We start from the raw sequence: 55,893 nt of genomic DNA on the forward strand, positions 1-55,893 counted from the left end.
ATCAATTTCATGACGTCCTGGAACTCCAGCAGTATGATAATGCCCAAAATACTGATGATTATCTTGTATGGTGTGAATAATATCTCCTTCCATAATTTGCATGTGGTAGATATCATACAACAATTTAAAATTTTCACTTCCTAATGCTTTACACAATTGTATTCCCCAACGTGAAGAATCAGCCATGTAATCTGGGTGATTTACTTTGCTATTAAACAATTCCATCTGAATCACAACGCCGCGCTTGTCAGCCTTTGACATAATTTGTTTTAATCCAGTGACGCAATTTATTAAACCAAGTTCTTCGGACATTCCGTTTCGGTTACCGCTAAAACAAATCAAATTTTTATAACCCGCATCAGCCACTAAATCGATATGTTTAGAATAATTATTTATTAAAATTGGATGGTTTTTAGGATCATTCCAACCTTCTGTAAGACTAATTAATGCTCCAGTACACATTGACGAATCGATTCCATGTTTTTTTAGCGTCGGAAAATCCTTTGGTTCAACTAAATCGATTGCAGAAAAACCTATTTTTTTCACTAATAAACACAGTTCTTCAACTGTTAATTGATCAAAAGTCCAACGGCAAACCGAATGCTTAATATTTCCTTTTAAAGATAAATCGGAAGAAACATTATTTTTATAATTTATTCCAAAATCAAAAGCTTTAGGAATTAATAAACTTCCTAAAGCAAGATTTTTTATGACTTCTCTTCTTTTCATTTATAGCCTTGTTGAAAATTAAGCCTCAGTTGCGACTTTGACTTTTTCTTTAAAGAATACAAAAAACAATAATGCTATTCCAGCAGCAAAAATGCATGGGAATATCCATATACTATTCCAATTATGCGTTGTACCTTCAATATTTTTATCCACAATCATTCCAGCTACATAAAAACCTATATACATTCCAACTCCGTAAGTTGCCAATGTTATTAATCCTTGTGCCGACGAACGAACATTTTCACCAGCTTTTTGATCTGTATAAATTTGACCCGTTACGAAGAAGAAGTCATAACATATTCCATGTAGAATAATTCCAACATACAACATCCATAAATTGTCATCAACGTTTCCGTAGGCAAAAAGTACATATCTTAAAACCCATGCTATCATTCCAATTAAGAGCATTTGTTTCACTCCAAAACGAATAAAGAAAATAGGCATTAATAATAAAAACAATGTTTCTGAAACTTGACCTAATGTCATTTTTGCGGCAGCTTTGTCAAGACCTGCTTCATTAAGAAATTGATTGGCTTGACCGTAATAAAACGCTAGTGGTATACAAATTAATATAGAAGCAATAAAAAATACCAAATAATTTTTATCAGCCAAAACCTTCAATGCATCAAGCCCTAATGTTTCGGCTACGCTAACTTTTTTCCCAGCTTTTGGTGGTGGAGTATTTGGTAAAAAGAAACAATAAATACCAAAGAAAACCGATACAACACTAGCAATTAGAAATGTAATATTTAAAGATTTTGGAGATGCTTCCCATGCCATCCAACCTATTGTAAGTCCAGATGCTATCCAACCAATTGTTCCCCAAACACGAATTCCAGCAAAATCTTTTTGTGCGTCATTTACTTGATTCAGCGATATAGAATTTACCAACGCAAGTGTTGGCATAAAGAGAATCATGTAGAATAACAATAAAGTATAAAATGAATCAAAATTAGTTTGCGATGAAATCAAATACAACAAACCAGCTCCAATAAGATGCAAAACTCCTAAAATCTTTTGGGCTGCAAAAAATTTATCAGCAATCATTCCCACAATAAATGGTGCAATTATAGCTCCTAAACATTGTGTTCCGTATGCCAAACCAGTTTGTGAACCTGAAGCACCAATATCACCTTTGGTTAAAAAAGTTCCCATAGTTACAAACCATATTCCCCAAATAAAATAATTTAGAAACATCATGGATGACAACTTAATTTTTGTGTTTAATTTCATGTTTTTAATTCAAATTAATAGTAAAATTGCTAAGATTTATGAAAAAATAAGTCCTAATATTTTTTAATAATGTATCAAACTTACAAATTAATTTCATTTAATGTAAAAAAATAATTGGTAATTTTTTATAAAAAATAATAATTGCTTCATTTTCAAGCAATAAATAATATATAATGATAAAAATTGTTGTAAACTTTATTTTTTTTATGCAAGTTTGTATCAATAATATAGAAAACAACGATTTATGAATAGCAGAAAACTTAGAATGGGTATGATTGGCGGTGGTCGTGGCGCATTTATTGGAGCAATTCACCGACATGCTTTATGGATGGATGGAATGATTGAAATTAAATGTGGCGCATTAAGCATTGATCCCGAATTAGCTCAATTATCTGGTGAAGATTTATTTTTAGATAAAAGTAGAATATATCTTAATTATGAAGATATGTTAACTAAAGAAGCCGCTTTACCTGAACATGAAAAAATTGACTTTGTAACTATTGTAACTCCAAATTTTGCTCATTTTGAACCAGCAATGTTGGCACTAGAAAAAGGATTTCACGTGGTTTTAGAAAAACCAATGACTTTAACTTACGAACAAGCACTACAATTACAGGCCAAAGTAAAAGAAACTGGAAAGAGACTTTGTTTAACCCATACCTACTCAGGTTATCCGATGGTTAAACAAGCGAAAGCTATGGTAAAAAACGGCGACTTAGGAACTATTAGAAAAATTTGGGTAGAATACCCGCAAGGATGGCTATCAAAATTGTCCGAAAGAGAAGGAAATGCACAAGCTGCTTGGAGAACAGATCCGAATAAAAGCGGAAAAAGCGGTTCTATGGGTGATATCGGAACTCACGCTGCACATTTAGCTGAATACATTTCTGGTTTGCAAATCACCGAACTTTGCGCTGATTTACAAATAAAAGTGGAAGGAAGAATGCTAGATGATGATGGTAATGTTCTCCTACGTTTTAATAATGGAGCAAGTGGCGTCTTGACGGCTTCTCAAGTTGCAGCTGGTGAAGAAAATGCCCTTAAAATAAGAATTTACGGAGAAAAAGGCGGATTAGAATGGAACCAAATGGAACCAAACACTCTTTTATTAAAGTGGCTTGATGCTCCAACTCAAATTTTACGAGCAGGTGGAAATTATGCAAATCTTAGTCCGTTTATGACATCTAATTGTAGAACACCTGGCGGACATCCAGAAGGATATTTAGAAGCTTTTGCTAATATTTATAAAAACTTTGCAAATACATTATTATCTGATTTAAATGATGAAAAACCTAGCGAAATTATGTTGGATTTCCCTAACGAAGACGATGGAGTGCGCGGTATGGCTTTCATTGAAAACGTAGTCAACTCATCGCAATCGGACAGCAAGTGGTATCCATTTAAAATGTAAATCAAAAAAAATAATGGCTTCCTCCAAATTATCACTTAATTAATTTGGAGGTTGCTTTTTAAAATTGATTTTTATTTAATAATCTTTTAAATCAGAAAATAGTAATTTTGACCCATAAATTCAAAATTATGAATATCAAATTACTTGCAATTGGTAAAACTGATAACAAAAATCTTCAGACACTTATAGAGGAATATACAAAGCGCTTGTCTTTTTATATCAAGTTTGATTTAGAAATTATTCCCGACATTAAAAATGTCAAAAATTTATCTGAAAGTCAGCAAAAAGAAAAAGAAGGTACATTAATACTATCAAAACTTACTCCAACAGACCAGTTGATATTGTTAGATGAAAATGGAAAATCATTTTCAAGTATTGGATTTTCAGAATTTTTACAAAAAAAAATGAATACTGGTGTAAAGACATTAGTCTTTGTAATTGGCGGACCTTATGGTTTTAGTGACGAAGTTTATCAAAAAGCAAACAGCAAAATTTCTTTATCTGAAATGACTTTTTCACATCAAATGGTGCGACTTTTTTTTATAGAACAAGTGTATCGATCTTTTACAATTTTAAAGAACGAACCGTATCATCATCAATAAAATTGATTATTTTTTCAGCATCTCAAATAATTTCACACATTCAACCGCTTTCTTAACATCGTGAACTCGCAAAAGGTTTGCACCTTTTTGTAAAGCAATTGCATTTAAAAATGTAGTACCATTCAACGCATTTTCTGCAGTTGTTTCTAAGGTTTTATAAATCATTGATTTTCTTGAAATCCCAACTAAAAGTGGCAATTCTAACATTTTAAATAATTCCAATTGTTGCATTATTTCAAAATTTTGCGCCAAAGTTTTAGCAAAACCAAAACCAGGATCAATAATACAATCGTTAATTCCAAAACCTCGTGCTTGCGCTATTTTTTCAGAAAAATAAAATAGCATTTCTTTAATAACATTTTCGTAATTTGTCAAGGTTTGCATGGTTTGTGGCGTGCCTTTCATATGCATCATAATGTAAGGAACTTGAAGTTTGGCAACTGTAGGCATCATTAATTCATCTAAACTTCCGGCCGAAATATCATTAATAATGTGCGCGCCACATTCAATTGCTTGTAAAGCCACTTTACTTCTAAACGTATCTACAGACAAGAACATTTCGGGAAAATTATTAGTAATAAGTTGCACTACTGGTAAAATTCTTGACAATTCTTCTTCTTCTGCAACAAAGTTTGCATTGGGTTTGCTAGAATATGCACCAACATCGATAAATGTTGCTCCGTCACGAGACATTTTTTCGACCTGAGAAAGAATCTCGGTTTCATTCTTATATTTTCCACCATCGTAAAAAGAATCGGGTGTACAATTCAAAATCCCCATTACTTTTGGAGTAGTAAAATCAATTAGACTTCCGTTGCAATTTATTGTCATTTTAAGGTCTTTACATTTTCAAGTTTTGACTTTCGACTTATTTCACTACTTTTGACGCACTGCATGTGTGTAGAAAAAAAAGAATCATACAAATATATTATTTAATGAAGAATACTTCACAAGAATACGATAAAGTAATTGGTATTTGCCGAGATTTATTTGTAAAAAAAATGACCGATTATGGTAGTGCTTGGCGCATACTTCGCTTGCCATCATTAACAGATCAAATTTATATAAAAGCACAGCGAATTAGAAGTTTGCAAGAAAATGAGGTTAGAAAAGTTAATGAAGATGAAACTGGCGAATTTATTGGCATTATCAATTATTGCATCATGGCACTAATTCAAATTGACAACGGAATTGCCGATCAGCCCGATTTAGATGTCAAACAAGCGACCAATTTTTATGATGAAAAGGTAACGTTGACCAAAGAATTAATGGAAGCAAAAAACCACGATTATGGCGAAGCTTGGCGTGAAATGCGCGTTAGTTCATTGACTGATTTGATATTGCAAAAACTACTTCGTGTAAAACAAATTGAAGATAACAAAGGTAAAACTTTGGTTTCGGAAGGTATTGATGCCAATTATCAAGACATGATAAATTATTCGGTTTTCGCATTGATATTGATGAAATTTGGTCAATAACAATTCATTAACAACCTAATTTTATAAAATAAAATACCTTTGAAAAATTCATTAAATATCTATTTTATAAATAAAAATAAGTTTACAATTTAAACAATTCGAAGTTTTTTCGATTAATTTAAAAGTACCATAAAAATCATATTTTAAGAACATGAAAAATAGCATTACTCAATTTTCAAGAATATTTGTTGGCCTTTTATTCATCATTTCAGGTTTAATTAAACTCAATGATCCAGTTGGATTTTCTTATAAACTTGCCGAATATTTTGGCGAACCGGTTTTAAATTTACCATTTCTTGTTCCCTATGCATTAGCGCTTGCTGTGTTTATTGTAATTTTTGAAACCGTACTTGGATTCATGCTGCTTATTGGTTTTAAAACCAAATTCACCATTTGGAGTTTACTCTTAATGATTGTATTCTTTACATTCCTAACCTTTTATTCTGCCTATTTCAATAAAGTTACCGATTGTGGTTGCTTTGGCGACGCATTAAAATTAACGCCATGGGAATCCTTTTCTAAAGATGTTGTATTGCTGTTTTTTATCTTGATTTTGTTTTTCAATAAAAACCTTATCAAACCGCTATTTAGCAACAAAATTCAAAATATTTTAACTTTAGTAAGTATCTTTTTATGTGCATTTATGGGATATTGGGTTTTAAATCATTTACCATTGAAAGATTTTAGAGCTTATAAAATTGGAACCAACATTCAAAAAGGAATGGAAATTCCCGAAGGTGCGCCTAAAAGTGTTACCGAAATGACCTTTATCTACAAAGTAAATGGTGTCGATAAAGAATTCAAAGAAGCTGATTTAATGAATATTCCTGAAGGAGCAACATTTGTAGATCGAATTGATAAAGTACTAAAAGAAGGTTATGTACCACCAATTCACGATTTTTCGATGGAACTAAATGGTTCTGATTATAAAGAAGAGTTATTAGTTGAACCAAAATTGATGGTTTTTGTAATGTATGATGTTGACAAAGCCGAAAAAACTGGATTAGAAAAACTTGAAAAGCTCGCAACCGAAGCGAAGTCAAAAGGATATAAAGTTATTGCAATGTCAGGAAGTGTAGGCGATGCAATAGAAAAATTAAAAAAACAATACCGTTTTACATTTGATTTTTATTTTTGCGACGCTACAACTTTAAAAACAATTGAAAGAGCCAATCCAAGCATCGTAATTTTAGAAAAAGGAACAATTACGCAAAAAGTACATTATAACGACAGCGACAAGCTGAAATTATAATTGAAAATAAATTATGAAATGTTTGTGAAAACAAGTTAATGCATTTTGTAAATTTGATAAAAAGAAAAAAAATGAAAAAAGCACTCTTAGTTTTAGCAATAGCTATGGCGTCAATATCTTGCAGTAACGCTCAAAAAACCGAATTTTCTAAAGAAGCTTTAGCTGGAAAACTGACTACATTAGAAGGTAAGGAAGTAACTCTAGAATCGGTTATTAACGATAACATAGGAAAAACCATTTTAATAGAAGTTTGGGCTTCTTGGTGTGGCGATTGTGTAAAAGCAATGCCTAAAGTAAAAGAATTACAAGCCAACAATCCTAATGTAACCTATGTTTTTATATCTATGGATAAAGCTGCAGACAAATGGAAAACAGGTATTGAAAAGCACGACCTAGTTGGACAACACTTTTGGGTAAATGACAAAGATGGAATGAAAGGTAGCTTCGGAAAATCGATTGATTTGGATTGGATTCCGAGGTATATTGTAATCGATAAAAAAGGAAAAATAGCACTTTACAGAGCAATTGAAACCGATTTTGAAAAAATAAACGCAGAATTAATTAAAAACTAAAGCAAATATAATGAGACATAAAATTGTTGCCGGCAACTGGAAAATGAATAAAAACAGTGAAGAAACTGAAGATTTATTGAACGAATTAATCGATAAATTACCAACTGATAAAGAGGTTCAAATTATAGTTGCACCAACATTTATCAATTTGGCATCAGCAGTAGATCATTTAGAATTTACCAACATTGGTGTTGCAGCACAAAATATGCATCAAAATGAAAATGGCGCTTACACTGGAGAAGTTTCGGCAGATATGCTAAAAAGTGTTGGTGTAAACACTATTATTTTAGGACATTCTGAACGCAGAGCTATCTTTCATGAAAGCGATGCTTTAATAGCCGAGAAAGTAAACACAGCTTTGAAACACGAAATGACCGTAATCTTCTGTTTTGGTGAAGAGTTAAAAGACCGTCAAAACGAGCAGCATTTTAATGTAGTTGAAAACCAATTGCGCGATGGCCTGTTTCATATAAAAAATGAAAATTGGACAAATGTTATTTTGGCTTACGAACCAGTTTGGGCTATTGGTACAGGCGAAACCGCTTCGCCAGAACAAGCACAAGAAATGCATGCGTTTATTAGAGAAACCGTAAGACACACTTTTGGAAGTGCTATTGCCGAAGAGGTTTCTATACTTTATGGCGGTAGCGTAAAACCAGACAATGCCAAAGAAATTTTTGGAAAACCAGATGTTGATGGTGGTTTGATTGGTGGCGCAGCCTTGAAAGCTGATGATTTTGTGGCGATTGTAAATGCAATCTAATTTTAGAAAAAATACAATTTTAAAATCCTCAATTGCTGCTGTAATTGGGGATTTTTTTAGTATAAAAGCGGTCATTTTTACCAAAAAAATATTACGTACCTTTGCAAAAAATTAAGCAATGAGTACTTTTGAACAATTCAACCTTCCAAAATCATTACAAAAAGCAGTTGATGCTTTAGGATTAACCACACCTACTCCAATTCAGGAAAAATCTTTTTCTGCAATTATGTCAGGTCGAGATGTAATGGGAATTGCTCAAACTGGTACCGGAAAAACTTTGGCTTACCTATTACCCGTTTTAAAACAATGGAAATTTGTGGCTACTGATACGCCACGAGTTGTATTATTGGTTCCAACACGAGAACTGGTAGTTCAAATTGTAGATGTTATTGAGAGTTTGACACAATTTATGTCGGTAAGAACCTTAGGTATTTATGGTGGTGTAAACATCAATACGCAAAAAAAAGCTGTTTATACTGGTATCGACATTCTTGTTGGAACTCCGGGTAGAACAATGGATTTGGCATTAGACAATGTCATTCGCTTTGACTCACTTCAAAAGTTAATCATCGACGAGTTTGACGAAATATTAAATTTAGGATTTAGATTTCAGGTAACATCATTATTAACAATGATGAAAAACAAACGTCAAAACATACTTTTTTCGGCAACAATGACTGACGAAGTGGATGCGCTTCTAGACGAATATTTTGAATTTCCAGAAGAAATTACGCTGTCTCCATCAGGAACACCACTAGAAAAAATTGAACAATTAGGATATTACATACCCAATTTTCTTACCAAAATAAACTTGCTGCACCACCTTTTGTCTACTGATGAAACTACAAGTAGGGTTTTGATATTTGCTAATAATAAGAAAACAGTAGATTTAATTGCCAATAGTATCGAAGAGAATTTTCCCGATCAGTTTGGAGTAATACATTCCAACAAATCTCAAAATTATCGTTTGAACACTATGGCATCGTTTCAGGCTGGAGAAATACGCGGCATAATTACAACCGATGTAATGGCGCGTGGATTGGATATTTCAGATGTTACTCATGTTATTAATTTTGAATTTACTGATATTCCAGAACAATACATACACCGAATTGGTAGAACTGGACGTGCAGACAAATCAGGTATTGCCATAAGTTTTATAAGCCCAAGTGAAGAAGAAATTCAAATTGAAGCCGAAGTACTGATGGAAAAAGAAATAAAATTTTTAGACTTTCCAGAAGAAGTTGAAGTTGCCACAAGATTATTAGAATTTGAAAAAGACAGGAAAAAAGTTAAACAACTTTTAAAACGTCCTAAAAAAGAAGGCGGCGAGGCATTTCATGAAAAATCTGAGAAAAATAAAAAAGTAAATCTTGGTGGACCAGCTAAAACCAAACCAAGAAAAACAGCTTCTAGAAATCGTGGTGTAGAACGAACTAGAGATGCAAAGAAAAAGAAAAAATAAGATTTAAAAAAAAATCCGAAACTAACTCAAAGTAGTTTCGGATTTTTTTTATTCTGCATCGTATCGTGCAATTTCTCTGTCGTAAAAGTCATTCGCTTGCGTAATTAAACTCTCCATTTCAGCTTTTAATTCTGCTTCATCAAGATCTTCGTCTTCTTCCATAAATTCAACCTCATCATCTTTAAGATTGATTATAAATCGAGGATAATCTAGGTGGATGATGAAAATATCATCAGGAAAATCGGTGTTGTCACCCAAAACAAATTTTGGTAATTCCATAGTATATTATTTTAAGATTTCTGAAGCATCGTTAGAAATCGAGTTAGTATTTAATTTTTTAGTTAGATAATGAAAGCGAATATACAAAAAAACTGCGGCAGCGGTTAATCCTGCCAAAAGTCCGATCCAGACGCCAACTGCTTTTAGATTGGTATATTCTCCTAGGTAATAGGATATCGGAAAACCAATAACCCAATAGGCTACGAAAGTAATATACATTGGAATTTTCACATCTTGTAAACCTCTTAATGCGCCAAGTACTACAACTTGTATACCATCTGAAATTTGAAAAACAGCCGCAACCAAAAGTAATTTTGCAGCAATTGACACTACTTCTTTATTGTCTAAAAGTTGCATTTGATTTTCCATATTTAAGAAAATGTAAGGCAATGCATTATGAAAGACAACAAACAGAATAGCAAATACAATTTCGATCAAAATTGCTAATAAAAAAATTGATCTGGCAACTATTATAAGTTGTTTGTAATCGTTTAAACCTTTTTGATGGCTAATTCGAATCATGGAAACAACGCTTAATCCCATTGCAAACATAAAGGTCATAGACGCTAAACTTAGCGCTATTTGATTTGCCGCTTGACTTGTTTTTCCGATATTTCCACACAACCAAATTGCTGCTGTAAACAAAACGACTTCAAAAAGCATTTGCATGGCTGAAGGAAATCCGAGATTTACAATTTTTTTAATTACTGATTTTTTTATTTCATCAAAACTAAAATTCTTGAAATACGGTCTTAATTTTGAATGATTTATCAAAATAAAATGCATAAAAACAACCATCGCAATTCTAGAAATTACTGTTCCTAAACCTGCGCCAAGAATTCCCATTTTTGGAAAAATCCATATCCCATAAATGAGCCAATAGTTTACTACAACATGCACAACATTAGCCATAATAATTGCATACATGGAATATTTAGTCATAGAAAGTCCGTCGGCAAACTGTTTATAACCTTGATATATTATTAACGGCACGAGTGAAAAGGCTACCCAATCTAAATAAGGTTTGGCCAAAACGATTACCTCTTTTGGTTGATGCAGCAGTTCCATTATTGGTTTGGCTAAAACTACAAGTAAAAATAATGCAATCCCTAAAAGAATGCACAAAAACAATCCATGATGAAAAGCCGAACGAATTTTGGCATCGTCTTTTTCGGCATCCGCTTCGGCAACAATCGGTGTTATTGCTGTTGAAAATCCTATACCAATAGACATTGCTATAAAAATCATACTATTTCCTAAAGATACGGCTGCAAGTTCAGTAGCGCCGAGCTTTCCTACCATTATATTGTCTACAATAGCAATTAGTGTATGCCCAACCATCCCTAGAATAACTGGATATGCAAGTTTTAAATTATACGAAAACTCTTTAATATATAAGGATAAATTCAACTGTATTATTTTAAGAAATGCAAAGATACTCGAAGCAATTGATTGAAAATAATATTTGATAAAATTATATTAAAGTGAAAAACAAAAATTATATAACAATTGAAAAAAATTCTGTAACACCGTACTCTGAGTGACTCTATATCTTTGTAAAAGTTATTTGAAACAACAAATAGCTGTAAAACTTTAAAATTATATTTATGCTTATTACAAAAAAAATCAAATTTGCACTTGCACTTACAGTTTCGTTCTTTTTAACAAACTCATTTGCACAAGAAGTTAAAGAACCTAATTACGATCAAGGTTTTAAATTAGGATTTGGTATTAATGGTGGTCTTCCAACAGACAATGCTTACGATTTTTCAGTAGGTGGAGATGTTAGATTACAATACAATTTATCACTAAAAACATCTGTAACTTTAACTACAGGTTTTACCAATTTATTTATTGGTGATAATGTTAAAGACTTAGGATTTATTCCAGCAAAAGCAGGTTTTAAAGCATTCGTTTTTGAAGACAGATTTTATGTTCTAGGAGAACTTGGTGCTGGTTTCGCTGTTACAAATGGTTACAATGATACTACATTTTTATGGGCTCCAGGAATTGGTTATGCCAACAAAAACTTTGATTTAAGTTTACGTTACGAAGATTATAACGAGTTCAAAACAAATCAAATCGCTTTGCGATTGGCATATGGTTTTGATCTATAACGATAGGGTTAAGTAAATTGGTTGGTAAGGCGCTTAAGATTAATTTCTTGGCGCCTTGCTTTTTTTTATTATTTTATTCTTTAAGCATGTTTTTATACAACTCGATATTGGATTTTACTTTTTCGTCCAATTCTGGCTCCTCAATATCGGTGAGCTTTTTCATTTCTTCCAATATAATAGTTGCACCAAGATAACGTGCCATTTCTTTATCATCGGCTGGAATTACATACCAAGGTGCATCAGAAGTCGAAGTTCTATTTATTGCTTCTTCATAATACTTCATGTAATCGTCCCAAAGTTCACGCTCTTTCAAATCTCCAACAGAAAATTTCCAGTTATCTTCTCCATTTTCTAATCTTTTTAATAGGCGTAATCGTTGTTCTTCTTTACTCATGTGAAAGTAAAACTTCAAAACTGTGATTCCGTTTTCAGAAATATGTTTTTCAAAATTTATGATCTGCTGCATTCTTTTCTCCCAAAATGGAGGCGTTATATCCTCAACTTTTTCAATTCCTGGCAAATTTTCATTCAGAATATATTCAGGATGTACTCTTGTAACCAATACATTCTCATAATGCGTACGATTAAAAACAGCAAATTTTCCTTTTTCAGGTAATGCCAAATAATGACGCCATAAGTAATCGTGTTCCAACTCGGTACTATTTGGAGTTTTAAAACTATGTACCACAACACCTCGCGAATTAAATTGCTTAAATACTTCTCTAATAAAACTGTCTTTGCCTGAAGTATCCATTCCTTGAAGGCAAATCAGTATGGCATGCCTGTTATGGGCATACATTTTATCTTGTATTTTACTAAGTTTTCCTTGAAGTTTTTCTAACTTTTTTTCTAATTTTTCACTTGATGCATCGGCATTTATTCGAGTAGGTTTTTCAGATAAACTGATGTCTTTTACAACTTTGAAATCATTAAAATCGATACCATCCATAGTGAAAAAATTAAGTGTTTAAAAATCAGTTGTATTGTTTGTCGTAATAATTTTGATAAGCTCCAGAAGTAACATTTTTAAGCCATTGCTCGTTAGCTAGATACCATGTAATCGTTTTTTCTAAACCTTCTTCAAAAGTTACCGATGGTTTCCAACCCAACTCTTTATTAATTTTAGATGCATCGATAGCATATCTTAAATCATGTCCTGGACGATCTTTTACATAAGTAATCAATTTTTCTGAAGTTCCAACTTCACGACCTAGTTTTTCGTCCATTTGCTTGCAAAGAAGTTTTACTAAATCAATGTTTTGCCATTCGTTAAAACCACCAATATTATAGGTTTCGTGATTTTTTCCTTCGTGATAAACTAAATCAATAGCTACAGCGTGATCTTCTACAAATAGCCAATCACGTGTATATTTACCATCGCCATAAACTGGAAGTGGTTTATTATTGATAATATTATTGATGAAAAGAGGAATTAATTTTTCAGGAAAATGATAGGTTCCGTAATTATTTGAACAATTCGTTATCACGTAAGGCAAACCATAAGTTTCGCCGTAAGCTCTTACAAAGTGATCAGAGCTTGCTTTTGATGCCGAATAAGGCGAATTGGGATCGTAAGAAGTTGTTTCAGTAAAAAGACCGGTTGCACCCAATGATCCATAAACCTCATCTGTTGAAATATGATAGAAACGTTTTCCCTCCGAATTGTCTTTCCAAATAGTTTTGGCAGCATTTAATAAATTCATCGTTCCGATAACATTTGTTTTCACAAAACTCAACGGATCGGTAATTGATCGATCAACATGAGATTCTGCAGCAAGATGAACAACGCCATCAAACTGATGCTCTTGAAATAAATTATTTATAAAATCGGCATCTACAATATCACCTTTAATAAAAGTATAATTAGATTGGGTTTCTATATCGGCAATATTTTCAAGATTTCCGGCATAAGTAAGCGCATCAAGATTTACTATTTGATAAGTTGGATATTTGGTTACAAAACGTCTTACAACATGCGACCCAATAAAACCTGCACCACCAGTAATAAGGATTTTCTTCATCTTAAGTAGTTTAAAAAGTTTTTACTTTTTATTAATATTTTTTTATTATAATTTACCATCTACAGAACACTTCAAAACACCTTTAACATCGTAAAGTACCGAATTTTCTCTTAATAATGGATTTAAATCTAGCGTTAAAAATTCTTCATGAGCTACTCCTAATACAACGGTATCAAAATTTTCTTTTGGAAAAGACTTGGTTGTAATCAATCCATATTCGTGAGCTACTTCTTCTGGATTTGCCCATGGATCGTAAATAGTAACCTCAATTCCGTAATCAGATAGTGATTTTATCACATCAACAATTTTGGTATTTCGAACATCTGGACAATTCTCTTTAAAAGTAATTCCCAACATTAATAATTTAGAATAATTAACGGGTATTTGTTTTTTAATCATGAGCTTTACAATTCGTGCAGCAACATATTCGCCCATACTATCGTTTAAACGTCTTCCGGCAAGAATTATTTCGGGATGATAACCCGCTTCTTGTGCTTTTTGGGCAAGGTAATAGGGATCAACGCCAATACAATGACCGCCAACAAGTCCGGGTTTGAAATTTAAAAAGTTCCATTTAGTTCCCGCAGCTTCAAGTACAGCTTGCGTATCGATATCTAAAATGTTAAAAATTTTAGCCAGTTCATTTACAAATGCAATGTTGATATCGCGTTGCGAATTTTCAATCACTTTCGCAGCTTCAGCGACTTTTATAGAAGGAGCTAAATGAGTTCCTGCGGTAATTACTGAACTGTATAAATTGTTGACTTTTACACCAATTTCGGGAGTTGAACCTGCTGTTATTTTTAAAATTTTGTCAACTGTATGTTGTTTATCGCCAGGATTGATTCGTTCTGGAGAATATCCTGCAAAAAAATCTATATTGTATTGTAAACCACTTATTTTTTCTAAAACTGGTACACATTCGTCTTCAGTAAGCCCAGGATATACTGTAGATTCATAGATAACGATATCACCTTTTTTCAAAACTTTACCAACCGTTTTACTTGACTTATATAATGGAGTTAAATCGGGACGATTATTTTTATCTATTGGTGTTGGTACGGTGATGATGTAATAATTACACGATTTTAAATCTTCTAAATCTGTAGTGCAATAAAGTCCATTTTTTTCAAGAGGTTTTTCAACAAGCACATCTTGTAATAATTCTTGGCTTATTTCTAATGTATAATCGTTTCCTGCAATAAGTTGATCTACTCGTTTTTGATTAATATCAAATCCTACAACTGGATATTTTGTTGCAAATAATCGTGCAAGTGGCAAACCTACATATCCTAAACCTATTATACCAATTTTTATATCCATTAGAACTGCTTGTGTATATTTTTAAAACTATGATCCGATAGCGTGAAATTGGAAACCTATCTTTTTTAATTTTTCTCCATCTAATAGATTTCTTCCATCAAAAATAAAAGCGGGTTTAAGCATCGAATCGTAAATTCTTTGCCAATCATATTCTTTAAATTCATCCCATTCGGTCAAAATTGCAATAGCATGTGCGTTGGTGCAAGCTTCGTATGCATTTTCGAAAGAAGTTATGTATTTTTCATTTTTCTCTTCGCTTCGACTTTCTAAATAATTTAAGTCGGATAGTATTTGATCATGAGAAACTTTAGGATCGTAAACAGCTATTTTTGCCTGTTCATTTATCAAGTCATCAGCTACATAAATTGCAGCCGATTCTCTGGTATCGTTGGTGTCTTTCTTAAAAGCCCAACCTAAAAATGCTATTTTTTTATCGGCAATTGTATTGTATAAAGTTGTAACAATTTTTTTTCCAAAACGTCTTTTTTGATGATCGTTCATAATGATTACTTGTTCCCAATAATCGGCAACAGCGTTTAAACCAAACGATTTAGCGATGTACACTAAATTCAAAATGTCTTTTTGAAAACACGAACCACCAAATCCGACTGAAGCTTTTAAAAATTTTGCACCAATCCTACTGTCCATTCCAATTGCTTTAGCAACTTCAGTGACATCAGCGCCAGTTTTTTCACAAAGTTCAGACATTGCGTTTATCGAAGAAACGCGTTGTGCTAAAAATGCATTAGCTGTAAGTTTTGAAAGTTCGGAAGACCACACATTGGTTTTTAATATTCTGTCGGTGCTTACCCAATTGGCATAAATATCGGCAAGCTGTTGAATTGCCTTTTGACCTTCTGGAGTTGTATCACCACCAATTAAAACTCGGTCTGGAGCTAATAAATCTTCAACTGCAGTACCTTCGGCAAGAAATTCTGGATTAGAAAGAATCTGAAATTGAACACCATTTCCAGTATTATCAAGTATATTTTTGATTGCTTCTGCAGTTCTTACAGGAAGAGTTGATTTCTCAACTACAATTTTATCGTTTTTAGAAACCCTTGCAATTTGTCTTGCACAAAGTTCGATATATTTTAAATCTGCTGCCATTCCTTTTCCAGAACCATAAGTTTTGGTTGGAGTATTAACCGAAATAAAAATAAGTTGTGCTTCATCGATTGCTTTATCAACCTCTGTAGAAAAAAACAAGTTTTTTCCTCTAGATTGTTTTACAATTTCTCCTAATCCTGGTTCATAAACAGGTATATTATTTACATCCTCATCATTCCATTTGGCAATTCTATCCGAATTCAAATCGACAACAGTAACTTTAATATGTGGACACTTTTGAGCAATAACTGCCATTGTTGGTCCGCCAACGTAACCTGCTCCAATACAACAAATATTTGTAATTTTCATGCTTTTATTTTATTTTAAATTCTCCCAATACCATTTTACAGCTTCTTTTAAACCTTCTTGAAAAGAGTATTTGGGATTGTAATTTAGTAACTTTTTTGCTTTTTCTATACTGGCTAACGAATGTGGAATATCACCTTTACGAGATGCACCATGAATGACTTCGATTGTAGCTATTGATGGATCAAAATCTGATAAATACTTTTTTAGTAAAAAAACCATTTCATTCAAAGTGGTTCTATCACCATAAGCAGTATTGTATACAGTATTTAGCGCATCTTTATTTTTTGTAAGTACCGCCAACTCATTCATTTGAATCACGTTATCGATGTAGGTGAAATCTCTAGAAAAATTTCCATCACCATTGATAATTGGACTTTCCTTCTTAATTAATTGCTGTACAAATTTAGGAATAACTGCTGCATAAGCACCGTTTGGGTCTTGTTTTCTTCCAAAAACATTAAAATAACGCAAACCGATTGTTTCTAGTCCGTAGGATTTACTGAAAATTTCTGCATACAACTCGTTAACGTACTTAGTAATAGCGTATGGAGATAGTGGCTTGCCTATTACGTCTTCCACTTTTGGCAAATTTTCAGAATCTCCATAAGTAGAAGAACTAGCAGCATAAACAAATCGTTTTACACCAGCATCTCTTGACGCAACCAACATATTTAAAAATCCAGTTACGTTAACCTCATTAGTAGTTATTGGATCATTGATGGATCTTGGTACTGAACCTAATGCAGCTTGATGCAACACATAATCGATATTTAAAGTTGCTTTTTTACAATCGTCGCTATTTCTTATGTCTCCTTCAATTAAGGTGAAATTCTTATTTTTTAAAAGATGCTCAATATTATAACGATGTCCTGTGGCAAAATTATCCAAACAAGTAACGGCATAGTCTTTTGACAAAAAGTATTCGCACAAATTACTACCGATAAATCCGGCTCCACCAGTTATCAAAATTTTTATACTCATTTTATTTTCCCATCATTTTTAAAAACGTTTTATAATATTTTATGAAAACATTTTTAGGTTCATCATCATCATGATATCCGTTAGAATATGCTCCATATCCGTAACCATAACCGTAACCATAACCGGCTCCATATTTAGCCTTGTTTTCAAAACCATTCAAGATAATGCTCACATTTTCTAATTCGCCTCTTTTCACTCTATTATTTAAAAGATTTATCATTTCCTTTTTAGTGAAATTTTGACGCATTATATACAAAGTTACATCGGCAAATGTTGACAATTCAACTGCATCAGTTACCAATCCAACTGGTGGAGTATCGAGAATTATATAATCATATCGAAGTTTTAACTCTTCCATCATTTCTCGCATCGAATCGCTCATAATTAGCTCAGACGGATTTGGAGGTATTGGTCCAGAAGTAATCACATCCAGATAGGGAATGTGCGTTTTAAGAATGATATCATCAATTGACTTTTGACCAATTAAGTAATTTACAACTCCAATTTCATTGGTCAAATTAAAATCTTCGAAAATTTTCGGCTTTCTCAAATCCAAACCAACAATAACAGTTTTCTTTTCGCTTAAAGCAAATACTGTTGCAATATTCATAGAGCAAAAAGTTTTACCTTCTCCGCTGACCGATGAAGTAAGCATAAGCGTTTTGGTTCCAGAAACATTTTGCTTTTTATACAAAAACTGAAGTGAGGATCGAATAGCTCGAAAAGATTCTGAAAGTGCTGATTTAGGCTTTTCAAATACAGATAAGTTGGTGTCGGTGTGCTTAATTCCGACCACACCAATTAGCGGAATAGAAGTCATTGAACTAATATCGTCTGTATTCTGAATGGCATTATTAATAAAGAAAATCAAAAACACAACCATCAAAGGAACTAACAATCCTATGAATAGCGCAATTACATAATTGACGCTAGTTCTTGGTCCAATTAATCCACCACCAATGTCCTTGGCTGGATCAATAAACTGAATGTCTGATAAATTGGCAGCTTTTACAATTTGGGCTTCGCTTCTTTTTTGCAAATAGGTTTGATAAATACTTTCGCTAAGATCATACTTTCGCATAATCTTAAAATATTCTTGCTTGTCTTCTGGAAGATCTTGAATTTTACTTTCGGCTCTATTTAATTTACTTGTAACTATTGATGCATCGTACTTTATAGCAGCTTTGGCAGCATTTATATTTTCAAGCAATACTCTTTTTACCGAACTTATTTCGTTGTCAAGATTGTTAAACATGACTTCACTTTTTACAGAATAAGCCATTTCGGAGCGCTGCACCGATAAATCTATAAGTTTGGCTACATTGCCTTGAATATTTGGATCTTCAATTCCTGCAACCGATGGCGCTGGAAGTTTCGAATAATCTGTACTATTTTTTAGATAGTTACTCAGCGTATTATAATAATTTATTTTTCGGTTTACAGCATCTCGTTCTTGATCTAAATCTAAAATTTGAGATTGAAATGTTTCACCACCTTTTTCAATTTCAAGGATGTTTTTGTTTTTACTAAAATTTTTCAACTCGTCATTGGCATCTTTAAGATTGCCTTCCATAGAGTTTAACGTTGTATCGATATATTTAATCGTATTTTCTGCAAAAAGATTTTTGCTATCGAGTTGTCGTTTTATAAGTGTATTTACGGTTGCATTTAGATAGTCAACAATACGAGCTTTATTCGTGCCGTCCATCGAAAGACGAATTATGGAACCTGCTTTTTCATCAATTACAACATTTACATTTTTAAATCTTGAAACGGTAGCATCAAAAGAATTAAATTGTATGGTATATTCAGAGTTTACATAATTTCCTGGACTCCCTTTTATTTCTAATGTAAAACTCATAAACGGCAAGTTTACCTTCTCACCTACTTTAAATTTTCTATCAAAATCGCCCGAAACAACATTTACTGTATTAAAAGTGTTTTGACTGTAATTGATAACGGGCACCGAGTTGGATGCAAACGTAGTTTTAATTTGATAAACCGTTGGCGATAAAAATTTTATTTCAAGTGGATATTGTAAAATTTGCTCTTTGGTCTTATCTAATTTTATCACAAATGGAGTGCTTCCGTAAACATCTTCCGTAAAATATTTTTGCTTTTTTAAATATTCGATGTAGAAATCTAGATTACTAACAACCAATTCATTATGCGATCGCGATTTGATAGTGGTAGCCACCGATTGCACTTGATCTGAAGTACCACCCCAATTGAAGGTAAGACTCGTATTGGAAGTAAAAAGTGGATTATCTTGCTCTTTAATTGCAATCGTAGTATCTAAGGAATATATTTTTTGCTTCCTAATATTAATTTGATGCGCAATGGTTAGACAAATTATTAAACCTAAAATAAACCACCGCCAATAACTACCTGTTTTGATTAAAAACCCTTTAAAATCAAAGCTGTTCTGATTTTCAAAAAACGAAAAATCTTTAGTATCTAACATTTAAATAACTTTTAATTTGTTAGTAATAAATAGGTTGTAGTTGCAAGAGAAAGTAGTGTAATAATCGTACCTAAAGATTCGATACCCGTTTTTCCTGTTCCCCAAGTTTTTTGCTTCAATGGTTTGACATAAATATAATCGTTGGGTTGCAAATAGTAGGCAGGTGATTGTGTAGCTTTAGCATCCGTTAAGTCAATACTGAAGGTTTCTGTACCTTGAGGAAACTGACGAATAATTTTGACATCTTTTCTATCTCCGGTAACTGTAATATCGCCAGAATTTGCAATAGCTTCTAAGATATTGACTTTGTCTTGATATAGAATTTTTGTACCCGTAATTCCAACTTCACCATTAATGGTATATCGAAAACCAGATAATTTTACATTAACAAAAATTCCAGCTTCTTTTCTAAAATGATCATCAAGTAATATTTTTTCGACCTTTTGCCTCACTTCTTCGGTAGTATAACCTAAAACATTTACTTCACCAATAATTGGCATACGGATATTTCCATGATCATCAACAGTGTAGCCTGTTAAATACAATCCTTCGGCTGAGGACGCTGTTTGATTTGCCGAACCGTTAAAAATTTCTACAAGTTTAGGATCTGTGGCCTTGATGTTAATGCTTAATATGTCACTAGTTTGTAGTCGATAAGGTTTTGAAACTAATGGTGTAATCGTTTTATTTTCAGCAGTATTGTCTTTATTTTGTAAATAAATCAAATCTTTTGTTGGAACACAAGAAGTAAAAAATACAGTAATAAAAAACAAAAAATACAGTAATCGAATATTCATTCTGAAACAGTTTAGTAAACAAAGATAGGTTTTCAATTCAAATTATAAAAACAACTCTCACATTATTGAATTAAATATTTTTTAAAGAATTTTCAAATGGAACGCGTTGCACAATACTTCTTCCCAATGTTACCTCATCGGCATATTCTAATTCATCTCCAACAGCTATTCCTCTTGCAATTGTGGACGTTTTTATATTAAAATCTTTCAGTTGTTTAAACACATAAAAATTGGTTGTATCACCTTCCATAGTTGAGCTTAAAGCAAATATTATTTCTTCTACCGAACCACTTCTTACTTTTTCTACCAAGGTTGAAATGTTTAACTGGCTTGGTCCAACGCCATCAATTGGCGAAATTTTTCCACCTAAAACATGATACAATCCTTTAAATTGATTGGTGTTTTCGATTGCCATAACGTCTCGAATATCTTCTACAACGCAAATAATAGCTTGATTTCTTGACGTATTAGAACATATTTCACATACCTCAACATCGGAAATATTATGACAATTGACACAAAATTTAATCTCTTCACGCATACTAGTTAGCGCTTGGGATAAATACTGCGTTTGCTCGACAGGTTGTTTTAAAAGATGCAACATTAATCGAAGTGCCGTGCGTTTTCCTATTCCAGGTAATTGCGACATTTCGCTTACTGCTTTTTCAAGAAGTTTAGATGAAAATTCCATGCCGTAAAGGTAATGAAAAGATAGAAAATTTACAGTCGGCGTTTCTCAAAACTTTTTTGTTGTAACTACTTAATAAATCTACCAACTTCTAACCATCAACTTCCAACTTTTTTTCTATTTTAGCTACGAATAAAAATCTCTTTATGAACGCTACTACAATTCTGATAATTATAATAATTTACTTCGGACTTTTACTATTTATTTCCAATATAATGAGTAAAAAAAGTACTGATAACGATACCTTTTTTAAAGCCAACAAAAACTCAAAATGGTATCTTGTAGCCTTCGGAATGATTGGCACAGCACTTTCTGGAGTAACATTTATTTCGGTTCCAGGGAATGTAGGTTCGCCCGAATCTCAGTTTGCTTATTTTCAATTTGTTTTAGGAAATGCCATTGGATTTTTAATCATTGCTGGCGTTCTTCTTCCGTTGTATTACCGAATGAATCTAACCTCAATTTACAGCTACATCGAGCAACGTTTAGGGGTTGTGAGTTACAAAACTGCAGCAACAATATTCTTAATTAGTAGAACAATTGGTTCGGCTTTTAGATTGTATCTGGTAGTAATCGTTTTGCAACGCTATGTATTTGACACTTTCAATATTCCATTTGCGGTTACGGTTTTAATTTCGTTAGCATTAATATTTGCGTATACCTATCGTGGCGGACTAAAAACCATTATTATTACTGATACTTTACAGACTTTTTTCTTAGTAACTTCGGTTTTTCTAACAATCTATTTTATTTGTAATAGTTTAAATTACAGCGCTTTTGAAGCTTTTGAAGCGGTTAAAAACAGTAATTATTCGAAGATATTTTTCTATGAAGAGTATTTGAAAGGTAATTTTGTTTTAAAACAAATTTTAGGCGGAATCTTCGTGACTATTGCCATGGTTGGACTGGATCAAGATTTAATGCAAAAGAATTTAAGTTGTAAAAACATTGGTGAAGCTCAAAAAAACATGTTCACTTTTACAGGAATTTTTGTAATTATAAATATTTTTTTCTTGAGTGTTGGTGCGCTACTTTATATGTATGCAGAGAAAAACGGAGTACAAGTGCCAACCGATTTGATAACCGGAAAACCAAGAACCGATTTACTGTTTCCAGAAATTGCCTTTAATTATTTGAGTATAATTCCAGCAGTTGTATTTTTACTAGGATTGACCGCAGCCACATTCGCTACTACCGATTCGGCATTAACTGCCTTGACAACTTCGTTTTGTGTTGACTTTTTAGGAATGGATAAAAAGCAATCAGCAGTTAGTGATCAACAGATAGAAAATGACGCAAAATTAGTTAGAACAAGACATATTGTTCATCTTGGATTCTCGTTTTTGATGTTTTTGGTCATTATTATTTTCAATTCTATAAACGATGCTTCGGTTGTAACGATGATTTTTAGAGTGGCGAGTTATACTTATGGTCCGCTTTTAGGATTGTACGGATTTGGATTGTTTATGAAAAATAAAACAGTTCATGATAAATTGGTTCCACTGATTTGTTTGGTTTCGCCTGCTCTTTGTTTTTTAATTACACAAAATTCTAAATTACTTTTTGGAGATTATGTAATTGATAACGAATTGATAATCGTAAACGGATTGATTACGTTTTTAGGATTATTGCTTATTAGCAAGCCAGCAACTTCTGAAACTAGGTTTTAAGAATGAAAAAAATCTATGTATTAAGTGGTCTCGGCGCTGACAAAAGAGTATTTAAATATTTGGATTTTTCAAGTTGTGAGGTAACTTTTATAGATTGGATCATTCCTCTTGATAAAGAAACAATTGAAGAGTATGCAAAAAGACTGTCAAAACAAATTACTTCACCAAAACCAATTATAATAGGATTGTCTTTTGGCGGAATGATGGCTGTGGAAATTGGAAAACTACTCGAAACGGAAAAAATAATTGTAATAGCTTCGGCTAAAACCAAAAATGAAATTCCTTTTTATTACAAATTGGCAGGTTCTTTAAAACTTCATAAACTGCTGCCTACAAAATTAATGAAGCAAGCGAATTTTTTTAGTTATTGGCTATTTGGTATTTCTAGTACGGAAGACAAAAAATTATTAGCAGCAATTTTGCATGATACGGACGAAGCGTTTTTGAAATGGGCAATAGATAAAATTGTTACTTGGAAAAACAATTATATACCAATAAATACAAAACACATTCATGGAACTTGGGATAGAATTTTACCAATAAGATTTGTAAAATGCGATATCAGAATAAAAAGTGGTGGACATTTTATGACAATAAATAAATTCGAACAACTGAATATTGCAATAAATAAACTGATTAAAAGTTAAAACGAAAAATAATCTAGCCCTGAGTGCAGCGGAAATAAAAAACCTTTCAGGTGTTCTGAAAGGTTTTTTATTGCAACGGAAAGCAGGAATATGGTGGATAAATAAATCCCGAACCATTTGCTTCTAATACTGATTGGTAGCCAATAAAACCAAGGTACAAGCTACTTCAACTTTGATTTTGTTAAGTTGTAATAATTGATAAAACTCTGGGTTTTCGGTTCCAGGATTAAAAATGACTCTTTTAGGCTGCGATTCTACGATATAATTGTAATAATCGCGCTGACGTGCCGGATTTAAATACAAGGTTACGGTATTGATATTGGACAACGGAATGGCTTTGGTACGGATAGTGATTCCGGCAACTTCGCCAGTATTTTGACCTATTGCAAGCACCGAATGACCTTTTTCTACAAGCGCAGTTATGGCTTTAAAGGCGTATCTATCAGGCTTTGTGGATGCACCAAGAACCAAAGTTTTCTTATTTTTCATTGTACAAAAATACTAAAAATATGCGATTTGTCCGCTAAGTTTTAACATTACGTTGTTTTTAAGTTTAACTTTGTGATTGAAAGTTGAACTAATTTTACTCCAAAAAAGATGGAACTTTTTATTTATTTATTCGCCTCGTTATTTTCGGTTTTAAATCCTATTGGAACGGTTCCTATATTTGTTGGACTAACACAAGATTATGACAAAAAAGAACGTGCAAGAGTGGCACTTTGGACGGCTATTGACGTATTCTTGATTTTGATAATTTCGTATTTTGTGGGTCAATATGTCTTGTCTTTTTTCGGAATCACTATAAATGCACTTCGCATTGCTGGTGGAATTATCATTGCTAATTCGGGATTTTCATTACTCAATAAAAAGTTTAATAAATCGCGCGGAATCACAAAAGAAACCGAAGTCGATGCCCAAAAGCGTAATGAAATTGCCTTAACACCATTGGCAATTCCGATGCTTGCTGGTCCGGGTTCTATTTCATTATTAATTGCGTATTACCAAGATCATCATTCGCCAACCGATATTGCAATTTCTTGCGTTGCATTAGTTTTTATAGCATTTTCTATTTTCTTAATTTTAAAAAGTGCGCATTATTTATCACGAATTTTGGGCTCTTCTGGAATTGTAGCAATTTCTAGAATTGTTGGTTTTCTAACAATTGCGATTGGAATTCAATACATTATAAGTTCGGTTTTAAGTATTATTAGCGGAATTTAACTAATGTTGAACTACACTATTTGCTAACTTTATAGAAAATTGTAGTTATGAGAATACTTTTAACCGGTGCCAACGGTTATGTTGGACGACGCTTATTACCCGAACTTCTATCGCAAGGTCATCAAGTGGTGTGTTGCGTTCGCGACCAAAACCGACTTGGATTAGACAAAGCCACGCTTGAAGCGGTTACGGTTTGGGAAGTAGATTTTCTTCACGAACTCAATTTTGATGCGCTGCCGTTTCATATTGATGTGGCGTATTATCTTATTCATTCCATGACGTCATCGATTACCGATTTTGATACCATGGAAGCGAAAGCGGCCGAAAATTTTAATGTTTACATGAATAAAATTGGTGTAAAACAGGTTGTTTATTTAAGCGGAATTGTAAATCATGATGTTTTATCAAAGCATTTGCAATCGCGAAAAGATGTGGAAGACATTTTATACCAAGGAAATTTTAAAACTACAGTTTTACGTGCCGGAATAATTGTAGGTTCTGGAAGTTCATCGTTTGAAATCATTAGAGATTTATGCGAAAAATTGCCTGTAATGATTACTCCAAAATGGGTTTTAACCAAATGTCAGCCCATTGCCATTCGCGATGTGATTCAGTATTTAATTGGTGTTTTGTTGCGTGATGATTGCTACAATCAATCGTTTGACATTGGCGGACCAAACATAATTACGTATAAAGAAATGATGTTGTTGTATGCTAAAACCAGACAAATCAAATTGGCCATATTTGTAATTCCGATAATGACGCCCAAACTGTCGTCGTATTGGTTGTATTTTGTGACATCAACTTCTTATAAATTAGCTATAAATTTGGTCAATAGCATGAAAATGGAAGTTGTTTGCAAGGACAACCGTTTGCAAAAAATGCTAAATATTAGACCTATTACTTATGTCGATGCAATAAAATTAGCTTTCATCAAAATTGAACAAAACCTGGTAATTTCAAGTTGGAAAGACAGCATGGTTAGCGGAAGATTTGGTCATAATTTATCAGAATTTATTCAGGTGCCCACTTTTGGATGCTTGAAAGACCAGAAAAGTCGTAAGGTAATTGATGTAGAACGTGCGTTGGATAATATTTGGACCATTGGTGGCGAACGAGGTTGGTATTATGGAAATTGGATGTGGCAAACACGTGGTTTCATTGACAAATTGGTCGGCGGAGTTGGAACACGAAGAGGAAGAACGCATCCAAAACATTTGGATAATGGCGATGCGCTCGATTTTTGGCGTGTACTCTTAGCCAATAAAGAAGAAAAACGTTTGTTGCTTTTTGCAGAAATGAAATTACCTGGCGAAGCGTGGCTGGAATTTAGAATTGATGAAGATAATGTTTTGCATCAAATTGCTACTTTTAGACCGCGTGGATTATTTGGAAGATTGTATTGGTATGCCATGTTGCCGTTTCACTTTTTTATCTTTGGTGGAATGATTGAAAATATTTTAAAAAATGAACCTATGAAATAAAAAAAATCCCAAACTCATAAGAATTTGGGATTTTTTAGTTTAAAATTTTTCTATACTATTATTCAACAAAACCAACACCAACCGTATTATTAGTAGTTTCATCAATAATAACAAAAGCACCGTTTGCTTTATTCTGAGCATATTTATCCACAAATATTGGATTTGCTAATTGAATAGTTGTCAGTCCAATATCGTTTAGTTTTAAAGTAGCACCTTCAATTTTATCAGATGGATTTACTGGATTTATTAAATATTCTATACTTTTTATTTTACAGAAACTTGTTCTACTTCCTGCTTGAATACTGTATTTAGAAGATAAATTTGCAGCAGTTTCGTCCAGCCAAACTAAAGTTGCTTTCAACTCTTTCTGAAAAAGAAAATCGTTAGACTCTTGTACCAACATCATGCCGCGGCTAATATCAATATTGTCTTTCAATCGCATTTGAATGGAATCGCCTTTTTTGGCTTCCGTTAAATTGGTTTTGAATTTAGAAATTTCAATAACCTCCGTTTCTTTTAACGAAGGTAAAACTGCTACTTTGTCACCAACTTTTATTTTTCCTGACGTAATTCTTCCAGCATATGCACGATAATCTACAAATTCTTCGTTTTGAACATGATACACTTGTTGCACATCCATTCTAAACTCGTTTGCTACACTATCCTTTTTAGTAAAATTGTGTAAAACATCTGATAAAGTTGACCCTGAAAACCACGGCATATTTTCGGAAAAATGAACCACGTTATCACCTTTCAACGAACTTATTGGAATTATATTTATCTGTTGCTTATCAGCCGATAATTCTTTAATCATCTTCTCAATATCGGAAGCAATATTTAGAAAAACATCTTCACTATATTCGACCAAATCCATTTTGTTTACACAAAAAACAATAGCCTCCAAACGCAATAATTTACTGATAAAATAATGACGGTGCGTTTGTTCTAGCAATCCTTTTCGTGCATCAATTAAAATAATAGAAACCTCCGAATTGGATGCACCAGTAACCATATTCCTAGTATATTCAACATGTCCTGGACTATCTGCAATAATAAATTTTCGCTTTGCCGACGAAAAATAAATATGCGCCACATCAATGGTAATTCCTTGTTCTCTCTCGGCAATTAAACCGTCAGTAATTACAGAAAAATCCAAATCTTGCAAGCCTTTTTCTTTGGTTTTTTTGCGAACCAATTCCTCTTGCTCTATCGTTAAAGCATCGTTATCGTAAAGAAATCGTCCTATTAAAGTACTTTTTCCATCGTCAACACTTCCTGCCGTATTAATTTTTAATAAATCCATAATTTAAAAATATCCTCCTTTTTTTCGTTGCTCCAAAGCAGCTTCCGAACGTTTATCGTCTATTCTTGCTCCTCGTTCTGACGATTTTGATTGTTTGTTTTCCAGCATAACTTCGTCAATTGTACTTGCATTAGAAACCAATGCAGACGTACAAGTCATATCACCAACAGTTCTAAATCTTACAATACGTTCTTCAATTTCGTCAGTTTCTACCAAATTTAAATAATCCGAATGAGCCAAAATTGTACCGTCACGTTTTACCAATTTTCGAGAATGAGCAAAATATATTGATGGCAATTTTAGTTCTTCTGATTTTATGTAACTCCAAACATCTTCTTCTGTCCAATTGCTAATTGGAAACGCGCGCACATTCTCACCAAAACTTATTTTTCCGTTTAAAATAGAAAATAATTCAGGTCGTTGTTTCTTAGAATCCCATTGTCCAAAATCGTCTCGTACCGAAAATATACGTTCTTTAGCTCTTGATTTTTCTTCATCACGTCTTGCACCACCGATACAAACATCAAATTTGAATTCTTCAATTGCATCTAGTAAAGTGACTGTTTGCAATGAATTTCGGCTAGCATGTTTGCCTTTTTCTTCTTGGACTTTGTTTTCATTGATGCTGTCTTGAACATATCGCACAATGAGTTCAACTCCTAATTCCTCTACAAGTTCATCTCTAAAAGTGATGGTTTCTAGAAAATTATGACCTGTATCTATATGTAAAAAAGCAAAAGGAATTTTACCCGGATAAAATGCTTTTTGTGCTAATCGTGCAACCGTTATTGAGTCTTTTCCTCCAGAAAATAACAGAACCGGTTTTTGAAATTGTGCGGCTACTTCTCTAAGAATGTAGATACTTTCGTTTTCTAATTCCTCTAAATGATTGTGCATGTTTTCGATTTTTAATTGTTTTTTTCTTGTGAACTGTGCAATCCACATTCTTTTTTTCCGTTTTCCCACCACCATCTTCCAGCGCGAAAATCCTCGCCTTCTTCGATAGCTCTGGTACATGGTGCGCAACCAATACTAACATATCCTTTTTTGAACAAACTGTTCATCGGAATTGCATTTTGCGAAACTATTTCTTCTATTTGCGACAAACTATAATGCAATAATGGATTGAATTTGATCACTTTATTATCAGCATCCCATTCTAAAAACTGCATTGTTTCTCTATTTTGAGATTGCTCTGCTCGAAGTCCGGTTATCCAAATTTCGGCATTGTGTAAAGCTCTTTTTAAAGGTTTTACTTTTCTGATAAAACAACAATCTTTACGATTTTGAACACTATCATAAAATCCATTAATACCGTTTGCATTAATATATTCCTGAATGTCAGTTTCTTCTGGATAAAATGTATTGATTGTTAGATCGTTATATTTGCTTGTGGTTTTCTGGAAAACCTCGTACGTTTCATTAAATTGTCTTCCTGTATCCAACGTAAAGAATTCAAAATCGTTTTTATATGGATACAAAAAATGTGTCAAAACTTGATCTTCAATTCCAAAAGAAGTCGAAAACACTTTTTTACCTTGGATGTTTTTCAGAATAAAATCAATCTGATTGGCAAAAGAAAACAGCTTTATTTCATCATTCCAAGCATTGATTTTATCTATAATTTCTTGGCTCATTACTAAAATATTTGAAGTTTCAAATATACGATTAGTCTATTGATTAAGTAGGCTATTAAATTAAAAAAAAACTAAAATATTGTTAAATCATATAATGTTTTATTGTCTAAAACCGACAAAGCGTTATCACGAACCTGAATCATTAACTTGTTTAGAGCGCATTTTTCCTCACTTGGGCAATCGGTACACTTCTCATAAAAATTCAGACTTACGCATGGTAGAAGCGCAATTGGTCCGTCAAGAATTCTGATTATAGATGCAATAGAGATTTCTTTTGAATCTTTAAGTAAATAATATCCGCCGCCTTTGCCTTTCTTAGAACCTACAATTCCGAACTTCTTTAAATCTAACAAAATCATTTCTAGAAATTTTTTCGAAATTGTTTCTTTTTCGGAAATTTCAGATATCAGAATGGGCACTGATTTATCTTGTTTTGCAATATAAATCAGTGCTTTAATTCCGTATTTAGTTTTTCTAGATAACATTTTATTGTTGTGGTAAAAATATTTCTGCCATCATGCATCTTGCACTTCCGCCGCCACATGCTTCAATTGTATCTAAACTTGAAGATAAAATTTCGCCGTGTTTTTCTAATTGTTCAATTTGTTTAGGAGTTAAACTTTGATGTGCTGCAGCCGACATGATAATATAACTTTTATCATTTGCACCACGAACTTCTAGCATATTTCCTGCAAAATTATTCACTTGATCTTCTGTAATCAGAATAATTTCTTTTCCATCTTGTTTCAGATTGTCAAGGACCATTTTGCGCTCTTTTTTGTCGTCAATACAATCGGCACAAATTACTGCAAAATTTTCTCCAAGACACATCATTACATTGGTATGATAAATCAACTTTCGTTCGCCGTTAACCGTTTGAAATGCTTCAAAAATTATTGGATGCATGTCAAAATCTTCACAAAATTCGATAAACAATTCTTCGTCGGCACGAGGAGAAAGTGCGCAATAGGCTTTGGCATTTGCTCGGTCTAATAATAAGCTTCCTGTACCTTCAAGGTAATATCCATCATCTTCTGCTTCGGTATAATCTACAATATTTTCAATCTGAAAGCCTTTTTCTTCTAGCAAATCTAGAATTTCTTCCCTTCTTTCTAGACGACGATTTTCAGCAAACATTGGATATAAAGCTACATCTCCATTTTCGTGAAAAGAAATCCAGTTGTTAGGAAAAATAGAATCTGGTGTGTCTGGATCTACAGTATCGTCAACAACGGTAACAGTTACACCAACGTTTTGTAATTTTTCTACGAAAGTATCAAATTCCTCTTGCGCTTTCGCATTAACCGTTGCTGGTAAAAGATTGTCCAGAACTTTTTGATAATAATTATTCACTGCAGTTTGTTCGTTCATTCTGAACGCGACTGGACGAATCATTAATATGGAGTTTGTTGTTTGTTTCATTTTTATGTAAGTTATATGTTGTAAGTTGTAAGTTATAGGTTTTACTAGTAATGACCATAACTTACTATGTTTTCCAATTTTCTTCTACGTATTTTATAAAATTATAAATTTTAGCACTTAATTCGTTGTAATTACTAATGAATTCCTCTGGATTATGAATTATTTCAGGGTAAAGAACCGTGATTTTTTCTATATGAAAGACGGTTTCCAAACAACTTGCCCAGGAATAGGTTAGAAACTTTATAAAATCTGCTTTATATCTTTTTCTGCCATAACCTTCAACAATATTGGTTGGTACAGAATCAGAAGATCTTCGCAATTGACTTCCAAGTTCATACATTTCATGTTTAGGTAATTTCAATGAAAATGCATGGCATTTATAAAACAATTCCAAACCTAAATTATAAACTTCTAAATCTTTATAGCTTTTCATTTATATTAAATATTAATTACAAACTTTTAAAAACCTAGAACTTATAACATAGAACCTATTAATTTCGAATTAATGGCAATGTTGAACATCTGAGTAAACCTTCTTGTTTTGCGATTTCTGCATATGGAATTTCTTCGACTGTGAAACCGTTATCGCGAAGCCAATTGTTTAGTCGTGTGAAATTTTTCTCAGAAACTACAACATCTGGCGCAATAGAAAATACATTGGAATTCATATTGTACATTTCGTCGCGGGTTATGTGAAACAGATTTTCTTTGCCAAATAAATTCACTAAAAACATATAATCGGCTTCTTCACGGAAACCACTTTTATAAATAATTCCCTTATTGGTTCCAACTGGTTGAAAGCAACAATCTAAATGCAATGCATTGTCTCTAGCTTCAATTTTTGATTTTACCAAATCAAATTCTTTTACGATTTTATTTGGAAATAATTCTTTGATATAATTCACACCTTGCATATTAGTACGTGCTGTGATGTAATTTTTATAATCTGAACCTTTGTAAGTTCCAATGAAAATATAGTCATTCCACAACATAACGTCGCCACCTTCTATGTGAACTTCTTCTGGCGGACGAACCACTTTAGCAGGATTAATTTGATCAATAACATATTGAATGGCATCCAATTCTCTTTCTCTATCAGGAAGAATATTGGCTTTTATAAAAGTATCATCTATTACAAAACCTATGTCTCGAGCAAAAATTTGATTGTAATTTTCGATCATTTCTGGACGAAAAACTTGAACATCATATTTCTGAAATACTTGATTAAAAGCTTCCATTTCGATGACCATATCGTCTTCAATGGGATACGTTCCTGCGAGAATGTGTTCTAAAGATTTTGGATCATAAGCTTCATCAGCGGTTGGAGTTGGTCCATTATTAATGGCCGAACCTAACACCACTGCTCGTAGTCGTGACGATTCGTTTTTTACATTTAATTGTAGCATAAAATAGCTTTTGGCTTTAGGTCGTCATTTTGCTGACGCTCGATTGAACAAAGATAAAAAAAGGGACTTGATTAATGAAATGTTGTTAGTAATTAAGTCTAAAAATTATCAATTAAATAATTTTGTAAGAATGTTGCATAAAAAAAGCCTCACAAATGTGAAGCTTCTTTAGTATTTCTGAAAAGTATTATCTTTTTTCTGTTGGCACAAAATCACGTAAAGGATAACCCATATAAATTTGTCTTGGTCTTCCTATTGGTTCTTTGTTTTCGCGCATTTCTTTCCATTGAGCAATCCATCCTGGAAGTCTTCCTATTGCAAAAAGAACAGTAAACATATCGGTTGGAATTCCTAAAGCACGGTAAATAATACCTGAATAGAAATCGACATTTGGATACAATTTTCTTGAAACAAAATAATCATCAACCAATGCAGATTCTTCTAATTTTTTAGCAATTGCAAGAATTGGATCATTAACACCAAGTTCTTTTAAAACTTCGTCCGCAGCTTTCTTGATAATTTTTGCTCTCGGATCAAAGTTTTTGTACACTCTATGACCAAATCCCATTAAACGGAAAGGATCTTCCTTGTCTTTAGCTTTCGCCAAATATTTATCAGCATCGCCACCGTTTTTCTGAATTTCTTCTAACATTTCCAAAACGGCCTGATTAGCACCACCGTGTAATGGTCCCCAAAGTGCAGAAACTCCTGCAGATATTGATGCGAATAATCCAGCATGCGAAGAACCTACCATTCTTACCGTTGATGTTGAACAATTTTGCTCATGATCAGCATGAAGAATAAATAATTTATCTAATGCGTTTATTACAGTTGGATTTGCTTTGTATGGTCCCGTTGGTAATGCAAACATTAAATGCAAGAAATTCTCAACATAACCTTTAGTATTATCGTAATAATTTAAAGGAAATCCTGAAGATTTTCTGAAAGTCCAAGTTGCTAATACTAAGAATTTACCCATAGTTTTGCAAATTGCCTCATACATTTCGGCTTCATTTTCTACATTAACAACTTTCGGATTAAAAGCGGTTAAAGCACTTGTTAAAGAAGACAAAACGCCCATTGGATGTGCTGTTTTAGGAAAACCATCAATGATGTTCTTCATTTCTTCGTTAACCAAAGTGTATTTTCTAATGTCGGTTTCAAACTGTGCTAGCTTTTCTTTAGTTGGCAATTCTCCAAAAATAACTAAGTAAGAAACTTCAAGAAAATCTGCTTTTTCAGCTAAATCTTCGATAGAATATCCTCTGTATCGAAGAATTCCTTCTTCACCATCAAGAAAAGTAATTTTACTAGTACATGAACCTGAGTTTTTATATCCTGGATCCATTGTAATGGCACCAGTTACATCTCGTAATTTGTTAATATCAATAGCAACTTCATTCTCAGTTCCTTCAATCAAAGGAAATTCATATTTTTTGCCATCAAATTCTAATATCGCTGTTTTTGACATGGTATAAATTGGTAATTAAATCTTGTAAATTAATAATTTAACAAATCTAACAAATTCCGAAGGAATTAAAAAACAAATAATATAACGTTTTCGTTAATTTTAATATAAATATTGCAAGATTGGTATAGTTCACTAAAACAAAACCCTGTTAGAATTTGAAATCCTAACAGGGTTATATTAAAAAACATATTTACTATTTCTGTTTGAACGCTTTCACACCAGGAAAATAGGCGGTATTACCAAGCTCTTCTTCAATTCGAAGTAACTGATTGTATTTCGCCATTCTATCGGAACGAGAAGCCGAACCAGTTTTAATTTGACCACAGTTTAAAGCAACTGCTAAATCGGCAATTGTATTATCTTCTGTTTCTCCAGAACGATGCGACATTACAGATGTATATCCTGCATTGTGAGCCATATTAACCGCTGCAATAGTTTCAGTTAAAGTACCAATTTGGTTTACTTTTACCAAAATTGAATTGGCAATTCCTTCGCTAATTCCGCGAGACAAACGCTCTACATTGGTTACAAATAAATCGTCACCTACAAGTTGTGTTTTAGCTCCAATTAGTTCAGTTAAATACTTCCAACCTTCCCAATCGTCTTCGTACATTCCGTCTTCGATAGAAATAATTGGATAATTTGTAGCAAGTGAAGCTAAATATTCTGCTTGTTCTTTAGAAGTTCTGATTTTTCCAGTTTCACCTTCAAATTTAGTGTAATCGTAATTTCCGTTTACATAAAATTCAGAAGCAGCGCAATCTAAAGCCAACATAATTTCGTCACCAAATTTATATCCCGCATTTTCAACTGCAAGTTTAATAGTATCCAAAGCGTCTTCAGTTCCACCAGCAAGATTTGGAGCAAATCCACCTTCATCGCCAACAGCAGTACTTAATCCTCTATCGTGTAGTACTTTTTTCAAGTTATGAAAAATTTCAGTTCCCATTTGCATTGCATGAGTAAAAGAGGTAGCCTTTACTGGCATAATCATGAATTCTTGAAACGCAATAGGTGCATCAGAATGTGATCCTCCGTTAATGATATTCATCATTGGAACAGGCAACGTATTAGCAGAAACTCCACCAACGTAGCGGTATAAAGGCAAACCTAGTTCATTTGCAGCAGCTTTTGCAACAGCAAGCGATACACCCAAGATTGCATTTGCACCAAGAACCGATTTATTGTGCGTTCCATCAAGTTCAATCATCACTTGATCTATATGATTTTGTTCGAAAACCGAAGTTCCCAACAATTCATTAGCAATGGTAGTATTTACATTTTCAACCGCCTTCAACACACCTTTTCCCATGTAGGCTTTACCACCATCACGAAGTTCAACAGCTTCATGTTCACCAGTCGACGCTCCGCTTGGTACGGCAGCACGACCTAAAACGCCATTTTCAGTAACAACATCTACTTCGATAGTAGGATTTCCTCTTGAGTCAAGAATTTGTCTTGCGTGAATTTTGATAATAATACTCATAATGAATTTATAATTTAGATATTAATTTTTAACTATATCACAAATATATTTCAACTTTTTTTATCAAATTCACAATTTTTATGAATTTTATTAACTCAAACGTTTTAGTTGAAGTAGATTTTTTTTATTTATTTGAAACAATTGATTTGAGGCTATTCATCAATCCTATTCCTGCTTTCCATTACAACTGATAAAAAAACGGTTTTCATTACAAACGAAGTTTACTAAACTACTTTTAAAACAGATAATTTGTGAAGTAATCAAGCTTATAGAATTACCATAAACCTCTGAAAATAAAATTTCAAAATTGATTTCATTTAAACTTCTTGTAATTTTTTTGCCATTTTAATATTGTCTACAAACTCATCAAAAAGATAAGAAGAATCGTGAGGACCAGGACTAGCTTCTGGATGATACTGAACCGAAAATACACTTTTAGACTTCATTCTCATTCCAGCAACCGTATTATCATTAATATGATAGTGCGTAATTTCTAAATCGTTGTGTTTTTCAAGCTCCTCTCTATTTACTGCAAAACCATGATTTTGAGAGGTAATCTCACCTTTTCCAGTAAGCACATTCATCACCGGATGATTAATTCCACGATGCCCATTGAACATTTTGTAGGTAGAAATTCCATTTGCTAAACCGATTACCTGATGTCCAAGACAGATTCCGAAAAGCGGCTTGTCGGTACTGAAAATATTTTTAGCAATTGCGATTGCATTTTCTAGAGGTTCAGGATCTCCAGGACCATTAGACAAGAAATAACCATCTGGATTAAAAGCTTGCATATCTTGAAACGAAGTGTTAAAAGGAAAGACTTTTATATAACAATCTCTTTTAACAAGATTTCTTAAAATATTTTTCTTTATCCCTAAATCTAATGCTGAAATCTTATAAGTTGCAGTTTCATTCCCAACAAAATAGGGTTCATTTGTAGAGACTTTGGATGCCAATTCTAAACCTTTCATATCTGGAACAGCTGCTAATTGTATTTTCAAATCTTCAATTGATGTTCCATCTGTAGATATTACAGCGTTCTGAGCGCCGTTATCACGAATATAACTTACTAAAGCTCTAGTGTCTACATCTGAAATACAAACAAGATTTTGCTTTTCGAAATAATCGTAGAGATTGCTTTCAGAATCTGGACGAGAATGATTGAAACTAAAATTTTTACAAACCAATCCAGAAATCATAATTTTATCAGATTCTACTTCTTCAGAGTTTACGCCATAATTTCCAATATGTGGATTAGTGGCAACCATTATTTGTCCAAAATAGGATGGATCAGTAAATATTTCTTGATAACCCGTCATCCCAGTATTGAAACATACTTCTCCGAAAGTAGTTCCAGAAATACCGATAGATTTTCCGTAAAAAATGGTTCCGTCTGCAAGTAAAAGTAGGGCTTGTGGTCGTGTTGTATATTTCATAATGTGTAGTAGTTGTGTTTTGCAAATTTAATTTATTTTTCTGGCTTTGAAAAATTAAGTATCTATAAAATGGATGGATTTTTGAAAGCAAAAAAAAAGGATAAACTAAAAATAGCTTATCCTTTATATTTATGAAATTGAATTCATTATTCTGCTTTATCAGTAGTCTCTTCTGAAGTAGTTTCTGGAGCTTCAGTTTCTGCAACAGCAGCTTCAGTTTTCTTAGCTTTACCACCACGACGGCTTTTAGCTTTTTTCTCTTCTTTTTTACCACCGTTATAAAGTTCGTTAAAATCTACTAATTCGATCATCGCCATATCAGCATTATCTCCTAAACGATTTCCAACTTTGATAATACGTGTATAACCACCTGGACGATCACCAACTTTAGCTGCAACTTCTCTAAAAAGTTCTGTTACACCATATTTATTACGTAAGTAAGCGAAAACTATACGACGGTTGTGCGTAGTATCTTCTTTTGATTTTGTTATTAATGGCTCAACGAATTGTTTAAGCGCTTTTGCTTTAGCAACAGTTGTGTTAATACGTTTGTGCTCAATAAGTGAACAAGCCATATTAGCTAACATAGATTTTCTATGTCCAGTCTGTCTGCTTAAGTGATTGAATTTTTTTCCGTGTCTCATTTTAAATGCTATTTAACTTGATAAAGAAACTAGTCTTTATCTAATTTATATTTTGACAAGTCCATTCCGAAAGTTAAATTTTTAACGGCTACTAATTCGTCTAACTCAGTTAGCGATTTTTTACCGAAATTACGGAACTTCATTAAATCGTGTTTGTTAAAAGAGACAAGGTCTCCTAATGTATCAACTTCAGCTGCTTTAAGGCAATTAAGTGCTCTTACAGATAAATCCATGTCAACAAGCTTAGTTTTAAGCAATTGTCTCATGTGCAGTGATTCTTCATCATAAGAATCAGTTTGAGCAATTTCGTCAGCTTCTAATGTAATTCTCTCATCAGAGAATAACATAAAGTGGTGAATTAATACTTTTGCTGCTTCAGTCAAAGCATCTTTTGGATTAATTGATCCATCAGTTTTAATTTCAAAAACTAATTTTTCATAATCTGTTTTTTGCTCAACACGGAAGTTCTCGATTGCATATTTCACATTCTTAACAGGAGTGAAAATAGAATCTGTAAAAATTGTACCGATTACTGCGTTTTGTTTTTTGTTTTCCTCAGCAGGAACATATCCTCTACCTTTTTCAATAGTCAACTCCATATTGAAATTAACTTTAGAATCTAGGTTACAGATTACTAATTCAGGATTTAAAACTTGAAAACCTGAAATAAATTTTTGGAAATCACCAGCAGTGATTTGATCCTTACCTGTTATAGATATTGTTACAGATTCGTTATCTATATCTTCAATCTGACGTTTGAAACGTACTTGTTTAAGACTTAGAATAATTTCTGTTACATCTTCTACAACACCTGAGATTGTTGAAAACTCATGCTCAACACCTTCTATTCTTATAGATGTAATTGCGTAACCTTCTAAAGCAGAGAGTAAAACTCTTCTTAGTGCATTACCAACAGTCAATCCGTATCCTGGTTCTAAAGGTCTGAATTCAAACTTACCTTCAAAATCGGTTGAATCGATCATGATAACCTTATCGGGTTTCTGAAAATTAAATATTGCCATAATTTTAGACTGGTGTCAATTATTATTTATTGTACAACTCTACGATTAATTGCTCTTTGATGTTCTCAGTTATTTGTAATCTAGCTGGAACAGAAACGAAAGTACCTTCTTTAGTATCGTTGTTCCAAGTAATCCACTCGTAAACGGTACTAGAATTAGATAAAGAACGTTCGATAGCTTCTAATGATTTAGATTTTTCACGAACAGCTACTTTATCACCTGGTTTCAAGTGGTACGATGGGATGTTTACTAATTCACCATTTACAGTAATGTGACGGTGAGAAACGATTTGTCTTGCAGCTCTTCTAGAAGAAGCAATTCCCATTCTGTAAACTACGTTATCTAATCTTGCTTCGCATAATTGTAAAAGGATTTCACCTGTTACACCTTTAGATGCTGCTGCTTTTTCAAATAAGTTTCTAAATTGTTTTTCAAGAATACCGTACGTGTACTTAGCTTTTTGCTTTTCCATTAATTGTACTGCATACTCTGATTTTTTACCTCTTTTTTTAGACATTCCATGTTGTCCTGGAGGATAATTTCTTTTTTCGAAGGCTTTGTCTTCTCCGAAAATAGCTTCGCCAAATTTACGAGCTATTCTTGTACTTGGACCAGTATATCTTGCCATTTTAAATTGTTTTTAGATAGAGATTATGAATTCAGGTCTAAATCCTTCGATAATCTGTGTTCTATCTTTCGTTATACTTTGAAAATTATTAAACTCTACGTCTTTTTGGAGGACGACATCCATTGTGAGGCATTGGTGTAACGTCAATAATTTCTGTTACCTCAATTCCACTATTATGTAAAGATCTGATAGCAGACTCACGTCCATTACCTGGTCCTTTAACATAAACTTTTACTTTTTTCAGTCCAGCTTCTAATGCTACTTTTCCACAATCTTCAGCAGCCATTTGCGCTGCGTAAGGTGTGTTCTTTTTAGAACCTCTAAAACCCATTTTACCAGCAGAAGACCAAGAAATAACTTCACCTTTCTTGTTTGTTAACGAGATGATAATGTTATTAAAGGTTGCACTAATATGAGCTTCTCCAGAAGATTCAATTATAACTTTACGTTTTTTTGTACTTGCTTTAGCCATATTACTTACTATTTAGTTGCTTTCTTCTTGTTAGCAACAGTTTTTCTTTTACCTTTTCTTGTTCTAGAATTGTTTTTAGTTCTTTGTCCTCTTAATGGAAGACCAGATCTATGACGAATTCCTCGGTAGCAACCGATATCCATTAAACGCTTAATGTTTAATGAAGTTTCAGAACGTAATTCACCTTCAATTTTATAGTACGATACAGCATCACGAATTCCTCCGATTTGATCATCGTTCCAATCTTGAACTTTAATATCTTGGCTAACTTGAGCTTTTTCTAAAATCTCAATTGCTCTACTTTTTCCTACTCCGAAGATATAGGTTAGTGCTATAACACCTCTTTTGTTTTTTGGAATATCTACTCCTGCGATTCTTGCCATAATTATCCTTGTCTTTGTTTAAATCTAGGATTCTTTTTATTAATAACGTATAATCTACCTTTTCTACGCACAATTTTGCACTCTGCGCTTCTTTTTTTAACTGATGTTCTTACTTTCATTTTAAATAACTTTAGTATCTATAGGTAATTCTTGCTTTAGATAAATCGTAAGGACTCATTTCTAGTTTCACTTTGTCACCAGGTAACAATTTGATATAATGCATTCGCATTTTGCCAGAAATATGAGCGATAACGATATGTCCATTTTCTAATTCTACGCGGAACATAGCATTTGATAATGCTTCAATAATTGATCCGTCTTGTTCTATTGCTGATTGTTTTGCCATAAAAATTAAGCTACTGCCTTTCTATTTTTACCACTCTTCATCAAACCATCATAATGTTTATTCAATAAATAAGAATTTATTTGTTGAATAGTATCAATTGCAACTCCTACCATAATTATCAAAGAAGTACCACCATAAAACATAGCCCATGATTGTTGAACATCTAAGCTTACAACGAGTGCTGGAAAAATAGCAATCAAAGCTAAGAATAATGATCCCGGGAATGTAACTAATGACATGATTTTATCAAGGTAATCAGCAGTTTCAACACCAGGTTTGATACCTGGAATAAATCCACCACTTCTCTTTAAATCGTCAGCCATTTTGTTAGTTGGAACTGTAATTGCTGTATAGAAAAATGTAAAAATTATGATCAAAGAAGCAAAAACCAAATTGTACCAAAATCCAAACATATTACTAAAAGCACCTGCAATCGACTGAGAAGTTTCAGACTGAGAAATACCAGCTAAAGCAGCAGGGATGAACATAATTGCTTGTGCAAAAATGATCGGCATAACACCTGCAGCGTTTAATTTTAATGGTATCCATTGTCTATTTCCGCCCATCATATCTTGTTCAAAATCACCAGTAGTTGTTCTACGAGCATATTGAACAGGAATTTTTCTAATTGCCATTACTAATAAGATACAAGCTATTATAACAAGTAACCAAACAATAATCTCTAAAACTAGAATCATTGGCCCTCCGTTATTGTTAGTAACTCTAGAAGTAAATTCTTGAATCAATGCTTGCGGTAATCTTGCAAGAATTCCAACCATAATTAATAGCGAGATTCCATTTCCTATACCTTTATCAGTAATTTTTTCTCCTAACCACATTGCAAATATTGTTCCTGTAGTTAAAATTAATACTGATGAGAATAAGAATGAAAACGAATCGAATCCTAACAAGAAAGCACTTTGTGGGATGGTTTGTCTTAGGTTAAAAATGTAACCAGGACCTTGAAGTAATGTAATTCCAATAGTCAACCATCTAGTAATTTGGTTTAACTTTTTTCTTCCACTCTCACCATCTTTTTGTAGCTTTTGCAAATAAGGAATTGCAATTCCCATTAACTGAACAACAATTGAAGCAGAAATGTAAGGCATAATACCAAGTGCAAAAACAGATGCTTTAGAAAATGCTCCTCCAGTAAACATATCCAGAATAGAACCTATTCCTTCTTTTGTTTGACCTGTTAAACCACTTAACTGTGTAGCATCAATTCCAGGAAGAGTAACGTGAGCTCCGAATCTATAAACAAGAAGCAAACCTAAAGTAACAAGAATTCTGTTCTTTAACTCTTCAATTTTCCATACATTTTTGAATGATTCAATAAAATTCTTCATATAATCAGAATATTATAATAATACTACTTCACCACCAGCTGCTTCGATAGCGGCTTTAGCTGTTGCAGTAAATTTGTGAGCAGATACTTTCAATTTTGATTTTAGTTCACCTCTACCAAGAATCTTAACCAATTCTGTTTTGGTAGCTAAACGATTTGAAACTAATACTGAGAAATCTACAGTATCTGTAACAATTCCGTTATCAACTAATAATTGAAGTGTATCAAGATTAACACCTTGATGTTCTATTCTATTAACATTTGTGAAACCAAACTTAGGCACACGTCTTTGTAATGGCATTTGACCACCTTCAAATCCAATCTTTTTAGAATAACCAGAACGAGATTTTGCTCCTTTGTGACCTCTTGCAGAAGTACCACCTTTACCAGAACCTTCTCCTCTACCTAATCTTTTATTTTGATTGTGTGTAGAACCTTCAGCAGGTTGTAAGTTACTTAAATTCATAACTATAATTGTTATTAAGCTTCTGTTACAGAAACTAAGTGTTTAACTTTATTTATCATTCCAAGGATAGTTGGATTTGAATCATGTTCTACAACCTGACCCATCTTACGTAGACCTAAAGCTTCCAAACCTCTTTTTTGAGTAAGAGGACAATTGATTTTGCTTCTAACTTGTTTTACTAATAATTTAGCCATAATTTCCTTGAATTAACCTTTAAAAACTTTTTCTAAAGAAACTCCTCTCTGTTTTGCAACAGTATGAGCGCTTCTCATTTGTAGTAATGCATCAAAAGTTGCTTTAACCACATTGTGTGGATTAGAAGAACCTTGAGATTTTGATAATACATCATGAATTCCTACTGATTCTAATACTGAACGAACAGCACCACCAGCAATAACTCCTGTACCATGAGATGCAGGCATTAAGAAAACACGAGCTCCACCAAATTTACCTTTTTGTTCGTGAGGTACTGATTGACCACTTAAAGGAATTCTAACTAGATTTTTCTTAGCATCTTCTACTGCTTTCGCAATTGCTTCAGAAACATCTTTAGATTTTCCTAATCCGTGTCCAACAACACCACTTTCATCACCTACTACAACAATAGCAGAAAAACCGAATGCTCTTCCTCCTTTTGTTACTTTGGTAACACGATTTACACTTACCAGACGATCTTTTAATTCAAGACCACTTGGTTTTACTAATTCTACATTTTTGTATTTAGACATAATATATTAGAATTTAAGTCCAGCCGCTCTTGCGCCTTCTGCTAATGATTTAATACGACCGTGATATAAATAACCTCCTCTATCGAAAGTTACTGTATCGATACCGGCTTTTAACGCTTTTTCTGCAACAAGTTTTCCAACTTCAGTTGCAACTTCTACGCTAGTACCTTTAAAATCTACTCCTTTATCTCTCGATGAAGTAGCTAATAAAGTAACACCATTTACATCATCTATTACTTGCGCATAGATTTCTTTGTTGCTTCTGAAAACAGAAAGTCTTGGTCTAGCAGCAGTACCGCTAACAATCTTTCTAATTCTATACTGGATTCTCTGTCTTCTTTCAGATTTTGATAATGACATAATCTATATTTTTAAGCTGATTTACCTGCTTTTCTTCTTAATACTTCACCTACAAACTTAACACCTTTTCCTTTGTATGGTTCTGGCTTACGGAAACCTCTAATTTTCGCAGCGATTTGACCTAACAATTGTTTATCGAAAGAAGTTAATTTTACGATAGGATTCTTACCTTTCTCAGAAATTGTTTCCAAAGTTACTTCTTTCGCAACTTCTAAAACGATATTGTGAGAAAATCCTAAAGCTAAATCAAGTTTTTGCCCTTGATTTGAAGCTCTATATCCAACACCCACAAGCTCTAATTCTTTAGTAAAACCAGTTGACACACCAACAATCATATTATTGATTAATGATCTATATAAACCGTGTTTAGCTCTTTCATCTTTGTGATCTGAAGATCGCTCTACAATCACACTACCCTCTTCAATTTTCACAGTAACGTTAGAAAACTCTTGTGTTAATTGACCTAATTTTCCTTTAACTGTAATCAAAGCATCAGTAACATCAACTGTTACACCCGCTGGAATTACTATTGGATTTTTACCTATTCTTGACATCGCTTAGTATATTTAAAATTAGTAAACGTAACAAATTACTTCACCACCAACATTAAGTTGTTTGGCTTGTTTTCCAGTCATCAAACCTTTTGATGTAGAAACAATAGCAATTCCAAGTCCGTTAAGGATACGAGGAATTTTAGAAGAACCTGCATACTTACGTAAACCTGGCTTACTAATTCTTTGGATATCTTTAATTACAGACTCTTTAGTATCTTTATCATACTTTAAAGCGATTTTGATTGAACCCTGAACCGAGTTGTCTTCAAATTTGTAACTAAGGATATAACCTTGGTCGAATAAAATTTTTGTGATTTCTTTTTTAAGGTTAGAAGCTGGAATCTCAACCACTTTATGGTTGGCTCTAACTGCATTTCTAACTCTCGTAAGATAATCCGCAATTGGATCTGTATACATATTTATAAAATTGTGGAAACGGTTTTCAGCAGAACTATTCTACTGAACCTGACCCCATTAAACTCATTTTTTAAAACAGATAATTGTACGTTACCTGCTAAAAGCTGGCAAATGTACAATTATCTATTGAAATAAACTAACTACCAGCTAGCTTTCTTTACTCCTGGAATTAATCCTTGGTTAGCCATTTCTCGAAAAGTAACACGAGAAAGACCGAATTGACGCATATACCCTCTAGGTCTTCCAGTTAATTTACAACGATTGTGTAAACGTACTGGCGAAGCATTTTTTGGTAATTTTTGCAAACCTTCATAATCTCCAGCTTCTAATAAAGCTTTTCTTTTTTCAGCGTACTTCTCTACCGTTTTTTCTCTTTTAACCTCACGGGCTTTCATTGATTCTTTAGCCATATCTTAATTCTTTTTAAAAGGTAAACCTAATTCAGTTAATAATGATTTAGCTTCTTTATCAGTAGCAGCAGATGTTACAAATGTAATATCCATACCAGAGATTTTGTTTACTTTATCAATATCAATTTCAGGAAAAATGATTTGTTCTAAAACTCCAAGGTTATAATTACCTCTTCCATCAAAACCTGTAGCTTTAATTCCACTAAAATCTCTTACACGAGGTAAAGCAGAAGTTATAAGTCTATCTAAAAACTCATACATTCTCTCGCCACGTAAAGTAACTTTAGCACCAATCGGCATTCCTTTTCTTAATTTGAATGACGCAACATCTTTTTTAGAGATTGTAGCTACAGATTTTTGTCCTGTAATTTTAGTTAATTCATCTACTGCGTAGTCAACTAATTTTTTATCAGAAACTGCTGCTCCAACTCCACGGCTTACAACTATTTTTTCAAGTTTTGGAACTTGCATAACGTTTTTGTAACCGAATTCTTCTTTAAGTGCAGATATAACTCTTGAGTTATACTCTTCTTTTAGTCTAGGTATATATGCCATAACTATAGTACTTGATTAGATTTTTTTGAAAATCTTACTTTCTTATCACCTTCTACTCTTGTTCCAACCTTAGTAATCTCTTTAGATTTTGGATCTATTAAAGATAAATTAGAAATTTGTATTGGTGCTTCTTTTTTAACGATTCCTCCTTGCGGACTTTTAGCAGATGGTTTTGTATGTTTTGAAACCATATTTACACCTTCTACAATCGCCTTATTGTCATCACGAATAACTCGTACAACTTTACCTTCAGAACCTTTATGGTCTCCAGCAATAACTCTTACGATGTCACCCGATTTAATTTTTAACTTTGTCATCATTAATCGAATTAAAGCACTTCAGGTGCTAATGATACAATTTTCATGAATTGTTTTTCACGAAGTTCTCTTGCTACTGGACCAAAAACGCGAGTTCCTCTCATTTCTCCTGCTGCATTCAAAAGAACGCAAGCATTGTCATCGAAACGAATGTAAGAACCATCAGCTCTTCTCACTTCTTTTTTAGTACGAACAACAACTGCAGTTGACACAGTACCTTTCTTAACGTTACCGTTTGGCGTTGCATCTTTGATTGAAACTACAATTTTATCTCCAACAGAGGCATAACGTCTTTTCGTTCCTCCTAATACACGGATAGTCAAAACTTCTTTTGCTCCTGTGTTATCTGCGACTTTTAGTCTTGATTCTTGTTGTACCATAATTATTTAGCTCTTTCAATGATTTCAACTAATCTCCAACATTTAGTTTTACTTAAAGGTCGAGTTTCCATGATCTTTACAGTATCTCCAATATTACAATCGTTTGTTTCGTCGTGTGCATGATACTTTTTAGTTTTCAACACGAACTTACCGTATAATGGGTGTTTTACTCTTCTTGTTTCAGAAACAACGATAGATTTCTCCATTTTGTTGCTAGTAACTACACCTATTCTTTCTTTTCTTAAATTTCTTTTATCTTCCATCTTTCAGCAGATTACAATTTATTGTAACTCTCTTTTACTTACTTCAGTTGCCAATCTTGCTACCGCTCTTCTCATTGTTCTAATTTGAAGAGGATTTTGAATTGGTGAAATAGTGTGAGCAGTTTTTAATTCAGCGTATGTTTTTTTTAACTGACTAAGTTGCACTTGTAACTCAGCTGTAGACAGATTTATAATTTCTGATTGTTTCATAATTTATATATATTATGCTTCGAAATCTCTAGCAACAACAAATTTAGTTTTAACTGGAAGCTTTTGAGCTGCAAGACGTAATGCTTCTTTTGCAACTGCTAAAGGTACTCCTCCAACTTCAAACATAATTTTTCCGGGTTTACAAACGGCAGCCCAATACTCTACTGCTCCTTTTCCTTTACCCATACGTACCTCAAGAGGTTTCTTTGTTATAGGTTTATCTGGAAATACATTGATCCACAATTGGCCTTCTCTCTTCATGTAACGAGTTGCAGCGATACGCGCAGCCTCAATTTGGCGTGAAGTTAAGAAAACACCATTTTCATGTACAGATTTAATTCCAAACATTCCACTTGAAAGCATGTGTCCTCTTTGAGAAACACCTTTCATTCTACCTTTTTGTACCTTACGGTATTTTGTTCTTTTAGGCTGTAACATTTTTCTTTTACTTTAAAAAATTACTTTCTTTTACGTGCATCTGGTTTACCACCTTTGTTAAAAGGTTTTCTATCTCCTCTTGGAGAATCACCACCTTTTCCACCAGAAGCTTGTTTTTTATCCATTCCAACTAGTGGAGATAAATCACGCTTTCCGTAAACCTCACCTTTCATGATCCATACTTTGATTCCCATTCTACCGTAAGTAGTGTGAGCTTCACCAAGTGCGTAATCAATATCGGCTCTGAAAGTTGATAGAGGAATTCTACCTTCTTTGAAACCTTCTGAACGTGCCATTTCAGCACCATTCAAACGACCAGAGATCAAAACCTTAATACCTTCTGCATTCATACGCATTGCTGCTGCGATTGCCATTTTAATAGCTCTTCTGTATGAAATACGGTTTTCAATTTGACGAGCAATGCTTGTTGCAACTAAATAAGCATCTAACTCAGGTCTTTTAATTTCAAAGATGTTAATTTGAACCTCTTTGTCAGTAACTTTCTTAAGTTCTTCTTTCAACTTGTCTACCTCTTGACCACCTTTTCCGATAATAATACCAGGTCTAGCAGTAGTGATAGTAACGGTTACAAGCTTTAAAGTTCTTTCGATAATTACTTTTGATACACTAGCTTTTGATAAACGAGCATGAATGTACTTTCTGATTTTATAATCTTCAGCGATTTTGTCACCGTAATCATTTCCACCATACCAGTTTGAATCCCATCCTCTGATGATACCAAGTCTGTTTCCAATTGGATTTGTCTTTTGTCCCATCTTTATTAATTGCTTTGTGTGTTATCTACTTGTCCTAATACGATTGTTACGTGGTTAGAACGTTTTCTAATTCTGTGTGCTCTTCCTTGTGGAGCTGGACGAAGTCTTTTCAACATCATTCCACCATCTACAGTGATAGTTTTTATAAATAAGCCTGCTTCAGCTACATTTCCATCAGCATTTTTTTGCTCCCAGTTATTGATCGCAGACAATACTAATTTCTCTAATTTTCTTGAAGCTTCTTTTGAGCTGAATCTTAAAATATTAAGTGCTCTTTCCACTTTCTGACCTCTTACCAAGTCCGCAACTAAGCGCATTTTTCTAGGTGAAGTAGGGCAGTTATTTAACTTTGCAAAAGCTATAGACTTATTAGCCTCTTTTCTTGCGTCTGCTGTTTCTCTTTTACGAACTCCCATTGCTTCTTATTTTTTACCTTTATTTTTTGCTCCAGCGTGACCTCTAAAAGATCTTGTTGGTGAAAATTCTCCTAATTTGTGACCTACCATGTTCTCAGTTACATAAACTGGAACAAATTGACGACCATTGTGTACTGCGATAGTTTGCCCTACGAAATCTGGAGTAATCATTGAAGCTCTAGACCATGTCTTAACAACTCCTTTATTTCCACCAGCTATATTTTCTTGAACTTTTTTATCTAATTTGTAGTGTACAAAAGGTCCTTTTTTTAATGAACGTGCCATATCTAACTAATTATTTCTTTCTGCGTTCAACGATATACTTATTACTCGGGTTAACTTTAGAACGAGTTCTATAACCTTTAGCAGGAAGACCTTTTCTAGAACGTGGATGACCACCTGAAGAACGTCCTTCACCACCACCCATTGGGTGATCAACAGGGTTCATTGCTACTGGTCTAGTTCTTGGTCTTCTACCTAACCATCTTGTTCTACCTGCTTTACCAGATACGATCAATTGATGATCAGAGTTAGATACAGCTCCAATTGTAGCAGAACAAGTAAGCAAGATTAATCTTGTTTCACCTGAAGGCATTTTAATTGTAGCATATTTTCCGTCTCTTGCCATAAGTTGAGCAAAAGTTCCAGCACTTCTAGCAATAGTAGCACCTTGACCAGGACGTAGTTCAATACATGAAATTACTGTTCCTAATGGTATTTTACTTAGAGGTAAAGTGTTACCGATTTCTGGAGAAGCTTCTTCACCAGAAACAACAGTTTGTCCTACCTGTAAACCATTTTGAGCAATGATATAAGTTTTAGCTCCATCTGCATAAAATAATAATGCGATAAAAGCAGTTCTGTTTGGATCGTACTCAATAGATTTAACTGTAGCTGGAATTCCAACTTTAGTTCTTTTAAAATCTACGATACGATACTTTTGTTTGTGACCACCGCCTGTATAACGCATGGTCATTTTTCCTTGACTATTTCTACCTCCAGAGTTATTTTTCGGTGCGATCAATGAACGCTCCGGCTTATCAGTTGTTATGGCGTCAAAACCATTAACAACTCTAAAACGCTGACCCGGGGTAATAGGTTTTAATTTTCTTACTGACATCTTATTGTATTAGATATTGTTGTAAAAATCTATTGTTTCTCCTTCTTGTACTTGTACAATTGCTTTTTTGTAAGCATTTGTCTTTCCACTGATTAAACCACTTTTAGTGTATTTTGTCGATCTATCTGGTCTTACGTTCATTGTATTAACATTTACAACCGTAATACCATAAGTAGCCTCAACAGCTTTCTTAATTTGTACTTTGTTTGCTTTTTTGTCTACAACAAAACCAAAACGATTAAAAACCTCACCATCTTTAGTGATTTTCTCTGTAATTATAGGTTTAATTATGATACTCATGTCCTATTATTTGCTTAAATTTTCTACAATTCCTTCTATAGAACCTTCTAAAAGTACTAAATTATTAGCATTTAATATAGCGTAAGTACTTAATTCTGAACTAGTTAGTACGCTAGATGCCTTTAAATTGCGTGAGGACAAATATACATTTTTATTTGTATCACCCAACACAAATAAAGATTTTTTATTATCTAACCCTAAAGCACTTAAAACATTCAAAAAGTTTTTAGTGTTTGGAGTGTCAAAAGTAAAATCTTCAACAACTACTAAATTTGATTCTTGAGCTTTTAAAGAGAAAGCGGATTTTCTTGCTAATCTTTTTAAATTTTTGTTCAATTTGAAAGAGTAACTTCTTGGACGTGGTCCAAAAACTGTACCTCCACCTTTAAACAAAGGGTTTTTTGCACTACCAGCACGAGCTGTACCAGTACCTTTTTGCTTTTTAATCTTACGCGTACTTCCAGCAACTTCAGCTCTTTCTTTAGCTTTGTGAGTACCTTGTCTTTGATTTGCTAAATATTGTTTAACATCAAGATATACTGCGTGTTTGTTTGGTTCTATACCAAATACTGAATCAGAAAGTTGAATTTTTCTTCCAGTATCTTTTCCTGTGATATCTAAAACTTTTACTTCCATTATTTCTGAATGATTACGAAAGAGTTTTTGTGACCAGGAATAGCTCCTTTTACAATAAGTAAATTCTTTTCAGAAACTACTTTCAAAACTCTAAGATTTTGAACTTTTACATTTTCTCCACCCATTCTACCAGCCATTCGCATTCCTTTGAATACTCTTGATGGATAAGATGATGCTCCTACAGAACCTGGCGCTCTTAAACGGTTGTGTTGACCGTGAGTTGCTTGACCAACACCACCAAATCCGTGACGTTTTACAACACCTTGAAAACCTTTACCTTTAGAAACACCTTGTACATCTACAAATTCTCCTTCTGCAAATACACTTACATTGATGCTATCACCAAGTTTATACTCACTTTCGAAACCTTGAAATTCAACGACTTTTTTCTTAGCAGATGTACCAGCTTTTTTAAAGTGACCTAAGTCAGCTTTAGTTGCATGCTTTTCTGATTTGTCATCGAAACCAAGTTGTAACGCTTCATACCCGTCAACCTCATTGGTTCTGACTTGGGTAACGACACAAGGTCCAGCTTCGATTACTGTACAAGGAATATTTTTCCCGTTTTCATCGAAAATGCTAGTCATGCCGATTTTTCTTCCAATTAACCCAGACATATTAAACTATTTATTGATTATTAATTCTTTTTATTTTCAAAGAAGAAAGTATTAGAAGATTTTTCAAAATTCTAATACTTACATCTTAGTATTGTTTAATTTAAAATTAAACTTTGATTTCTACTTCAACACCACTTGGCAACTCTAATTTCATTAGAGCATCAATAGTTTTCGAAGATGAACTGTAAATATCAATTAGTCTTTTGTAAGACATAACTTCAAATTGCTCTCTCGATTTTTTATTAACGTGTGGAGAACGTAATACAGTAAATATTTTTTTGTGAGTTGGTAACGGAATAGGACCAGTTACAACAGCACCTGTACTTTTTACAGTTTTTACAATCTTTTCAGCAGATTTATCTACCAACATGTGATCGTAAGATTTTAATTTTATTCTAATTTTTTGACTCATCTTGATAAATATTATGCGTTTCCTTTTGCTTTTTTGATAACTGCTTCAGATATATTTGAAGGTGTCTCTGCATAGTGAGAAAATTCCATAGTAGATGTTGCTCTACCTGATGAAAGCGTTCTTAATGTAGTTACATAACCAAACATTTCTGATAATGGCACATCCGCTTTAATAGTTTTAGCTCCATTTCTATCTCCCATGTCATTTACTTGACCTCTACGACGGTTGATATCACCAACGATATCTCCCATGTTTTCTTCAGGTGTAATAACTTCCATTTTCATAATCGGTTCAAGGATGATTGCTCCTGCCGCCTTTGCTACTTCTTTGTAACCCATTCTTGCAGCTAATTCGAAAGAAAGAGCATCTGAATCGACTGGATGGAAAGAACCGTCAGTTAAAGTTACTTTCAAACTATCAACTTGATAACCAGCTAATGGTCCAGTTTTCATAGCTTCACGGAAACCTTTTTCTACAGATGGAATGTATTCCTTTGGAACGTTACCACCTTTTACAGCATTAACAAACTGTAATCCTACAGGTACTTTTCCATCAACTTCATCTGCTGGTTCAAGAGTAAATACGATATCACCGAATTTACCACGACCTCCAGATTGTTTTTTGTAAGTTTCTCTATGTGTAGCACTTCTTGTAAAAGCTTCTTTATATTCAACTTGAGGCTCACCTTGGTTAACTTCAACTTTAAATTCACGTTTCATTCTATCTACAAGGATGTCTAAGTGTAACTCACCCATTCCTGAAATAATAGTCTGACCTGAAGCTTCATCAGTTCTAACTGTAAATGTTGGATCTTCTTCAGCCAATTTAGCTAAAGCCATACCCATTTTATCAACGTCAGCTTTAGTTTTTGGTTCGATAGCGATACCAATTACCGGCGCTGGGAATTTCATAGACTCCAAAATAATTGGGTGTTTTTCATCACACAATGTATCTCCAGTTTTAATATCTTTAAATCCAACTGCTGCTCCAATATCTCCAGCCTCGATGTACTCGATTGGATTTTGTTTGTTAGCGTGCATTTGGTAGATACGAGAAATTCTTTCTTTGTTACCAGAACGTGTATTCAATACGTAAGAACCTGCGTCCAAACGACCAGAATAAGCACGGAAGAATGCTAAACGACCTACGAATGGGTCAGTAGCGATTTTAAATGCTAAAGCTGCGAATGGCTCTTTAACATCTGGCTTACGTAATATTTTAGTTTGGTCTTCTTCTAATAAATCAGCATCATCAGGGTGAATTCCTTCGATACCATCTTTATCCATTGGAGATGGTAAGTATTTACATACTGCATCTAACATGAATTGAACTCCTTTGTTTTTGAAAGAAGAACCAGCAATCATAGGAATGATAGCCATGTCCATTACAGCTGCTCTTAACGCGATATTGATTTCCTCTTCTGTGATAGATTCTGGATCTTCCATGTATTTATCAAGTAAGTTTTCATCATAATCAGCAACTGCTTCGATAAGAATATCTCTATATTCTTTAACTTCAGCAAGCATGTCTTCTGGAATAGGCACAATCTCGTAAGTTGCTCCCATACCTTCTTCATCCCAAACAATAGCTTGGTTTCTTACTAAATCAACAACACCTTTGAAATCATTTTCTTCACCAATTGGCAAAGTGATAGCCACTGCATTAGATTTTAGCATGTCTCTTACTTGTTGACAAACCATCAAGAAGTTAGAACCTTGTCTATCCATTTTGTTAACAAAACCGATACGTGGAACACGGTACTGATCTGCAAGTCTCCAGTTAGTTTCTGATTGTGGCTCAACACCATCAACAGCAGAAAATAAGAAAACTAAACCATCCAATACACGTAACGAACGATTTACCTCTACGGTAAAATCAACGTGTCCTGGTGTATCAATAATGTTAAAGTGGTAAGGTAATGTTTCAGGCAATCTTTTACCTTGAACAGTTGGAAAATTCCATTCACAAGTTGTAGCTGCAGAAGTAATTGTAATACCTCTTTCTTGCTCTTGCGCCATCCAGTCCATTGTTGCAGCACCATCGTGTACTTCACCAATTTTGTGTGATTTTCCTGTGTAGAATAATATACGCTCAGTTGTTGTTGTTTTACCAGCATCAATGTGAGCAGCAATTCCTATGTTTCTTGTGTATTTAAGTTCTCTAGCCATTTCTTATGAATTAAAATCTAAAATGTGAGAATGCTTTGTTTGCTTCAGCCATCTTGTGAGTATCCATTCTCTTTTTAACTGCAGCACCTTCTTCTTTAGCCGCAGCTAAGATTTCGCCTGATAGTTTTTGAGCCATAGATTTTTCATTTCTTCTACGAGCATAAAGAAGCATCCACTTCATTGCCATAGAGATTTTTCTGTCTGGACGAATTTGCATTGGAATTTGGAATGTTGCTCCTCCAACTCTACGACTACGTACTTCTACGTGAGGCATAACGTTAGTTAACGCATCTTTCCAAACTTCTAATGCTGATTTTTCATCATTATTCTTTTTTGCTTCTACGATATCCATTGCATCGTAAAATACTTTAAACGCTGTAGATTTTTTACCATCCCACATCAAGTTGTTCACAAAACGTGTAACTAACTGATCGTTAAATTTTGGATCTGGTAAAAGTGGTCTTTTCTTTGCCGCTCTTTTTCTCATTTCTTCGTTTTTTTGTTATCGATTTTTATCTTTCGATAAAATCAAATAACTAGTTTAGATTTACTTTTTTACTTCTTTTGGACGTTTAGCACCGTATTTAGAACGACGTTGCGTTCTTCCCGCTACTCCAGACGTATCTAGCGCACCACGAACGATGTGGTATCTAACTCCTGGTAAATCTTTTACTCTTCCGCCTCGCACTAATACTATCGAGTGCTCCTGTAGATTATGTCCTTCTCCCGGGATGTAAGCATTCACTTCATTTCCATTAGTCAAACGTACACGCGCAACTTTACGCATTGCAGAGTTTGGTTTTTTTGGAGTAGTAGTGTAAACACGCGTACAAACACCTCTTCTTTGAGGACAAGAATCTAAAGCAACCGATTTACTCTTCTTAGTGATTTGAGTTCTTCCTGTTCTTACTAATTGTTGAATTGTTGGCATAATTAAATACTAATTTTTCTTTATTTATTAAATCCCCACTTTTTAGGGGTTGCAAATGTAGTAATTATTTTTAGTAAAACAAATCATAATTCATTAATTTTCAAGAACATTTCTTAACATTGCAAAAAATATATTAATCTCTCATTTTTTACGTTATTTTTACAAGGTTGATAAATAGTAAAATGAATTTTCAGCTAGCGTAGTTTACTTCAATAGCAATTTTATTTCAAATTATGCTCATAAACTAGGTTTCGAAATTCGATTCATTTACCATTTATAGACTATAAAAGATGCTGCTCAAAGCAGAAGTTACCATTTTCAGATTAGACCAAGTCATTTGCTACGAATGAAAAAAATATTTTTTACCTTTCTATTTTGTTTGACATTGCTAGATACTTTTGGTCAAAACCAGTATCTAAAAGTGTATGCAGAAAACAACTTGGCTTTAAAAACAATTGATTCTGTTGGGTATTCCAAAAAACATTCTAATGCTAAAGCGGTAGTAGATGAAACCAACTTATTGTCAAAAAAATTAATAGCTCTTGGATATCTCGAATCGCAAGTTGAAGAGAGTGGAAAAGTAAACGACAGTACTTTTTTTTACAAATTTGCACTTGGTAAGCCAACTAAATTACTACACATATATATAGGTACTAAATTTTCATCATTATTAGAATTCAAAACTGATACTTTAAAAATTCCTTTTTCTGAAAGCGAAACACTTTTGAAGCAGCTTGTAAACAAATTTGAAGTAAAAGGTTTTTCGATGGCAAAAGTAAAACTTGTGGATTTCAAAAATTTAAATGGTAACTTGACTGCAAACTTAAACATTGATATTGGCGAGAAAAGAACTGTAAATGATATTGTAATTAATGGTTATGATAAGTTCCCTCAAGGGCATAAAAAAAACATAAAACGACTTTATAAAAACAAAGTTTTCAATCAACAAGTTTTGGATAAACTTCATAAAGATTTTGAACAGTTTAGATTCGTTAAACAAACTAAATATCCGGAAATTTTATTTACCAAAGATTCTACCAAAATATATGTATATCTGGAAAAAGCAAAATCAAATACATTTGACGGATTTATTGGTTTCAATAATGACGAAACTAACAAAGTTGTTTTTACAGGTTACGTTGATTTAAGTTTACAAAACGTATTGAATTCAGGCGAAAAAATTGCTTTTTATTGGAAAAGCGATGGCGAAGATCAGAAAACATTCAATCTTGGTATTGAACTACCTTATATATTTAAAAGTCCGTTGGGCTTAAAAGGTCAATTAAATATTTTCAAACAAGATAGCACTTTTCAGACCACACAGACAAATATTGATTTAGGTTATTATTTCAATTACAATTCAAGATTGTACTTAGGTTATCAATCGGCAGAATCTAGCGATATTCAGAACTTGAACTCTGTTACTTTAAATGATTTCACCAATACATTTATCACTTCTACTTACGAGTTTGTACAATTTAAAAATGATGATTTCTTATTTCCTGAGAAAACTAACTTCAATCTAAAAATTGGATCTGGAAATCGTGACGCTAAACTTCAAAACAATTCGCAATTTTTTGGAAAATTAAATCTTAAATATAATTTCTATTTAAACCAAAAGAATATTTTTAATATTAAAAGTCAAAATTTTTATTTACAAAGTGATTCGTATATAATTAATGAACTGCAACGTTTTGGCGGTATAAACTCCATTCGAGGCTTCAATGAAAACAGCCTGCAGGCCAATGCATTTACTAGTATTTTGACCGAGTATAGATATGTTTTATCACCATCTA

The 55,893-nt window shown here is 33.3% G+C and carries 69 protein-coding genes (2 of these 69 only partly in view); 13 read left to right on the forward strand and 56 right to left on the reverse strand.

What is annotated here, in order from left to right:
* On the reverse strand, nt 1–729 hold the 5' portion of the coding sequence (locus ACZ098_RS03625) for a hydroxypyruvate isomerase family protein (RefSeq protein WP_487310371.1). It extends 144 nt beyond the left edge of the window; the window shows 729 of its 873 coding nt (coding positions 1–729); it begins with the start codon at nt 727–729; its stop codon lies off the left edge, out of view.
* A gap of 18 nt (nt 730–747) precedes the next feature.
* Nucleotides 748–1,962: a nucleoside permease gene (locus ACZ098_RS03630; protein WP_487310372.1), complete on the reverse strand. Its 1,215-nt coding sequence runs from the start codon at nt 1,960–1,962 to the stop codon at nt 748–750.
* Between the two features lie 244 nt (nt 1,963–2,206).
* On the opposite strand from ACZ098_RS03630, the gene ACZ098_RS03635 reads away from it, so the two are divergent.
* Together ACZ098_RS03635 and rlmH are read left to right on the forward strand one after the other, a co-directional pair.
* Nucleotides 2,207–3,373, forward strand: coding sequence for a Gfo/Idh/MocA family protein (locus tag ACZ098_RS03635; RefSeq protein ID WP_487310373.1), 1,167 nt, complete (start codon nt 2,207–2,209; stop codon nt 3,371–3,373).
* 128 nt (nt 3,374–3,501) lie between these two features.
* Nucleotides 3,502–3,975, forward strand: coding sequence for a 23S rRNA (pseudouridine(1915)-N(3))-methyltransferase RlmH (rlmH, locus tag ACZ098_RS03640; RefSeq protein ID WP_487310374.1), 474 nt, complete (start codon nt 3,502–3,504; stop codon nt 3,973–3,975).
* A gap of 6 nt (nt 3,976–3,981) precedes the next feature.
* Here rlmH and folP read toward each other — a convergent pair whose 3' ends face one another.
* Nucleotides 3,982–4,806 carry a dihydropteroate synthase gene (gene folP, locus ACZ098_RS03645; protein ID WP_487310375.1) on the reverse strand — a complete coding sequence of 275 codons (825 nt, stop codon included), beginning with the start codon at nt 4,804–4,806 and terminating at the stop codon, nt 3,982–3,984.
* Nucleotides 4,807–4,910: 104 nt separating this feature from the next.
* On the opposite strand from folP, the gene ACZ098_RS03650 reads away from it, so the two are divergent.
* The 5 genes from ACZ098_RS03650 (at nt 4,911) to ACZ098_RS03670 (ending at nt 9,505) form a co-directional block, all read left to right on the forward strand.
* On the forward strand, nt 4,911–5,453 hold the full coding sequence (locus tag ACZ098_RS03650) for a DUF1599 domain-containing protein (RefSeq protein WP_487310376.1): 543 nt from the start codon (nt 4,911–4,913) through the stop codon (nt 5,451–5,453).
* 151 nt (nt 5,454–5,604) lie between these two features.
* Nucleotides 5,605–6,705, forward strand: coding sequence for a BT_3928 family protein (locus tag ACZ098_RS03655; protein WP_487310377.1), 1,101 nt, complete (start codon nt 5,605–5,607; stop codon nt 6,703–6,705).
* Nucleotides 6,706–6,776: 71 nt separating this feature from the next.
* Nucleotides 6,777–7,277 (forward strand): TlpA family protein disulfide reductase, encoded by a 501-nt coding sequence (locus tag ACZ098_RS03660; protein WP_487310378.1) that lies wholly within the window; start codon nt 6,777–6,779, stop codon nt 7,275–7,277.
* Nucleotides 7,278–7,287: 10 nt separating this feature from the next.
* The gene (gene tpiA / locus ACZ098_RS03665) at nt 7,288–8,040 is read left to right on the forward strand and encodes a triose-phosphate isomerase (RefSeq protein ID WP_487310379.1); all 753 of its coding nucleotides are present in this window, start codon (nt 7,288–7,290) and stop codon (nt 8,038–8,040) included.
* Between the two features lie 118 nt (nt 8,041–8,158).
* The gene (locus ACZ098_RS03670) at nt 8,159–9,505 is read left to right on the forward strand and encodes a DEAD/DEAH box helicase (protein ID WP_487310380.1); all 1,347 of its coding nucleotides are present in this window, start codon (nt 8,159–8,161) and stop codon (nt 9,503–9,505) included.
* A 48-nt stretch (nt 9,506–9,553) separates the two neighbouring features.
* Here the strand turns inward: ACZ098_RS03670 and ACZ098_RS03675 are convergent, their stop codons facing one another.
* Both ACZ098_RS03675 and ACZ098_RS03680 read right to left on the reverse strand, forming a co-directional pair.
* Complete coding sequence (locus tag ACZ098_RS03675) at nt 9,554–9,784, reverse strand: hypothetical protein (RefSeq protein ID WP_487310381.1); 231 nt, start codon at nt 9,782–9,784, stop codon at nt 9,554–9,556.
* 6 nt (nt 9,785–9,790) lie between these two features.
* Entirely contained in the window at nt 9,791–11,194 is a 1,404-nt protein-coding gene (locus tag ACZ098_RS03680; RefSeq protein ID WP_487310382.1) for an MATE family efflux transporter, read from the reverse strand.
* Between the two features lie 197 nt (nt 11,195–11,391).
* Here ACZ098_RS03680 and ACZ098_RS03685 point away from each other — a divergent pair, with 197 nt between their 5' ends.
* Nucleotides 11,392–11,901, forward strand: a complete 510-nt coding sequence (locus ACZ098_RS03685; protein WP_487310383.1) for a hypothetical protein — start codon at nt 11,392–11,394, stop codon at nt 11,899–11,901.
* Between the two features lie 73 nt (nt 11,902–11,974).
* On the opposite strand, the gene ACZ098_RS03690 is transcribed toward ACZ098_RS03685, so the two are convergent.
* The 8 genes from ACZ098_RS03690 to recR all read right to left on the reverse strand — a co-directional run bounded on the left by ACZ098_RS03690 (nt 11,975) and on the right by recR (nt 21,597).
* Nucleotides 11,975–12,850 carry a PPK2 family polyphosphate kinase gene (locus ACZ098_RS03690; RefSeq protein WP_487310384.1) on the reverse strand — a complete coding sequence of 292 codons (876 nt, stop codon included), beginning with the start codon at nt 12,848–12,850 and terminating at the stop codon, nt 11,975–11,977.
* 25 nt (nt 12,851–12,875) lie between these two features.
* The gene (gene rfbB / locus ACZ098_RS03695; protein ID WP_487310385.1) at nt 12,876–13,922 is read right to left on the reverse strand and encodes a dTDP-glucose 4,6-dehydratase; all 1,047 of its coding nucleotides are present in this window, start codon (nt 13,920–13,922) and stop codon (nt 12,876–12,878) included.
* A 45-nt stretch (nt 13,923–13,967) separates the two neighbouring features.
* Nucleotides 13,968–15,245, reverse strand: coding sequence for a nucleotide sugar dehydrogenase (locus ACZ098_RS03700; protein WP_487310386.1), 1,278 nt, complete (start codon nt 15,243–15,245; stop codon nt 13,968–13,970).
* 27 nt (nt 15,246–15,272) lie between these two features.
* Nucleotides 15,273–16,664: a UDP-glucose 6-dehydrogenase gene (locus ACZ098_RS03705; protein ID WP_487310387.1), complete on the reverse strand. Its 1,392-nt coding sequence runs from the start codon at nt 16,662–16,664 to the stop codon at nt 15,273–15,275.
* Nucleotides 16,665–16,673: 9 nt separating this feature from the next.
* Entirely contained in the window at nt 16,674–17,645 is a 972-nt protein-coding gene (locus tag ACZ098_RS03710; protein ID WP_487310388.1) for an SDR family oxidoreductase, read from the reverse strand.
* 1 nt (nt 17,646) lies between these two features.
* Nucleotides 17,647–20,109: a polysaccharide biosynthesis tyrosine autokinase gene (locus ACZ098_RS03715; RefSeq protein WP_487310389.1), complete on the reverse strand. Its 2,463-nt coding sequence runs from the start codon at nt 20,107–20,109 to the stop codon at nt 17,647–17,649.
* An 11-nt stretch (nt 20,110–20,120) separates the two neighbouring features.
* A complete protein-coding gene (locus tag ACZ098_RS03720) occupies nt 20,121–20,906 on the reverse strand; it encodes a polysaccharide biosynthesis/export family protein (RefSeq protein WP_487310390.1) in 786 nt (261 codons plus the stop codon).
* Between the two features lie 70 nt (nt 20,907–20,976).
* Nucleotides 20,977–21,597, reverse strand: a complete 621-nt coding sequence (gene recR, locus ACZ098_RS03725) for a recombination mediator RecR (protein ID WP_487310391.1) — start codon at nt 21,595–21,597, stop codon at nt 20,977–20,979.
* Nucleotides 21,598–21,740: 143 nt separating this feature from the next.
* Here recR and ACZ098_RS03730 point away from each other — a divergent pair, with 143 nt between their 5' ends.
* A complete protein-coding gene (locus tag ACZ098_RS03730; protein WP_487310392.1) occupies nt 21,741–23,264 on the forward strand; it encodes a sodium:solute symporter in 1,524 nt (507 codons plus the stop codon).
* A gap of 2 nt (nt 23,265–23,266) precedes the next feature.
* Nucleotides 23,267–23,911, forward strand: coding sequence for an alpha/beta hydrolase (locus ACZ098_RS03735; protein WP_487310393.1), 645 nt, complete (start codon nt 23,267–23,269; stop codon nt 23,909–23,911).
* A 123-nt stretch (nt 23,912–24,034) separates the two neighbouring features.
* Here the strand turns inward: ACZ098_RS03735 and ACZ098_RS03740 are convergent, their stop codons facing one another.
* Entirely contained in the window at nt 24,035–24,400 is a 366-nt protein-coding gene (locus ACZ098_RS03740) for a CoA-binding protein (protein WP_487310394.1), read from the reverse strand.
* A 108-nt stretch (nt 24,401–24,508) separates the two neighbouring features.
* Between ACZ098_RS03740 and ACZ098_RS03745 the strand changes: the two genes are divergently transcribed.
* Both ACZ098_RS03745 and ACZ098_RS03750 read left to right on the forward strand, forming a co-directional pair.
* On the forward strand, nt 24,509–25,132 hold the full coding sequence (locus tag ACZ098_RS03745; RefSeq protein WP_487310395.1) for a MarC family NAAT transporter: 624 nt from the start codon (nt 24,509–24,511) through the stop codon (nt 25,130–25,132).
* A gap of 47 nt (nt 25,133–25,179) precedes the next feature.
* Nucleotides 25,180–26,616: an SDR family oxidoreductase gene (locus ACZ098_RS03750; protein WP_487310396.1), complete on the forward strand. Its 1,437-nt coding sequence runs from the start codon at nt 25,180–25,182 to the stop codon at nt 26,614–26,616.
* Nucleotides 26,617–26,674: 58 nt separating this feature from the next.
* Here the strand turns inward: ACZ098_RS03750 and ACZ098_RS03755 are convergent, their stop codons facing one another.
* From ACZ098_RS03755 to rpsL, 42 genes are all read right to left on the reverse strand, one after another.
* Nucleotides 26,675–27,919 carry a sulfate adenylyltransferase subunit 1 gene (locus ACZ098_RS03755; RefSeq protein ID WP_487310397.1) on the reverse strand — a complete coding sequence of 415 codons (1,245 nt, stop codon included), beginning with the start codon at nt 27,917–27,919 and terminating at the stop codon, nt 26,675–26,677.
* A gap of 3 nt (nt 27,920–27,922) precedes the next feature.
* Entirely contained in the window at nt 27,923–28,816 is an 894-nt protein-coding gene (gene cysD, locus ACZ098_RS03760) for a sulfate adenylyltransferase subunit CysD (protein ID WP_487310398.1), read from the reverse strand.
* 11 nt (nt 28,817–28,827) lie between these two features.
* The gene (locus tag ACZ098_RS03765) at nt 28,828–29,556 is read right to left on the reverse strand and encodes a phosphoadenylyl-sulfate reductase (RefSeq protein WP_487310399.1); all 729 of its coding nucleotides are present in this window, start codon (nt 29,554–29,556) and stop codon (nt 28,828–28,830) included.
* 71 nt (nt 29,557–29,627) lie between these two features.
* Nucleotides 29,628–30,041 carry an RrF2 family transcriptional regulator gene (locus ACZ098_RS03770; RefSeq protein WP_487310400.1) on the reverse strand — a complete coding sequence of 138 codons (414 nt, stop codon included), beginning with the start codon at nt 30,039–30,041 and terminating at the stop codon, nt 29,628–29,630.
* A gap of 1 nt (nt 30,042) precedes the next feature.
* Nucleotides 30,043–30,978 (reverse strand): citrulline utilization hydrolase CtlX, encoded by a 936-nt coding sequence (gene ctlX / locus ACZ098_RS03775; RefSeq protein ID WP_487310401.1) that lies wholly within the window; start codon nt 30,976–30,978, stop codon nt 30,043–30,045.
* Between the two features lie 64 nt (nt 30,979–31,042).
* The gene (locus ACZ098_RS03780) at nt 31,043–31,411 is read right to left on the reverse strand and encodes a four helix bundle protein (protein ID WP_487310402.1); all 369 of its coding nucleotides are present in this window, start codon (nt 31,409–31,411) and stop codon (nt 31,043–31,045) included.
* Nucleotides 31,412–31,469: 58 nt separating this feature from the next.
* Nucleotides 31,470–32,384 (reverse strand): dimethylarginine dimethylaminohydrolase family protein, encoded by a 915-nt coding sequence (locus ACZ098_RS03785; RefSeq protein WP_487310403.1) that lies wholly within the window; start codon nt 32,382–32,384, stop codon nt 31,470–31,472.
* Between the two features lie 187 nt (nt 32,385–32,571).
* Nucleotides 32,572–33,855, reverse strand: a complete 1,284-nt coding sequence (locus tag ACZ098_RS03790; RefSeq protein ID WP_487310404.1) for a citrate synthase — start codon at nt 33,853–33,855, stop codon at nt 32,572–32,574.
* Nucleotides 33,856–34,048: 193 nt separating this feature from the next.
* Nucleotides 34,049–35,341, reverse strand: coding sequence for a phosphopyruvate hydratase (gene eno / locus ACZ098_RS03795; RefSeq protein ID WP_487310405.1), 1,293 nt, complete (start codon nt 35,339–35,341; stop codon nt 34,049–34,051).
* Nucleotides 35,342–35,658: 317 nt separating this feature from the next.
* On the reverse strand, nt 35,659–36,780 hold the full coding sequence (gene carA, locus ACZ098_RS03800; protein WP_487310406.1) for a glutamine-hydrolyzing carbamoyl-phosphate synthase small subunit: 1,122 nt from the start codon (nt 36,778–36,780) through the stop codon (nt 35,659–35,661).
* Between the two features lie 146 nt (nt 36,781–36,926).
* On the reverse strand, nt 36,927–37,424 hold the full coding sequence (rplQ, locus tag ACZ098_RS03805; RefSeq protein WP_487310407.1) for a 50S ribosomal protein L17: 498 nt from the start codon (nt 37,422–37,424) through the stop codon (nt 36,927–36,929).
* A 29-nt stretch (nt 37,425–37,453) separates the two neighbouring features.
* Nucleotides 37,454–38,446: a DNA-directed RNA polymerase subunit alpha gene (locus tag ACZ098_RS03810; RefSeq protein ID WP_487310408.1), complete on the reverse strand. Its 993-nt coding sequence runs from the start codon at nt 38,444–38,446 to the stop codon at nt 37,454–37,456.
* A 22-nt stretch (nt 38,447–38,468) separates the two neighbouring features.
* Entirely contained in the window at nt 38,469–39,074 is a 606-nt protein-coding gene (rpsD, locus tag ACZ098_RS03815; protein WP_487310409.1) for a 30S ribosomal protein S4, read from the reverse strand.
* A gap of 88 nt (nt 39,075–39,162) precedes the next feature.
* Nucleotides 39,163–39,546, reverse strand: a complete 384-nt coding sequence (gene rpsK / locus ACZ098_RS03820; protein ID WP_035125668.1) for a 30S ribosomal protein S11 — start codon at nt 39,544–39,546, stop codon at nt 39,163–39,165.
* 8 nt (nt 39,547–39,554) lie between these two features.
* Nucleotides 39,555–39,929, reverse strand: coding sequence for a 30S ribosomal protein S13 (gene rpsM, locus ACZ098_RS03825; RefSeq protein ID WP_487310410.1), 375 nt, complete (start codon nt 39,927–39,929; stop codon nt 39,555–39,557).
* A 2-nt stretch (nt 39,930–39,931) separates the two neighbouring features.
* On the reverse strand, nt 39,932–40,048 hold the full coding sequence (gene ykgO, locus ACZ098_RS03830; protein WP_081932050.1) for a type B 50S ribosomal protein L36: 117 nt from the start codon (nt 40,046–40,048) through the stop codon (nt 39,932–39,934).
* A gap of 11 nt (nt 40,049–40,059) precedes the next feature.
* Nucleotides 40,060–40,275 (reverse strand): translation initiation factor IF-1, encoded by a 216-nt coding sequence (gene infA / locus ACZ098_RS03835; protein WP_007136545.1) that lies wholly within the window; start codon nt 40,273–40,275, stop codon nt 40,060–40,062.
* A gap of 5 nt (nt 40,276–40,280) precedes the next feature.
* A complete protein-coding gene (gene secY, locus ACZ098_RS03840) occupies nt 40,281–41,624 on the reverse strand; it encodes a preprotein translocase subunit SecY (protein ID WP_487310411.1) in 1,344 nt (447 codons plus the stop codon).
* Between the two features lie 12 nt (nt 41,625–41,636).
* Nucleotides 41,637–42,089: a 50S ribosomal protein L15 gene (gene rplO, locus ACZ098_RS03845; protein ID WP_487310412.1), complete on the reverse strand. Its 453-nt coding sequence runs from the start codon at nt 42,087–42,089 to the stop codon at nt 41,637–41,639.
* Between the two features lie 14 nt (nt 42,090–42,103).
* Nucleotides 42,104–42,283 carry a 50S ribosomal protein L30 gene (rpmD, locus tag ACZ098_RS03850; protein ID WP_103804330.1) on the reverse strand — a complete coding sequence of 60 codons (180 nt, stop codon included), beginning with the start codon at nt 42,281–42,283 and terminating at the stop codon, nt 42,104–42,106.
* Between the two features lie 12 nt (nt 42,284–42,295).
* Nucleotides 42,296–42,820 carry a 30S ribosomal protein S5 gene (rpsE, locus tag ACZ098_RS03855; protein WP_487310532.1) on the reverse strand — a complete coding sequence of 175 codons (525 nt, stop codon included), beginning with the start codon at nt 42,818–42,820 and terminating at the stop codon, nt 42,296–42,298.
* Between the two features lie 3 nt (nt 42,821–42,823).
* Complete coding sequence (rplR, locus tag ACZ098_RS03860; RefSeq protein WP_487310413.1) at nt 42,824–43,177, reverse strand: 50S ribosomal protein L18; 354 nt, start codon at nt 43,175–43,177, stop codon at nt 42,824–42,826.
* An 11-nt stretch (nt 43,178–43,188) separates the two neighbouring features.
* Nucleotides 43,189–43,731: a 50S ribosomal protein L6 gene (gene rplF, locus ACZ098_RS03865; protein WP_487310414.1), complete on the reverse strand. Its 543-nt coding sequence runs from the start codon at nt 43,729–43,731 to the stop codon at nt 43,189–43,191.
* 18 nt (nt 43,732–43,749) lie between these two features.
* Nucleotides 43,750–44,148 carry a 30S ribosomal protein S8 gene (gene rpsH, locus ACZ098_RS03870; RefSeq protein WP_487310415.1) on the reverse strand — a complete coding sequence of 133 codons (399 nt, stop codon included), beginning with the start codon at nt 44,146–44,148 and terminating at the stop codon, nt 43,750–43,752.
* A gap of 140 nt (nt 44,149–44,288) precedes the next feature.
* Nucleotides 44,289–44,558, reverse strand: a complete 270-nt coding sequence (gene rpsN, locus ACZ098_RS03875) for a 30S ribosomal protein S14 (protein WP_487310416.1) — start codon at nt 44,556–44,558, stop codon at nt 44,289–44,291.
* 3 nt (nt 44,559–44,561) lie between these two features.
* On the reverse strand, nt 44,562–45,113 hold the full coding sequence (gene rplE, locus ACZ098_RS03880) for a 50S ribosomal protein L5 (protein WP_487310417.1): 552 nt from the start codon (nt 45,111–45,113) through the stop codon (nt 44,562–44,564).
* Nucleotides 45,114–45,115: 2 nt separating this feature from the next.
* Entirely contained in the window at nt 45,116–45,430 is a 315-nt protein-coding gene (gene rplX / locus ACZ098_RS03885; protein WP_487310418.1) for a 50S ribosomal protein L24, read from the reverse strand.
* A gap of 11 nt (nt 45,431–45,441) precedes the next feature.
* Nucleotides 45,442–45,810, reverse strand: coding sequence for a 50S ribosomal protein L14 (gene rplN / locus ACZ098_RS03890; protein WP_395053532.1), 369 nt, complete (start codon nt 45,808–45,810; stop codon nt 45,442–45,444).
* A gap of 2 nt (nt 45,811–45,812) precedes the next feature.
* The gene (gene rpsQ, locus ACZ098_RS03895) at nt 45,813–46,073 is read right to left on the reverse strand and encodes a 30S ribosomal protein S17 (RefSeq protein WP_487310419.1); all 261 of its coding nucleotides are present in this window, start codon (nt 46,071–46,073) and stop codon (nt 45,813–45,815) included.
* An 18-nt stretch (nt 46,074–46,091) separates the two neighbouring features.
* Nucleotides 46,092–46,283 carry a 50S ribosomal protein L29 gene (gene rpmC / locus ACZ098_RS03900; protein WP_487310420.1) on the reverse strand — a complete coding sequence of 64 codons (192 nt, stop codon included), beginning with the start codon at nt 46,281–46,283 and terminating at the stop codon, nt 46,092–46,094.
* Nucleotides 46,284–46,295: 12 nt separating this feature from the next.
* Complete coding sequence (rplP, locus tag ACZ098_RS03905; RefSeq protein ID WP_487310421.1) at nt 46,296–46,721, reverse strand: 50S ribosomal protein L16; 426 nt, start codon at nt 46,719–46,721, stop codon at nt 46,296–46,298.
* Between the two features lie 20 nt (nt 46,722–46,741).
* Nucleotides 46,742–47,497: a 30S ribosomal protein S3 gene (gene rpsC / locus ACZ098_RS03910; RefSeq protein WP_487310422.1), complete on the reverse strand. Its 756-nt coding sequence runs from the start codon at nt 47,495–47,497 to the stop codon at nt 46,742–46,744.
* A gap of 5 nt (nt 47,498–47,502) precedes the next feature.
* Nucleotides 47,503–47,913, reverse strand: coding sequence for a 50S ribosomal protein L22 (gene rplV / locus ACZ098_RS03915; RefSeq protein ID WP_487310423.1), 411 nt, complete (start codon nt 47,911–47,913; stop codon nt 47,503–47,505).
* A gap of 6 nt (nt 47,914–47,919) precedes the next feature.
* Nucleotides 47,920–48,198: a 30S ribosomal protein S19 gene (rpsS, locus tag ACZ098_RS03920; protein WP_007136562.1), complete on the reverse strand. Its 279-nt coding sequence runs from the start codon at nt 48,196–48,198 to the stop codon at nt 47,920–47,922.
* A 10-nt stretch (nt 48,199–48,208) separates the two neighbouring features.
* A complete protein-coding gene (gene rplB / locus ACZ098_RS03925) occupies nt 48,209–49,033 on the reverse strand; it encodes a 50S ribosomal protein L2 (RefSeq protein ID WP_487310424.1) in 825 nt (274 codons plus the stop codon).
* A gap of 9 nt (nt 49,034–49,042) precedes the next feature.
* Nucleotides 49,043–49,333: a 50S ribosomal protein L23 gene (gene rplW, locus ACZ098_RS03930; protein WP_487310425.1), complete on the reverse strand. Its 291-nt coding sequence runs from the start codon at nt 49,331–49,333 to the stop codon at nt 49,043–49,045.
* Nucleotides 49,334–49,339: 6 nt separating this feature from the next.
* On the reverse strand, nt 49,340–49,969 hold the full coding sequence (rplD, locus tag ACZ098_RS03935) for a 50S ribosomal protein L4 (RefSeq protein WP_487310426.1): 630 nt from the start codon (nt 49,967–49,969) through the stop codon (nt 49,340–49,342).
* The gene (gene rplC, locus ACZ098_RS03940) at nt 49,969–50,586 is read right to left on the reverse strand and encodes a 50S ribosomal protein L3 (RefSeq protein WP_487310427.1); all 618 of its coding nucleotides are present in this window, start codon (nt 50,584–50,586) and stop codon (nt 49,969–49,971) included. Before rplC ends, rplD begins: the two co-directional genes overlap by 1 nt.
* A 106-nt stretch (nt 50,587–50,692) precedes the next feature.
* A complete protein-coding gene (gene rpsJ / locus ACZ098_RS03945) occupies nt 50,693–50,998 on the reverse strand; it encodes a 30S ribosomal protein S10 (protein WP_035125647.1) in 306 nt (101 codons plus the stop codon).
* Nucleotides 50,999–51,009: 11 nt separating this feature from the next.
* Nucleotides 51,010–53,166, reverse strand: a complete 2,157-nt coding sequence (gene fusA / locus ACZ098_RS03950) for an elongation factor G (RefSeq protein WP_487310428.1) — start codon at nt 53,164–53,166, stop codon at nt 51,010–51,012.
* A gap of 10 nt (nt 53,167–53,176) precedes the next feature.
* Entirely contained in the window at nt 53,177–53,653 is a 477-nt protein-coding gene (gene rpsG / locus ACZ098_RS03955) for a 30S ribosomal protein S7 (RefSeq protein WP_487310429.1), read from the reverse strand.
* 60 nt (nt 53,654–53,713) lie between these two features.
* On the reverse strand, nt 53,714–54,097 hold the full coding sequence (rpsL, locus tag ACZ098_RS03960; protein WP_144893908.1) for a 30S ribosomal protein S12: 384 nt from the start codon (nt 54,095–54,097) through the stop codon (nt 53,714–53,716).
* A gap of 346 nt (nt 54,098–54,443) precedes the next feature.
* On the opposite strand from rpsL, the gene ACZ098_RS03965 reads away from it, so the two are divergent.
* On the forward strand, nt 54,444–55,893 hold the 5' portion of the coding sequence (locus tag ACZ098_RS03965) for a BamA/TamA family outer membrane protein (protein ID WP_487310430.1). Its footprint extends 206 nt past the window's final position; only the first 1,450 of its 1,656 coding nucleotides appear in the window; its start codon is at nt 54,444–54,446; its stop codon lies beyond the right edge, outside the window.

Source organism: Flavobacterium sp. SP2, from assembly GCF_057626655.1.

What these genes read in the sequence shown, in the direction of transcription:
- ACZ098_RS03660 (WP_487310378.1), top strand. Translation starts at nt 6,777, where the DNA reads ATGAAAAAAGCACTCTTAGTTTTAGCAATAGCTATGGCGTCAATATCT.
- rpsQ (WP_487310419.1), bottom strand. Translation starts at nt 46,073, where the DNA reads ATGGAAGATAAAAGAAATTTAAGAAAAGAAAGAATAGGTGTAGTTACT.
- cysD (WP_487310398.1), bottom strand. Translation starts at nt 28,816, where the DNA reads ATGCACAATCATTTAGAGGAATTAGAAAACGAAAGTATCTACATTCTT.
- recR (WP_487310391.1), bottom strand. Translation starts at nt 21,597, where the DNA reads ATGGAATTTTCATCTAAACTTCTTGAAAAAGCAGTAAGCGAAATGTCG.
- ACZ098_RS03675 (WP_487310381.1), bottom strand. Translation starts at nt 9,784, where the DNA reads ATGGAATTACCAAAATTTGTTTTGGGTGACAACACCGATTTTCCTGAT.
- rplP (WP_487310421.1), bottom strand. Translation starts at nt 46,721, where the DNA reads ATGTTACAGCCTAAAAGAACAAAATACCGTAAGGTACAAAAAGGTAGA.
- rplN (WP_395053532.1), bottom strand. Translation starts at nt 45,810, where the DNA reads ATGGTACAACAAGAATCAAGACTAAAAGTCGCAGATAACACAGGAGCA.
- ACZ098_RS03630 (WP_487310372.1), bottom strand. Translation starts at nt 1,962, where the DNA reads ATGAAATTAAACACAAAAATTAAGTTGTCATCCATGATGTTTCTAAAT.
- ACZ098_RS03670 (WP_487310380.1), top strand. Translation starts at nt 8,159, where the DNA reads ATGAGTACTTTTGAACAATTCAACCTTCCAAAATCATTACAAAAAGCA.
- rpmC (WP_487310420.1), bottom strand. Translation starts at nt 46,283, where the DNA reads ATGAAACAATCAGAAATTATAAATCTGTCTACAGCTGAGTTACAAGTG.
- rpmD (WP_103804330.1), bottom strand. Translation starts at nt 42,283, where the DNA reads ATGGCTAAATTATTAGTAAAACAAGTTAGAAGCAAAATCAATTGTCCT.
- folP (WP_487310375.1), bottom strand. Translation starts at nt 4,806, where the DNA reads ATGACAATAAATTGCAACGGAAGTCTAATTGATTTTACTACTCCAAAA.
- ACZ098_RS03780 (WP_487310402.1), bottom strand. Translation starts at nt 31,411, where the DNA reads ATGAAAAGCTATAAAGATTTAGAAGTTTATAATTTAGGTTTGGAATTG.
- rplV (WP_487310423.1), bottom strand. Translation starts at nt 47,913, where the DNA reads ATGGGAGTTCGTAAAAGAGAAACAGCAGACGCAAGAAAAGAGGCTAAT.
- ACZ098_RS03745 (WP_487310395.1), top strand. Translation starts at nt 24,509, where the DNA reads ATGGAACTTTTTATTTATTTATTCGCCTCGTTATTTTCGGTTTTAAAT.
- rplO (WP_487310412.1), bottom strand. Translation starts at nt 42,089, where the DNA reads ATGAATTTAAGTAACTTACAACCTGCTGAAGGTTCTACACACAATCAA.
- rplC (WP_487310427.1), bottom strand. Translation starts at nt 50,586, where the DNA reads ATGTCTGGGTTAATTGGAAGAAAAATCGGCATGACTAGCATTTTCGAT.
- ykgO (WP_081932050.1), bottom strand. Translation starts at nt 40,048, where the DNA reads ATGAAAGTAAGAACATCAGTTAAAAAAAGAAGCGCAGAGTGCAAAATT.
- rplX (WP_487310418.1), bottom strand. Translation starts at nt 45,430, where the DNA reads ATGACAAAGTTAAAAATTAAATCGGGTGACATCGTAAGAGTTATTGCT.
- ACZ098_RS03650 (WP_487310376.1), top strand. Translation starts at nt 4,911, where the DNA reads ATGAAGAATACTTCACAAGAATACGATAAAGTAATTGGTATTTGCCGA.
- ACZ098_RS03705 (WP_487310387.1), bottom strand. Translation starts at nt 16,664, where the DNA reads ATGAAAATTACAAATATTTGTTGTATTGGAGCAGGTTACGTTGGCGGA.
- rpsM (WP_487310410.1), bottom strand. Translation starts at nt 39,929, where the DNA reads ATGGCAAGAATCGCAGGAGTAGATATTCCAAAAAACAAAAGAGGTGTT.
- ctlX (WP_487310401.1), bottom strand. Translation starts at nt 30,978, where the DNA reads ATGAAACAAACAACAAACTCCATATTAATGATTCGTCCAGTCGCGTTC.
- rpsH (WP_487310415.1), bottom strand. Translation starts at nt 44,148, where the DNA reads ATGTATACAGATCCAATTGCGGATTATCTTACGAGAGTTAGAAATGCA.
- rpsS (WP_007136562.1), bottom strand. Translation starts at nt 48,198, where the DNA reads ATGGCACGTTCATTAAAAAAAGGACCTTTTGTACACTACAAATTAGAT.
- ACZ098_RS03735 (WP_487310393.1), top strand. Translation starts at nt 23,267, where the DNA reads ATGAAAAAAATCTATGTATTAAGTGGTCTCGGCGCTGACAAAAGAGTA.
- rpsL (WP_144893908.1), bottom strand. Translation starts at nt 54,097, where the DNA reads ATGCCAACAATTCAACAATTAGTAAGAACAGGAAGAACTCAAATCACT.
- ACZ098_RS03690 (WP_487310384.1), bottom strand. Translation starts at nt 12,850, where the DNA reads ATGGATGGTATCGATTTTAATGATTTCAAAGTTGTAAAAGACATCAGT.
- rplF (WP_487310414.1), bottom strand. Translation starts at nt 43,731, where the DNA reads ATGTCAAGAATAGGTAAAAATCCAATAGTAATTCCAGCGGGTGTAACA.
- rpsJ (WP_035125647.1), bottom strand. Translation starts at nt 50,998, where the DNA reads ATGAGTCAAAAAATTAGAATAAAATTAAAATCTTACGATCACATGTTG.
- ACZ098_RS03755 (WP_487310397.1), bottom strand. Translation starts at nt 27,919, where the DNA reads ATGGATTTATTAAAAATTAATACGGCAGGAAGTGTTGACGATGGAAAA.
- ACZ098_RS03765 (WP_487310399.1), bottom strand. Translation starts at nt 29,556, where the DNA reads ATGAGCCAAGAAATTATAGATAAAATCAATGCTTGGAATGATGAAATA.
- carA (WP_487310406.1), bottom strand. Translation starts at nt 36,780, where the DNA reads ATGAAATATACAACACGACCACAAGCCCTACTTTTACTTGCAGACGGA.
- rlmH (WP_487310374.1), top strand. Translation starts at nt 3,502, where the DNA reads ATGAATATCAAATTACTTGCAATTGGTAAAACTGATAACAAAAATCTT.
- ACZ098_RS03730 (WP_487310392.1), top strand. Translation starts at nt 21,741, where the DNA reads ATGAACGCTACTACAATTCTGATAATTATAATAATTTACTTCGGACTT.
- rpsC (WP_487310422.1), bottom strand. Translation starts at nt 47,497, where the DNA reads ATGGGACAAAAGACAAATCCAATTGGAAACAGACTTGGTATCATCAGA.
- ACZ098_RS03710 (WP_487310388.1), bottom strand. Translation starts at nt 17,645, where the DNA reads ATGAGTATAAAAATTTTGATAACTGGTGGAGCCGGATTTATCGGTAGT.
- ACZ098_RS03715 (WP_487310389.1), bottom strand. Translation starts at nt 20,109, where the DNA reads ATGTTAGATACTAAAGATTTTTCGTTTTTTGAAAATCAGAACAGCTTT.
- rplD (WP_487310426.1), bottom strand. Translation starts at nt 49,969, where the DNA reads ATGGAAGTAAAAGTTTTAGATATCACAGGAAAAGATACTGGAAGAAAA.
- ACZ098_RS03770 (WP_487310400.1), bottom strand. Translation starts at nt 30,041, where the DNA reads ATGTTATCTAGAAAAACTAAATACGGAATTAAAGCACTGATTTATATT.
- ACZ098_RS03740 (WP_487310394.1), bottom strand. Translation starts at nt 24,400, where the DNA reads ATGAAAAATAAGAAAACTTTGGTTCTTGGTGCATCCACAAAGCCTGAT.
- ACZ098_RS03790 (WP_487310404.1), bottom strand. Translation starts at nt 33,855, where the DNA reads ATGTCAAAAACAGCGATATTAGAATTTGATGGCAAAAAATATGAATTT.
- rplR (WP_487310413.1), bottom strand. Translation starts at nt 43,177, where the DNA reads ATGTCATTATCAAAATCTGAAAGAAGACAGAGAATCCAGTATAGAATT.
- rplW (WP_487310425.1), bottom strand. Translation starts at nt 49,333, where the DNA reads ATGAGTATCATAATTAAACCTATAATTACAGAGAAAATCACTAAAGAT.
- rplE (WP_487310417.1), bottom strand. Translation starts at nt 45,113, where the DNA reads ATGGCATATATACCTAGACTAAAAGAAGAGTATAACTCAAGAGTTATA.
- tpiA (WP_487310379.1), top strand. Translation starts at nt 7,288, where the DNA reads ATGAGACATAAAATTGTTGCCGGCAACTGGAAAATGAATAAAAACAGT.
- rpsG (WP_487310429.1), bottom strand. Translation starts at nt 53,653, where the DNA reads ATGAGAAAAAGAGCGGCAAAGAAAAGACCACTTTTACCAGATCCAAAA.
- ACZ098_RS03810 (WP_487310408.1), bottom strand. Translation starts at nt 38,446, where the DNA reads ATGGCAATATTTAATTTTCAGAAACCCGATAAGGTTATCATGATCGAT.
- fusA (WP_487310428.1), bottom strand. Translation starts at nt 53,166, where the DNA reads ATGGCTAGAGAACTTAAATACACAAGAAACATAGGAATTGCTGCTCAC.
- eno (WP_487310405.1), bottom strand. Translation starts at nt 35,341, where the DNA reads ATGAGTATTATTATCAAAATTCACGCAAGACAAATTCTTGACTCAAGA.
- rpsK (WP_035125668.1), bottom strand. Translation starts at nt 39,546, where the DNA reads ATGGCTAAAGCAAGTACAAAAAAACGTAAAGTTATAATTGAATCTTCT.
- ACZ098_RS03655 (WP_487310377.1), top strand. Translation starts at nt 5,605, where the DNA reads ATGAAAAATAGCATTACTCAATTTTCAAGAATATTTGTTGGCCTTTTA.
- rplQ (WP_487310407.1), bottom strand. Translation starts at nt 37,424, where the DNA reads ATGAGACACGGAAAAAAATTCAATCACTTAAGCAGACAGACTGGACAT.
- ACZ098_RS03750 (WP_487310396.1), top strand. Translation starts at nt 25,180, where the DNA reads ATGAGAATACTTTTAACCGGTGCCAACGGTTATGTTGGACGACGCTTA.
- rpsD (WP_487310409.1), bottom strand. Translation starts at nt 39,074, where the DNA reads ATGGCAAGATATACTGGTCCAAGTACAAGAATAGCTCGTAAATTTGGC.
- ACZ098_RS03700 (WP_487310386.1), bottom strand. Translation starts at nt 15,245, where the DNA reads ATGGATATAAAAATTGGTATAATAGGTTTAGGATATGTAGGTTTGCCA.
- secY (WP_487310411.1), bottom strand. Translation starts at nt 41,624, where the DNA reads ATGAAGAATTTTATTGAATCATTCAAAAATGTATGGAAAATTGAAGAG.
- rplB (WP_487310424.1), bottom strand. Translation starts at nt 49,033, where the DNA reads ATGTCAGTAAGAAAATTAAAACCTATTACCCCGGGTCAGCGTTTTAGA.
- rfbB (WP_487310385.1), bottom strand. Translation starts at nt 13,922, where the DNA reads ATGAAGAAAATCCTTATTACTGGTGGTGCAGGTTTTATTGGGTCGCAT.
- ACZ098_RS03635 (WP_487310373.1), top strand. Translation starts at nt 2,207, where the DNA reads ATGAATAGCAGAAAACTTAGAATGGGTATGATTGGCGGTGGTCGTGGC.
- infA (WP_007136545.1), bottom strand. Translation starts at nt 40,275, where the DNA reads ATGGCAAAACAATCAGCAATAGAACAAGACGGATCAATTATTGAAGCA.
- ACZ098_RS03685 (WP_487310383.1), top strand. Translation starts at nt 11,392, where the DNA reads ATGCTTATTACAAAAAAAATCAAATTTGCACTTGCACTTACAGTTTCG.
- rpsN (WP_487310416.1), bottom strand. Translation starts at nt 44,558, where the DNA reads ATGGCTAAAGAATCAATGAAAGCCCGTGAGGTTAAAAGAGAAAAAACG.
- ACZ098_RS03720 (WP_487310390.1), bottom strand. Translation starts at nt 20,906, where the DNA reads ATGAATATTCGATTACTGTATTTTTTGTTTTTTATTACTGTATTTTTT.
- ACZ098_RS03785 (WP_487310403.1), bottom strand. Translation starts at nt 32,384, where the DNA reads ATGCTACAATTAAATGTAAAAAACGAATCGTCACGACTACGAGCAGTG.